Source organism: Microcoleus sp. OTE_8_concoct_300, from assembly GCF_031383065.1.
In the GTDB taxonomy this organism is placed as follows: domain Bacteria; phylum Cyanobacteriota; class Cyanobacteriia; order Cyanobacteriales; family Microcoleaceae; genus Microcoleus.
In genome coordinates this window covers 1-56,473 of the sequence record NZ_JANMZH010000228.1, presented here as the reverse complement: position 1 = coordinate 56,473, position 56,473 = coordinate 1, and the positions used below count along the sequence as shown (strand labels likewise).

The following is a 56,473-nucleotide window of genomic DNA, read 5'->3' as shown; positions in this document are numbered from 1 at the left end:
ACTAAGAAATGACAAAAAAATCCATACCCACCCGAAAGTGGGCTGGGCGTCCCGCCCGTCATTTTTGTTGGGGCGGGACGCCCATCCCACAATAACAATTAAAATTGTAAGTTATTTAATTCGCGATCCTTATCTGTATAGCAATCCTAAATGATTATACTCGTTACCAGGAAGAGCCTGGTAACGCATATCCGGAGGAAGAGCCTCCATAGTCTGGGCCGAGGCAGAGCCTCTGGACATCGGTTAAGAGGCAGAGCCTGAGAACCAGTTAACCAGTTATTGAAACTGATGCGAGGATTGCTATAGCGTACTCAGTATTGCCAAAAAATTATTAAGGTGCGATCATATACGCTACCAAGCTGATATTATCTAAAATCTCGGTCAAGACGAGAAGCTATGCGATCGCATATCCAGTATACTCTCGGACTTCCGGTGGATGGAAAGCCAGAACAATGTGGTCTTTGGGCACACCAGCCGCGACGAGTTCAACGGTGATGCCGTCTTCGATGCCGTCATAGTGAATCCAAATTTTTTCTCCGATAATTTGGACATGGGTGACGCAACCGTGAACGCGCTTTTTACGATCCCAACCTTCATTGAAGAGTAGAAAATGAGTTCGATCGGCATCAATGATGACATATTGCTGAATGTCGCCATGACTATAAGAGATAGCAGCATGATCTTTAAGAATTTTCTCAATTGTATCTTGATAAAATTTTAGTCTATCCATTGAACAATCTCCTCTGTTTCTGAATCAAAAATAATCAGGTTAATGCTCTTTTTACGAAGTACCATTTGACATATCTCTTCTGAGAAAAAACCTGCAAATACGGTTTGGGCGATCGCTAGGTAAAGGACTCGTTCTGGATCTTCATCCTCCATAATCAGATAATACAAATCGTATTGACCGAGTGCCTTTTCTAACTCGCTTACAAGTGATGGATCGAGAAAGCTTTTGATTTCTACGGCAATTTTGCGCCCTTGCTTCTCGGCTGCGAAGAGCTTTTTTGCGCCCAAATCAACGTAGACTGAACGTCCGCCAACTCTGAGCTTGAAAGGATCGTTAGTAATTGTCCAACCGTCTTTGATGAGGGCGGTGCAGACAGTATCGTGATAAAAGTCTTTGGCAGGCATAGGGGCTGTTATATTTATCTATCATATACCACATAAGTTCCGCAGAGGTTACGCGATCGCATATCCAGTATGTTCTCGAACTTCGGGTGGATGGAAAGCAAGAACAATGCAATCTTTGGGCACGCCCGAGGCGACGAGTTCATCAGTGATGCCGTCTTCAATCCCATCATAATGAATCCAGATTTTGTCATTGCGAATTTCGGCATGAACCACATAGCCATGAACTCGCAGATGATTTTCCCAACCTTCATGTATCAGCATAAAATGGCTGCGTTAGCGAAGCTTTCCGAAGGAATCGCGGCTGCCCACCACATAGGTAATCACATCCCCATAACTCTCAGGAAGATCCGCATAATATTCGAGGATTTTCTCCAACCTCTCACGCCATGCGTCTAGGGGTTGATATCGTTTCCGGTGGGATGGGAACGATCGAGTCTCGGTCAATAATTCCACATTCCCCCACGGACCACTGCCCATCATTCCAGTGCAACCGGAATTGATATGATTTGCCCTTGCCATTGGGTAATCTCCTCCCTGTTTGAGTCAAAAACGATCGCCCAACAACCCGATTCTGACCGCCGCAATTGCCCAGCTTCTGCTTTTTTGTTTAGGCTGCCTCTATATCTATCCTACACAATGCAAGTTGCGATCGCTCGATCGGCAGCGAATGCTAAACACCCTAGGAAAATGTTTCCCTCCACATTATTACTTATTTTCCCTAGCTGGTTGCCGTATTAGTTCAGCAAAATCTCCAAAAATTGGGCAAAGTTGCAGCCATGTCCCTCAAACGAGTGACACTCATTTGAGGTAACTCAAAAAAGTGACTAGGCGATTGCCTCAAACTTTAGTGAGAATGAGCGCAATGAGGAAAACTCGTCAGCTAGATTTACTAACTGAAGGTAAGGGTGAACTCAAGCTGAAATTAGCGACCACTAAAATTAGCAAAATCCCCCTTATTATAGCCCAACACAACCCTTTGGGCGTTGGTAAGCAGCCCTACTTAACTATTTTTAGGAGAAACACAATGGACCCTATTCTGTATTGGAATGAAGTCGCACTCGAAGCCAATCGCATTAGTTTTACTAACGGAAAGAACGAGCAACCAGGCCCCACTCTAAGTTCTCGCGCTTTGGCTATCGTTCACTTAGCCATGTATGACGCTTATGCAGGGGTACAGGGTAATCCAGTCGATACAGTTAACTTATCTCCTTATCTTCCTGGCTTACCTAGTCCCAAACCCAATGCCTCAGCCAATGCTGCGGTAGCCGCCGCTGCCCACGCTACATTGTCTAGCTTGTATCCCAGTCAAAAATCATTTTTTAATCTGAAACATACTCAAGCAGGTTTACAAGGAAACGGCCTACAAGAAGGTCATGAATTTGGTCTATTGGTAGCTAAAAAAATCTTGGAGAAGCGGCAGGATGATCCTAGCGCTAGCGATGATGGCTATGCTGCATCAGTGGCTGCTGGCGCCCACCGTCCCGATCCAGATAATAGCGATCAAGGTTTTCATGCGCCCTTCTATGGCGCACAATCAAGAGGTTTTGCTGTCACTAACCGTTATGAGTTAAATCCTCCACCTCAGCCAGGGAGTCCTGAGTATATCAACGCCCTGAGACAGGTGCGCGGGAAAGGGATTGCACCTGAATTGATGGGAACTTTGCCGGCAGATATTTCTCCTCGAACTGCAAATGAAACACTCATCGGCATCTACTGGGCCTATGATGGCGCTGCTGAGTTAGGGACACCCCCTCGGTTGTACAACCAGATTGTCCGTGCCGTGGCGATCGCTCAGAATAATACTGTCGATCAAAATGCTCGTCTTTTTGCGCTAGTCAATGCTGCAATGGGAGATGCGGGTATTTTAGCCTGGGATCAGAAATACATTCACGATTTATGGCGACCTGTCGTCGGCATTCGGGAAGACGATCCCTCATTAGGCCCAGCAGCTACTGGCAATAACGTCATCTCTGAGGATGCTGACCCCTTTTGGTTACCACTAGGGGCACCGAATACGAATTCCACCAAGAAAAACGGTACGCCACCTTTTCCAGCCTATCCTTCTGGACACGCTACGTTCGGTGCAGCCGCGTTGCATATTACCCGACGGTTTTATGGCGTAACTAGCTGCAGCGATGACAGCTTGTTTGATGGGATTACCTTGGTCTCTGATGAGTTAAATGGCATTAGCCGAGACAATAAGGGAACTGTCCGACCCAAACACGTTCGCAGTTTCCCTGGTGGGCTGTGGCAAATGATTATCGAAAATGGCCTCAGCCGTGTCTTTTTAGGAGTGCATTGGGTATTTGATGCTTTTGCTCCAGATGATACAGGCAATCCCGACCTCTCTCAGAATATTGGTGGTATTCCGCTTGGACTTCAGATTGCTGACGACATCTATGATAGCGGCTTGAATCTATCGACTGTCGGGCCTCGGAATTAAAACTCTTTGCCCTATTAATCCTATCCCTGGTGCGAGTTAGAGGGGTTAAGCTTTATGTGACAAAGCTTGCCCCTTTACCCGTTTTCTGAGTAAATGGCGATCGCCAGGGATTGTCTAAAATCTTGGTCAAGAGGAGAAGCTATGCGATCGCATATCCAGTATGCTGTCGGACTTCGGGTGGATGGAAAGCAAGAACAATGTGGTCTTTGGGAACGCCAGAGGCGACGAGTTCATTAGTGATGCCGTCTTCAATGCCATCATAATGAATCCATATTTTGTCATTGCGGATTTCGGCATGAACCACATAACCATGAACTCGCAGATGATTTTCCCAGCCTTCATGTATCAGCATAAAATGGTTACGTTAGCGAAGCTTTCCGAAGGAATCGCGGCTCACCACCACATAGGTAATCACATCCCCATAAGTATAAGGAAGATCCGCATAGTATTGGAGAATTTTCTCCAACGTCTCACGCCATTGGTCTACGGGTTGATTTGCGGTTTCCATTGGATAATCTCCTCCGTGTTTGAGTCAAAAACGATCGTGCGAAAACCCGGTTTCTTTACTTAATTATTTTAAGTTGACTGAGATTCTAAGAAACCGGGTTTTTTACCAAATCTGCGGGTTGCAACGAAATATTATCGTAAAAAACCCGGTTTCTGGACCCCCATGCGTAAGCCCTATATAAAATTAATTCGACTGAATTTGCGAATTCAAAACCTTAGAAATTCGATCGCGCGTTTCCTCCAAATGAGCCCGCGTATAAGCATCAGCCTTCCGATCCAAATTCCGAATACTCTTGCTCAAACCCTCCCGCAACTGCCGCAACTCGTACCAAGCCAAACTCCGCGCATCCTCAGGAACATTCGTTTTTCGCAGCACCATTCCGATCAAAATCGCCAAATGTTCCCGCTGCAAAGAACGCCTAAAAGTCGAAATCTCCATCTTTTTATTTGTCGGCTGCAAAACCTCTTTCCAGATATTTTTTTGCACAGTATCCAACACTTCCGGCAACCTCAAAGCAGTTTCCGGCGCTGATTTTAACTCCGCATCCCGCAGCCTCGCCAGCCGCGTCGGAGATAGCAAAACCCGCAACACAAACCGCTGCAAAAAAGTAATTCGATCGCCGATCGGGTAATCTAGAGGAAACACCAAAGCCGGACTTCCCCAGTGTTCCCAGCGCGAAGGCGCCAATTTGTTGAGCAATTCCGGCGCAAAACTAAACGCATCCGGGGCAAAAACGTACTTATCCAGTGTAGCCAAAGCTTCTCGCTGCTGAGAAAGTTCGATCGGCACAAACGGCAACTTCGCATTAGTATCACCAGGGCGAATCCGATTAAACGACTGTCCCCCGACGTACAAAGTAGCATTCATCACCTGCTGAACGTAATACCCAAAAACCGAATCAAACATCACCCGCAGTTCGTTATAACTCTCTTCCCCAACCGGAATTCGCTTTTCTAAACGCTTCCACATCGCCCTAGCATTATCCAATTGCCATTGCGAATACCTCAGCATATTAGCGCTGAGATCGAAGGTATTCGCAGCGGGGTCGAGAATATCAACAGAATCCTCATCCGGCGCGTAAGCTAATGGGGCTTGGGCAGCGCGGCTGGCAATTTGTTGCAGCGCTGGTAAGTCGCTGTTGGGGTTTACGCCGCCAATCACCTTGTAACCGTACTCGATCGCCCAATCGTCGTAAGGCCCTACAATCCTTGGATAATAGTCGCCCTGCACAGTTCCTGCAGGTGCCAAATTAATCGGCACATAATCCATCACCGACGCAATCATACCTTGCGTGTGAGTTACCTGAGTATTGTTCAAATCCTCCGGTTCCAGCATCGTACTCCCGTGAAAATTGTGCCTCAAACCGAGAGTATGACCTACTTCGTGGGCAGTCAAAAATCGGATATATTCATTAACATAATTGTCAATCGCCCCACTGCTAGGCGCTGCATTTTCCAACAATTCCATCGACATTGCCCCGATCGCAAACTGTCGGCTCGATTCCAACCCAAAACACATATCCGAACTCGAAATCAACCGCGATAAAGGATCTCGCTTTTGCTCTTGGTATCTTTCTACCAAAGTCGGCAAATCATCAGCAATTCCACCTCGAGCATTTTCCCCGCTGCTTTTTCCTAAATCCCCATTTTCTAGCACATTCAAATAGCGAGAATATATCCCGAACTGACAGGGATTAGTATTAGAACCGTTTCCCCCTTGAAAACTCTTAGATACCGAGCGATTTTGTTCCACCAAAGACCGATAGCCCTGTTTGAGTTGCCGGACAATATTAGCATCCAAAAGAATGTCAGCATCCAAAATTTCCCCCGTCAGCGGGTTAATACGAGACGGCCCGAGCCCGGCAAACTCAGCCTCAAAAGAACTCGACCAGCGAATAGTATTGTAGCGAACATCAGCCGGGTCCCATTTAGCATTGTCCGGCATTTGTTTGACCTGAATAGCCTCGGTAAAACCTGCCTTTTCAAAAGCTTTGTTCCACTCCAAAACGCCCTCGCGAATTGCGTTTCGGTATTCCACAGGCACATTATTTTCAATCCAAAAGACGATCGGCTGCACCGGAGGCGACAGCGGCGCCGTCGGGATTTGCTTTTGCAAATGCCAGCGATTGATATAGCGCACAAAAGGCTCCCGGCTGCTCTTGTCAGAAAAGTCCTTATATGCTGTGAGAAAATAGCCCACTCGCTCGTCCGCGAGTCTGGGGCGGTAGCCGTTATTTAGCGGCACTTCCGAGAAACTGTAGTGAATGCGGAGGTTAAAAGCCCGACTGTCAGGAATGGAAGGTAAATAGTTAACCGCACTGTCATTATCGCTGGAAAAACCGTAAATAGAAGCAATTTCTACATTCAGCGGAAACGCTTTAACATCTTTAAAATAAGACTTGTCTTCATCTATCGAGTAAGAAGCGCCCAAAATCATCGGCAAAATTGCCTTTACCCCTGGTAAATCGCGCTTTTCGCTCATCAGCAAATCGCCTAAGTCGATCAGCAGAGTTTTTCTTTGCGGATGAATACTTTTGAGCGGCAAAGAATAGAGAATCGACTCGCTAAATGCTCTTTCCACCGAACCAGCTTGTGGGTCGCCCGGACTGGTGCGAAAATTGATATTTGGTATTACAAACTGCACGTTATTTTGGACTCGGCGCAGTTGAAACAAGAAATCGCCGATCGGCATTCCGCTCAAAATTCCCGCTTCCCCCAAGCCCGAAGCCAATGTCACGAAACACAGGAACTTTTTGTCTAGTTGTTGCGGTGTAATTTCCAGATAAACTTTATTAGTTGCTTGATTGCGGTAAAGAGTAAATAATCCCTCTAACTTTTGTGCGTCTTGGACAACCTGTTCAAAGGGTGCCATAGTTTGCTGTTGGCTACTTTGTTCGTTGCTGGGCGGCCCAGATGATAAAGCTAAAGGTAAAAAGAAACCTTTATACAAACTCCAACAGAAAAATGCTAAAGATAATATAAAAAATATCACAGGCAGATTTTTTCTGGCACTTTTTATCTGTGTATTTTTACTCTTTTCAGGAAATATCAATCTTTTCATTTTCAGTATCCAGCCGCAGGGAAGAATAGTTTTGAGATAGGCGCGCCGCACTCGCAAGGCTGGGCTCCTTTAATACCAATTTAAGGTGAAGTTGCACATATCTCGATCCCCCTAAATCCCCCTTAAGAAGGGGGACTTTGAGAAGAATCTTGTCCCCCCCTTATTAAGGGGGGTTAGGGGGGATCAGATTCTACGGGGCCTCATAAAAAATTGGTATAAGTTCTAAAATAACTCAAAACTCAAAAGTCAAAACTATTGTTTCGCCGGCCAGGGAATCATGGGATCTTGAGCCAACCGCTTAGAAACTGCAACAGCACCGTAACGGTTGAGGTGGCTGGGGTCAGAAAAAGATTCCCGCGCCTGGGGCCACAATAAACTTTTATCTAGGAAAATTAGTCCGCTTTGAGCTGCTAATTCTTGCATATATTGCCGGAATTCTTGTTCGTAACCTGTTCGCACCGGGTCTAAATAATCTTCAGTCAAAGGCATATTGATAAACACGAGATTGATGTTGCGAACCTTGGTAAATTCGATCAGATTTTTGAGTGCTACAGTTTGTTCGCCTATCAATTTAAAATCTTGATAGTCGGAGTCGTAGTAGCCAGATACTTTCGGGTGCTTCTGAAAGTAAGTATCGGGATTGAAGCGTATATCGATCGGCAAAAAGCCGTTTGGTTCAAACTCACTGGGTTGTTTACCCGCAGCAGTTGGCTGGGAATTTTCAGTTGTTTGTTGACCCAGGGCTGCGGTTTGGGGGCTCTCGGTTGCAACAGGGGCTGATGGATTGGCGATCGATCGCAAAAACCCTTTGAGTTGATCGCGCTTTTTGTAAGTTGCAGAACCCTCCACCAACTTTTGACTCACCAATTGCTGAACATTAGCTTGAGCTTGTTCCAAATTCTGCACCAATTCAGTGACAGTCGCCACCGGATTTTTTGCACTCGGATTCGATCCTTCGGCATCTAATTCATTGGTGCGGATCAGAAAACTACCCCGGGACAATTGCCTGTAACCTTCCGAAGAAGCGATCGCGCTAAAAGTCAAATCCGGCCGCCCGCTGTTGAGAGCCCTAGCCCCGTCCGCCAACACCAGCAATTTTGGCAATTGTTGCGGCGGCAAAATCCGGCGGATGAGCGAATCTACAACCTGGAGAGTAGCTCCATTAACCCCAAAATTGTAAGCCCTCAGCCCCGGGTAGCCCGAAGCTGCCAAAGCTGTTTCCAACACCGCCGGGTCAATGCCCCGCAGCGCCCTCGAACTACCGACAATTAAAATATCCGGCGGTTTTTTGTGCAGGTGGATGTACTCTTGATAGCGCGCTATCTGCTCGTCAAGCTGCTCGCTCCTCAAAGTCGGGAACACGGGTGCAGCAGAAACATCAGCTACAGGAACGCTAGTATTTCCCGGTTTCGTAAACCCTGAGCCATTGAAAGCCTCTTCCCCGTTCGCTTCGGGCAACGGCTGCAACGGAATTTGAGGCAAATTCACCTCAGAAGAAGGGGGAACGGGGTCGGGGGTTTCGTTCGCAAGTGGGGCTGTAACGTCGCTAAAAGCCTTGGGGGAGGGATTTTGACAATTTTGATCGCTGCAAACTTCCGAGGCGCTAGGAGCTTGACTGACCGTCGCAGATTGCAGAAATAGACCCAGGAGCCAATCGGTATTGAAAGTCAGCAGACAGCCGGCGATCGCCCAAATCAAAGCCATGCTGGCGGCGCGATCGGCTCTCACGCCCCCGGGAGCTCCTGCATTTGTTGACAAACCATCGTTGGGAACAAACAAACCCGAAGCGACAAGCGGTTGGACTACAGCTTGAACTAACTGCTCGCCCAGATTGTATCCGGGGAGTCTGATTTTGAAGCGGGGCCGCCAGGAGTTGGGCACGGGCGCATCGAACACCAAATTCTCGCCCAAACCCGAAAAACTCCCATCCTCCGCCGGCGCAAACTCCGGCACTGGTTCCTTTTCCAAGACAGCCAGTTGCGAGGGAGCCGGTGCGGGTGCCGCCGCTGATTTCTCGTCAACCGCGGTTCTGAGGTCAATTGCGTAGCGCCACAGGGGCTGTTTCTGGCCGGCGCGGCGCCCGTAGACTCGCACCCCTGCCACTCCCGGAATTTGTAACTGCCGCAAGAATTTAGCCACCGGCGGCCCTACCTTCGACTGAGAAGGGCAAGTCAGAGCTTCTGTCATGACGTGCAGCACGTCGGCTTTTTGTAGCACGAGGGCCCGAATCCCTCCAGTTTCCAGCTTGCGTCTGAGACTGGGGTTTAGCAACCTGTTCAATAAAAAAGTCAGAGCCAATTGGTCGCCCTCTGCCGCCAGGGTTCTGGCGCTCGCCGCCAAGTCGGGGTGGTGGGCTGCAGGCAAGTCCACCCAGTCTATCCACACCGGCGACTGCGGATTTGCCTCTTGGCCGCTGGCTGGTTCTACGCCGTAGATAGTGGCTGCGCGGAGGCCTTGGGGCGCGAAGGAGGCTAACAAAGGGGCGATCGTGTCGGTGGTTTGCTGCCGATCGGGGTATTCTTGCCGTTTAGGCTTTTGTCCTTTTTTGGCAGTTTTGCTGCAAAACAGGTGGAGGGTGGCTTCTTTGAGGGTGGCCCGCACTTCGACTCTCGATGGTGCCAAGTGTTGGTTTAGCAGTTTGGCGATCGCAGGTACGTCTCCCCACCTGGCCCATTCCTTGAGAATTTTGTCCGGCGAAGTCAAATCCACCCGCAGCAGCCAGTCCGCCTTCGCTTCGCCGCTCACTTGGCTGCAGATCACGGCTTCGCGGAAATCCTCTAGTTGTAGTTTCCGCAGCCTGCTAGCGATGGGTTCTGCCAGCAAGGAGGGGTCGGGGCTGTAAGCTGACTCGCACAGCACCAGCAGCCGGCGTTCCTTGGGCTTGATATTTTCTGGCGTATTGACCGGCAGGGTTTCCCGGCTGCTTTTGAGTTCTTTTTCGCGAATGCTTACTTTCACCGAAACTCCCATCGGCCCGAGGATTTCGCTGAGATAGCTGGCGATCGCCTCTGGATAGCCCCGGCGCGCCAAAGTTTCCGGCGAAACCCTCAATGTTCCAGCGAGCTCGCCCTCGCCTGAGTCGGCTTCGGGGGATTCAATCAAAGCCACCGCGCCACGGTTGTTCGCCTCATGCTGCGGGGGAACGGCGGAACTAACAGCGAACCTCGTCGCTGCAGTCGCGGTATCGATCGTCACGGGGGAAGTTTCAAAAACTTCTGGGTATTGAATCCGTGCGGCGACGGGCAGACTTTCGGCGTCAAAATCCAATTCTTCCCGTACTTGCGGCGCGTGGGTCGATGTTTCTACCGGTTTTTGTGTCTGTTTGAGTTTGCGGTTTTCATTTTTAAATTTGCCGAATAATCCGCCTCTTTTTGGGCGATCTGGCGGTTCGCCGTCGGGGTGACTCGCTGGCGGCGGCACAACGGCCACTTTTGGTTGCGGTTGCTGTGGCTGTTGCTGTCGCCCAGCACTGCTGCAATCGAGTCGGACTGTCCAGTCATTTTGTCGGGAACCGAGTTTGCGGCCGCACAGGAACAACTGGTAAATTTTAGGTCGATCGGGCAGAAGTCGCGTTAAATCAGTTTGTTCGATCGCCAGAGTAAATCTCGCCGTCACCAATTCTTGAGACGGACACTGCGCTGCTTCGCACAAAATGTGCAGGTGATTTCCCCGCAAACGCGCTTGTACTTGAACTTCCGGAAGCCCTAAAGCTTCCCCGGCCCACTGCGAGGCGGTCGATCGATTGTCTGCCAATATGCTCCCGTTCGCCTTCAACATGAAACTCTAAATTTGGTCAAGGCTGCTTTCGTCTTCTACAGATAGCACATTTCGTCCGTATTTTGGCATATATTAGGCTTCACTTAGGCGAAGTCATCAGTCATTGGTCCTTAGTAATTATTAGGAATCGCACCCCACTATAGGGGTTCTCAAGCGTGGTGAGGTAGGCCCACCCAGGCCTATTCCCACCCAGGCCTATGCCTTATGCCAGATAGTACCTCATGTTACTGACAAAGGCTATACATATAGTGTGTCTGCCTCCTGGACTGTACAACCTAGTTTCCAAAGCCTTTACTGTTGTTGCGATCGGTTTTTTCGTATTTTTGCGAACAAATTATAGCCTTTCGAGCGAAAGATGAGGTACTATCCGGCATAGGCCTCCGTGGCCTGGGTGGGCATAGGCCTGGGTGGGCATAGGGGATACCTCACTTTTTTGAGAACCGCTATAAGTTACTTTTTATACAAACCACGAAAAAATCAGTTTTGCGATTGCCAACTCCCAACCCTCAAACGCCCAAACTTCCTAATGTGAAACTTCACGGTATGGAAGATAGATAAAAGTTGCCATAAAGTTTGCTTGAATACTGCCCAAACCCATTGACTTCAATAAAAGTTATTGATATTCTCAAAGTTATCAATTCACAACAGCCATAAAAAAAACAACTTATTGCGATCGCCTCAAACTTTAGATCCGCCACTTTGGCCGATTTTGACCTATTGAGATCGCATCTTATGTTCGCCAGGAAAAACTCACAACTCCTGCGTGGCATAGACTCGCTTGACTTACGAAATTTTCCAAATAAACTAGCTAAAATTCGGCATTTTTTTGTCCCTTTTACTGTAAATAAAGGAATTTAAATCATGTTACAAATCGAAGCATCTACCCCCAAACTAACAGGCACCTCTTCCATTCTTCCCGATATTGCAGAAGACCTGCAACCAAACAAATATACAAATAATTACACTTCCCCCCGGAAAATGTCCTAAAAACTAACGAAATATCATCCACAAACTCCCGAATAGAACCATTAGCATCAAACAACCAAATCCTCGATCAAAGCCCAGAAACACCTCCCCAACCAGACATAGATACCTTCATCCTCAACAAAAATCCCACACCAACAACCAACAACATCCCCGAAAAACCGCAAATATCCACCACTCAAACCGACGCAATCACAGGCGATACAACCAAACCCGCCACTCAAAATAACATCTCTTTCGACTCCGGCATTTTCCAAGCAGACGAAACCGGTAAAATTAGCTTCGATTACCTATCAGACGGAGGCTGGTATCAAGGAGAACTAGCAATTATCAGCCTCACAGGAATACAGGAATTTGTTCCCGATTCAATAGCATTTATTAAAGAAGCAGCCAGACGCGCTTTAAGCAACTCCTCACTCGGTTATATCGCCATTTCTGACAGTACAGAAGCAGCTTCATTCTCTAGTTTCGAGGGAGAAAACAACTTCAATATCGGGGAATACCGAGGAATCAAAACCTTCGCAATGACTCCCGGAGACGAACTTGGTATCATCGTAGTTCCCAACGGCACAATACAGCAAGTATACGACAACCCAGGCATTGGCGGCGACAAAAAACCCTTATTCTCAATGGCAACAGCTAATTCCAGCGATGCTTTTAAACCAGGACAAATAGCCAGTGTTGCGAATGGTGGCAGTATATTTGTCATGGAAGATATGGGGATAGGAGAAGGGAGCGATGCTGACTACAATGATATCATATTTTCCCTCAAAGCTGCCACCCCTAAAGTCATTTCAATGGATGATGTAATTGCCAAAAAGTCCGATTGGCGTACATCAGAAAAAGGCAAAGAATTGATAGGTGACGCTGCGCCACAAACTGAGACTAAATTAGAAGACGAAAAAGCAGATACTACTTCTGCAACAAATCCTGTTGAAACAAAACCAGAAAATTCTCCAGCGACAGAAACTGAAAATCCGACAATTTCCTCTAATCCCAATTCCCGGACAAATCCTGTTGAGATAAAAACGGAAAACTCCTCTGCGACAGAAACTGAAAATCCGACAATTTCCTCTAATCCCAATCCTGCGACAAATCCAGCCCAGATAAAAACGGAAAACTCCTCTGCGACAGAAACTGAAAATCCGACAGTTTCCTCTAATCCCAATCCTGCGACAAATCCAGCCCAAACAAAAACAGATTCTCCCGCAGTAGAAGCCGAAAATCCGACTGTTTCTGAAATTCCCAATTCCCGGACGAATCCGGCCCAGACAAAAACGGAAAACTCCTCTGCGACAGAAACTGAAAATCCCACAATTTCCTCTAATCCCAATTCCCAGACAAATCCTGTTGAGACAAAAACAGATTCTCCCGCAGTAGAAGCCGAAAATCCGACTGTTTCTGAAATTCCCAATTCCGCCACGAATTCTGGTGAGACAAAAACCGAAAATTCCCCAGCAGCAGAAACTGAAAATCCGACAATTTCTGAAATTCCCAATTCCCGGACAAATCCTGTTGAGACAAAACCCGAAAATTCCCCAGCGGGAGAAACTGAAAACCCCACAATTTCCGAAAATATCATCTCAACTATCTCAGAAAACACTCAACCAACGATCGTAAATGTCAACTCAATCGACTTCATCACAGGTGACAAAATCGAAATACCCGTCTTTATCCAAGCAGACAAACCAGAAATACCAGCAATACCCGCAGACTTCATAGACATTCTCACCGGAGAAATTGAAAACATCTCCCCGAATCCTATCGACAGCGCCGAAATAGCCAGCCAAACTCCTGAAAATTTCCCGCTAATTTCTCTCGAATAAATTTCCCAACAGTCGGAAACTCTCAACAGCATATTCGCCCAACAATTCCCACTCATTCCCGAAACAGAATCGGGTCAAAATCATCAACCATCCGCATCAGAATATATAGTTACCGACGCCCAAACTATTATTCCCAAAATCGCCGTCACACAAAACCATCACTCGCAACAATCAGAAAATATCACCACCGCCAGCGACAATCAGCAGCAAACAACCATCAATGAATATGTAAACTCCGACTTCGATTCCCAAAACCTCGCCATTACTCCCGAAATACCATCCGAGGAAAACAATCAGCCAGACAACTCACAAAATATCATCGCCGACTCCTTCATCGCAACTGCAACTGACAGCGACTCCGAAACAACCATCAACGAATACACAGTCACCGACACAGAAACTCAACCAGAAATAACCCCCAACCTCCCCCAACAAAACCAACCATTAATCGGAATCATCGACACCGGCTTTCTCGCCAACAATCCCAACATCGACTACAGCCAAATCCGACTCGGCAAAGACTTAATCGAGGGCGACAACAATCCCCTACTGCAACCAAATCAAGAAAACCAACACGGCGACACAATTTTAGAAATTATCAGCCACTCCAACAATCAAAACGCCACCAAAAAATCGACTCCGATTTGGTTGGGACGAGCCACTGGTAGCGGCAAATGGCATCAATCCCTGATAGAATTTGTAGACGCATCCATTGCCTCAAAACAACCCAACGCCGTCGTCAACCTCAGCTTCGACTTAACCCAAATCAATCCCGACGGCACACAAACCACACGGCACAAACTGACAGCAGAAGAAAAATCAGCACTTAAATACGCCCTTGACAACAACATCCTGATTGTAGCAGCCGCTGGAAATCAAGGGGAGCTCGCATCCGCACTCGGACAAGCCTCCACAGAATTCGACAACATCATCACAGTTGGCGCAGCCGAAAACAACAACCGCAGCGCCTATTCCAGCTACGGAGAAGGGCTAGATATCTTAGCACAAATCAGCAGTCCACAAACAGCAGAACCATCAACAACCGAAACAAAACAAGGCACATCAATAGCCGCGGCTAAAGTCACAAACACCCTCTCCCAAATGTGGGCAGCCAACCCATCACTCAGCCGCCAACAAATCAAAAACATCCTCCTAAAAACAGCCAGCGACATCGACGTACCCGGATGGGACGAAAGGACAGGATACGGAATATTAAATCGCGAATTGGCAATTGCTACTGCCATCGAAACAATCCCCACAATCCCAGTCTTGGCAGCCACAAAACACTTGACAAAATCCCTGATTCATGCTGATGCAAATACCAGTAACTCTTCGAATCATACCGCAGCCAAACCCTCAGAAAGACCGGCCCTAACCAACGCCGCAGGTAATACGCCAAAGACTACCAGCACCTCAACCGGAGACAACGAGGCAGGCACTAGCTCCTATACCACAGAATTAGCGCCAAACACAACCACCACTACCAGCAACTCTAACGGCACAACCACCACCGACTCTCAAACTAATAGCCACTTCTCAAACACAAAATCAAGCTGGGATAAAAGCACCGTCAACACCAACAGCAAGGGCAACTCTTTTAACGAATCCACCAGCGATTCCAGCACAAATGCTGCTACATACACCAGCAAAAACTTTTCCCAAAACTCAGTCGAAAACACAAATCAATCACAGGACAATTACAGCCGAGTTAAATACGAAGGCACTCGCAACGACCAAAGCTCATCCAATCAAAAAGCCCGCAGTTCTAGCAATTATACCAGTCCTTCACAAACTACAAACACCACTGACGAGAGCTACCGAAACAGCTTCTCTCAATCTGACAGCAAATACGGCACGGACTATTCAATGAGTAACGGCAAGCGCCAAGACGATTGGGGTTCAAAATCAACTTCAAATACTCGCAATACTAGCAGCACAGACAGTTCTTTCAACAACAGTTCAACTCAAGTTCAAGGCAAAGCTGACTGGACTAATAGCAGCAATAACAGCAGTTACACCAACACTCACAGCGGGGAAGAAAACCAAGTCTATCGCTCGAATTATCAGAGTAGCAGTAGCAGCGGTTTCTACAAATATGGCAACAGCAGCGACAACTATTCAGTTATCAATTCTACTTGGGACAACACTACAACTGACGGCCAAACAGTCGGCAGCAACAGCCGCGATGTTTATTCGGAAGCCAATAGTAATACTAACAGCATTTACGATGACGGCAAGTCAAAAAATACCAGCAACAGAGACACATATACCGTCAATCAGTCTCAGGAAACTCATAGCAGCAACGGCAGCAATTATTGGAATAACAATCGAGGTAATAATTACTCGGTAACTCAGAGTAATGATACCCAAAACTACAAAAACGGCCCGGAAACGAGCAGCCACAATCAGGATAATTATTCTGTTAGCAAGTCGAATTATTCCAACAGCAACAGTGAGGGCAAAGTCAGTTCTAATTCCGAGCAAGAAAATTATTCGGAAAATCATGATCGGTGGCAGAGCGAGTATAAGACTGATACTTATACTACTCAAAGTAGCAGTGACGAATCAACAATAACAGCTACTAAAAGTAACAGCAGCACCGAGGGCAGTAATTCCACTTCATCTAACAGTAGCGATAGCTCCCGGACTCGGAATTCACAGACAGTCACAACTTATAAAGATGGTCGCAAAACTGAGAATGGCAGTTCGATTTACGAGAAATGGTCGAGCGAAAGCACTGAGGATAGCCAGGGGGTAGTTAGTTGGGTTTCCAAGTATTCTAGCTGGAGTTCAAGTTACAGCAAATCTTATTTTAAGGGAGGTTACAGTTGGACAGAGACTGTGAGCGGTTACGACTCTGAATCGGTGACGAAAGAGGGTGTTTCGACGAGTAATGGCAGCAGTTGGAGTTGGACTCGCAGCGGGACAGTTTGGGATGATGGTCCCAATAATTGGAGTGAAAGCTGGTCGAAGTCTAGTTGGAAAGATGGCAAGTATGCGCCGGGTGAATCGGAGGAAACGGGGGGGGTCATTTGACCCGGAAGGAACACAGACCCCGACGAATAATTTGCCGGAATTTGGGGAAGCGCCGCGGTTGAATAAGGCGCCGAAGGGGGAGGTGCCGATTGATTTTCAGAAGCCTCCGAAGCCTGGTGATATTTGGCTGATACCGACTTTTATTGTTAAGGAGCCTAAGTTTAAAGATGTTGTCTTTGGTAGTAGTGGTTCTGATTCCCCTTCAGGTGAGAGTGGGAATGATGATTTAGCTAATAATCCGTCTGGTGGTTTTGGTGGGGGTGGTTCTGGTGGCAAGTTACCTCCAAACAAACGTTCTGCACTGGCAGAAGTTATTCAACAATTGTTGAAGTTTTTTAGACCTCTTGGGATGTTTGTTGCTGGCGCAGTATATCAGTATCTACGTAATATCGGAGATTCAACTAAATGGTTATTCCAGGTCTTCAACCCTTACTGGGATGGACAGGAACAAGATGTGGAACGAGGGCTTAAAGGGCTTCCCGACTACAATTATTTTTGGTGGGGACAACGGTTAGGAGATGGGGCGGCAATTGTCACGGGAATTTTAGAAATCATAGCAGGCGGTGGTGCTGCAGCTGGAGGTGGATTTTTATGTATAGCAGGATTCACTTGCATCGAAGGTGCTCCCGCCATAGTAGCAGGTGTAGCTTTGGGACTACACGGAACAACTACGTTGGCAACTGGTGTAAGAAATATAGTTGGGGAACTTGGAGTATTATATTCTCAAGGAACAGGCGGTACAGGGAGCCAACTTTACCAAAAGATGACAACACCTCAATTGGAGAAAGCCCGAGACTCCTATCAAGACCTAATCCAAGAACACGAGAAAAAGCTCAATGACTACATAGCAAATCCCGATGCTTATGATAACGATGGCAGGCTTAAAAACGCACCAAATCCACAAATAAGGCAACAAATTATACAGGGGCGTATTAATGCACTTCAAAAACAAATCAAGAAGCAAAGAGATGAGTTAATAAAAATAGAACAAGAACTTAATCGCAGAAAATAGAGAGGATAAATCGATGAAGGTGACGGTTGGTGAACTACGGATATTGTTTGATAAACTCATGAATAAAATGGAACAAGAGGGCATAATATCATTAGATATTAATGATATAGATTACTATTGGATAGTTTCGTCTGATGAATGGACAAACTTTGAAACTGATGTTAGTCTAGATGTAGGTTCACTGATAGATGATTGGAAAAGCCTGCAAAAAGTTATATCCGAAGAACATATCCCCACATATGTTGATTTCGATCGCCTCGCCTCAATATTAAGAGCTGTAGCGGAGACGATTGTTCCACTAAAAGAGGGATAATATGACAAGCTCAAATAATCGACGTGGCGGGCGATTAGTTTTGTTCGATCGAATGATTATCAATAGTTTTACACCCCCCGGGCGATCGCACACCGGGTACAATTTCCTTGGAGTCGATCGCCCGTTTTTACGTGATTTTCTGTTTGGGGCGATCGGGCGATCGAATGAGCGGCAATCGAATGATTATCGATAGTTTTACACCCCTCGGGCGATCGACTTTACGGGCGATCGGCTTTATGGGCGATCGACTTTATGAGCGAGTTGTTTTGTGCGATCGCATGATTGTTGATAGTTTTATACCCCTCGGGCGATCGTACACAGGATGCAATTTCCTTTCAGTCGATCGACTTTGCAGGAGAGCAGTTTTGTGCGATCAAATGATTATCGATAGTTTGACAAGGAAGGGCGATCGACTTGGCTGGCGATCGAACTGTGCGATCGATTCTGGGGGCGATTCCCTTCGGGATAGCTTCGCTCGCGCGGACTTTTGTACAGGTCTTCGATCGGGCTCTCGATCGAAGGGGCGAGCGATCGTATCCTCTCATTTTTGTGTCACATCCTTGAGGGGATATCGGCACGCACCCCTGTCTGGCGTGCGATCGACACGGCACTAATTCTTGGAGGAACACGCTGCGATCGCCCCAATCTAGGATACAACGAGGCAAGAAAACCCGCCCTAGCCTGTAAACTAGGGATAACAGAATACGCAGGAGGGATTTATGCCGTCGGAAAACCAAGATTTGCCAAAAACTGCTGCACCCAAGAGTCAAAATTTGCCAATTCCTTCAGACATTTTATTGAGCTTGGTCGCTTTACCCATGCTGGGCGGGTTGGTGGCGGCCGCGGCTGCTGCTGAGTTTGTTGCGTCGATCGGCATTGAAAGCGAAGAAGTCTTTCGGGGCTCGCGCCTCCCGGTGCTCAACTTTCCTCAATCACAGGAATAGAAGGCCCAAGTCCGGATGCTGCAGCTAGAAGTTAATTTTTTTGAACCCGCCCACAAACAAATACCAGCCCCCGACTTCTGTCGTGGAGAGATCAAAATTTTTGACCCTAGTTCAAAAGCCCAGATTCATCTTTGAAGTAAATCTCAAATCCTTCGACGCGATCGCGACTCGACGCGATCGATCGCCGAACGTCTCACGCCGATCGTCTAAAATCTCAAATCGCAAGTCAACTGACCTAAAAGCTTGACAATCGGTAAAATCCGTGATGTGAGAATTTCTCTTTCGTTATACTTTGTAAATAAGTGCCTTTTACTTTCTACCTTGTAATAAGTTGTCTCAAATTTGACTGCAAACAAAAGTGTTTTAGGCGAAACTAAACAATACAATTTTCACAGACACCCGCAGCTATTGAGGAACAGCCCGATGAGTTCAGTCCTCCAGTCTTCAGAACAGGCTATTGAAGCAACATCAATTTCCCCTTTTCCCGCTTACTCAAAATCAGACCTGTTTCTGCGCAATCGCCTCAAAGTAGTAGAGGACTTGTGGGAATCGGTGCTGCGACAGGAGTGCGGGCAGGAATTGGTGGATTTGCTCCAACAAATGCGATCGGTCAATTCCGCCGAGGGACAGGCCACTGGGTTTCGCGAGTCGAATGTGGTACAGCTAATCGAAAAGCTCGACCTCAACGCCGCAATCCGCGCGGCTCGGGCTTTTGCACTGTATTTCCAGTTGATCAACATTGTCGAACAGCACTACGAACAGCGAGACCAACAGCTAGCTTACGCTAGCAGCAACGATGCTGGTGGGCGGATGTTTTCTAAGCTGCCCGGACAAGCAACGGATGCCCCCGATCGCCCGCGCCACAGGGAAGGCCCAGGTTCCGCCCAAACGGCTCCTCGCGGTGCAGATAGCAGCGAGACGATCGCCCGAGATGCCGGAACTTTTCACCAATTGTTCCCGATGCTGCAGCGCTTGAACGTGCCAAGCCAGCAAATCCAGCGCTTGATCGATCAGTTGGATATCCGCTTGGTATTCACCGCTCACCCGACGGAAATTGTCCGCCACACGATCCGCACCAAGCAGCGGCGAATGGCGAAGATTCTCCAACAGCTAGACCAAGTAGACGAGAAATTTCAGGTGCTTGGGACTGACTCTCAAAGCCCCTACCCAGTGTCTTGCTGGGAAGCGGCCGCTCTGCAAGAGCAACTGATGGAAGAAATTCGCCTCTGGTGGCGCACTGACGAACTGCACCAATTCAAGCCGACTGTGCTTGACGAGGTGGAATACACTCTCCACTACTTCGAGGAAGTTCTGTTTGAAGCTATTCCCGAACTCTACCACCGCTTAAAGCAAGCGCTCCACGCTTCTTATCCTTATCTGAAACCGCCGAGTTACAATTTTTGCAAGTTCGGTTCTTGGGTGGGCTCGGACAGGGATGGCAACCCTTCTGTGACTCCGAAAGTTACTTGGCAAACGGCTTGCTATCAGCGCCACTTGGTGCTAGAGAAGTACATCGGCGCGGTGAAGCGGCTGAACGAACTTTTGAGTTTGTCGCTGCACTGGAGCGACGTGCTGCCGGAATTGCTCGAATCTCTCGATCGCGACAAATCGGAATTTCCGGATGTGTACGAGCAGTGGGCGATCCGCTACCGCCAAGAACCTTATCGCTTGAAGCTGGCCTACGTGCAGCAGCGACTGGAAAATACGCGCGATCGCAATTGGCGGCTCTACAAAGGAGACGAGTTGCAGCGGGAACGCGAAGCTTTGTCAGAAAATCCCGGAATGACCGGCCTTTATCGATCGGGCGCTGAGTTTTTGACCGAGCTGCAGCTCATCGAGCACAATTTAGTGGAAACAGGTTTGAGCTGTCGGGACTTGGAAAATCTGCTCTGCCAAGTAGAAATTTACGGATTTAATTTGGCTTACCTCGATATCCGCCAAGAGTCAACAGTACACTCCGAGGCTTTGAGCGAAATTGCTGAATACTTGCAAATTTTGCCCAAGTCTTACAATCAAATGTCGGAATGCGATCGAATTATTTGGCTCGCAACTGAACTGCAAACTCGCCGCCCTTTAATTCCAGCAGAATTGCCCTTTTCTCCCAAAACTTGCGAGACGATTAATACCTTCCGGATATTGCGGCAAATGCAGCAGGAGTTTGGTCCGGAAATTTGCGAAACTTACGTCATCAGCATGAGCCACGATGTCAGCGATTTACTGGCGGTTTTGCTGTTAGCAAAAGAAGCAGGACTTTACGACCCGGCTACAGGAATTAGCAGCATTCAAGTAGTTCCCCTGTTTGAAACGGTGGAAGATTTGAAGAAAGCGCCGGAAGTAATGCAGCAAATATTTGATTTGCCTCTTTATCGAGCTTTGCTAACAGGAGGATACGCGCAGGAACTAGCGGAAAAAAGCGAAGAGAGTGTCAAAAACCCAATCGCAACTCTCAAATTGCAAGAGGTGATGCTGGGCTATTCGGACAGCAATAAAGATTCGGGTTTCCTCAGCAGCAATTGGGAAATCCACAAAGCTCAAAAGGCTTTGCAAAGGGTTGCGGAAAAATACAATGTAGAGTTGCGGATTTTTCACGGCAGAGGCGGTTCTGTAGGGCGCGGCGGCGGGCCTGCTTACAAGGCAATTTTGGCTCAGCCTGGAAAGAGTATTAGCGGGCGAATTAAGATTACCGAACAAGGCGAGGTTTTGGCTTCTAAATATTCTTTGCCGGAGTTGGCGCTTTATAATTTGGAAACTGTGGCGGCTGCGGTAATTCAAGCTAGTTTGCTGCACACTGGTTTTGATGGCATCGACCCTTGGAATGAGATTATGGAGGAGTTGTCGGCTCGATCGCGATCGCACTACCGCCATTTAATCTACGAACAGCCGGATTTAGTCGATTTCTTCCACCAAGTTACCCCGATTCAAGAAATCAGCCAGTTGCAAATTAGTTCTCGCCCCGCCCGTCGCGGTGGCAAAAAAGACATCAGCGGTTTGCGAGCAATTCCGTGGGTGTTTAGCTGGACTCAAAGCCGCTTTTTACTTCCTTCTTGGTATGGTGTCGGCACAGCTTTGCAAGAGTTTTTGCTGGAGGAACCGGAAGAACACATGAAACTTTTGCAGTATTTCTACTTGAAATGGCCGTTTTTTAGAATGGTAATTTCTAAGGTGGAAATGACTTTATCTAAGGTGGATTTGCAGATTGCAGAACACTACGTGCAGGAGTTAGCTTTGCCCGCTGACAAGGAGCGTTTTAAGGCTTTATTCGATCAAATTGCTGCCGAATTTCACTTGATTCGCGATTTGGTTTTAACTATTACCGGACACCAACGTTTGTTGGACGAAGATCCGGAATTGCAGCGTTCGGTGCAGTTGCGAAATGCGACGATTGTGCCTTTGGGTTTGTTGCAGGTTTCGCTGCTAAAACGCTTGCGGCAGCACGGTAGTAGCGGGATTCCGGGGGTGATTCACTCCCGTTACAGCAAGGGTGAATTGTTGCGGGGAGCTCTGCTGACGATTAATGGTATTGCTGCGGGGATGCGGAATACCGGCTAGGAAAATAGTTGTGAGTTTGGAATTAGTGGTAAGGTGCGCCGCAGCGCACCCTGCTACTGGTAGTTTCAGAATTCACGCGATCGCCCATTGTAGTCACAGTCATAGAAAACTGTTCGCTATCCTAGCTGAGATTTTTTTATGTCTAAACGCAAACAGTCTGAAGGTTGTCGCCCGATGCTGCGGCGCACTTTTTTATTTTTAACGGGCATCGCTTTGGCGCGGGTTGCGGCTGACTATTTTGCGATCGCCCAAAACCGAGATAGTTTCTTGACTCTCGCGGGTCAACTTTGGCAAAAGTCACTCGCTTTTTTATCAAGTATACAATCCAATCAAACTCCTCCACCTCTCCCTAACAATCCCATTGTAAAATCTGCAAAAACTAATCAACCTCTGCGGAGTAATCCAATTGTAAAATCGCCAGAAAGTTCTCCTGCAGCGCAGCCGTCTCAACCTCAAATTATCAGACGTTCCGCTAAGCAAGCAAAACCCGTACAACTGGGCCGCAAAAATGTAGCTGGCGCAAGTTTTTATCTCACAACTATTGACCTCGCAGACCCAGAAATTTTTATCACAATTGGGTTAGCTAATAATGCAGCTTTTGCAAATACTTCTAAAGTCACGCGGGGTGATGAACCTTTTGAAAATATGGTGGCGCGTTACCGGGCTGCTGTTGTTGCTAACGGGACTTTTTTTGGTAAAGATCAGCAGAAATCAGTGCTGGGAAATATGGTGGCGGCGGGTAAGTTTCTCAAATACAGCAGATGGGAAAATTACGGCACGACTTTGGGAATTAAAGCGGGAAATCAATTGGAAATGGTGACGGCTAGAATCGAAGGTAAGCCGGATTGGAGTCAACATTGGTTTTCTCTCACTTGCGGGCCGAGATTGGTTAAAGGGGGGAAAGTTTGGCTGTCTCCTTTGTCGGAAGGTTTTAAAGATTCTCATGTTTTGGGCGTGGGTTCGAGAACGGCGATCGGCTTTCCGGCTTCCAGAGATAAGTTATTTTTGGTGACTTTTCTTGATAGTTTATCTTTGGAAGCCGAAGCTAAAGTTATGCAGGCGATCGGCTGTTTTGAAGCGATGAATTTGGACGGGGGCGCTTCGGTGGGTTTGGCTCATCAAGGGCAGATTTTATTGCCTGCGGGACGGAATTTGACGAATGTGCTGGTGGTTTACGATCGCGAATATCCAGCGCCGGCTCAGTTAAAGCAGTCCTGGGAACGCTTTCAAAAGGGATCTCGACCAACGCCGGACAAATCAGTGTTTTTTGATTGATCTAGCAGCAGGAAGTTCGGCAACGAAGCACGCGCGAGGGATGTAACGGATGCAAGAAAGAAGGAAGAAGGAAGAAGGAATCGAGGGAGCATCCCGATTTTGGGTAGTGATCCCGAGGGAAGGATGAGAGAATTAGAGATAATGCTATAACCAGTGCTGGGGATACGTCCTGTCTGCCGCTAAATTATTAAAGATGACGGCGCACAAGACCAAAATTATTGATCCCTCAAAAGCAGGTGTTAGCAAAAATTTCCAGTCTGGTTTGGTCATCATGACGACTAAGGCAACTGCTCCCGAAGGCGGATGTAGGGTTCTGGTAATCTGCATAATGCCGATCGCAGTAGAAACAGCCATTCCCATGGCCCAGGGAGAAGAACCGAGAAAATGCAGAATCATTAAACTGGTGAGAGCAGCTAAGAAATTGCCCCCAATGACATTCCGGGGTTGAGCCAAAGGGCTGTCAGGGACACCAAAGATGAGAACGCTTGTGGCGCCAAACGGAGCCATTAGTAAAGGAGAATTAGTTTTTACAGCAAGATAGGACGTTGCAGTGATTGCCAAAAAACTGCCAATCCAACTCCAAAAAATATGCCGAGGATGAGGTCTGTCTATTGGGCAGGTCAATGGGCACGATCGCCATCTCCCAAAGGTTTTAAACCAATAACTTTCCCATTTCAGTTGAATTTTTTTACTGTCAATCATAAATCAGGTTACTTGATAACCAGGCTTCTTAAATTGTCGGAACTAGCCTCCGGTAAAGTTAAGATATCATAACAATTGCTCAAAAAGTAGTTAAAAGCACAGATTTTTTACTTCTATGCCAATCAAGCAGCAGCTAACCCGTTTCTTTGCCCACTGCACGCTGTCGTTTACTGGGTAAAACGTCTGCATAGGCTGACCAGAAATCACGCTCCGACCACCGCACATTGACGGTAAAGCCTATGCGGCGCCTGCCACAAAGAGCCACACCCACTGCTTGTTGCCGGAAGTGGTTCATCCTTGACCATTGCTCATCCATCTGCATCGTCAGACGGCGTTTCGGCTTTGGCGCACTGGCACTTCCTTCTCCACCTGCTGATATTTCGCGTTGAGGTACTGTTGCAGTCAGAGTTCGGAAATCTGCAAGGCACGGGAGGCATATATTTATCGGAATCCTGCACCGGGAGGCTATCAGTCTGAGATAGTTGTTGCAGATAATGGTGCGATCAGAATGCTAGCTTTTCCTGAGATTGAAATTAGTTTTTCACGACTGTTTTTGCCTGTTTAGTTTGTGTTTGAGCTTTAACCGCAGATGGAGCCGATAAACGCAGATGGACGCAGATAAAGACTTAGGATCAAGATGTTTAGGAGCAGTTTAAATTTTAAGATAGTGGTAAAATAGAAAAATGAATTCAAGGGGGTTTTATGTCACATCTTGAGTTATTACCCCATATTCGTCATTTATCCGGTGCTGATAAGTTTCAAATGATGCAGTTTTTAAGGGATGAATTGCCGAAACAAGAAGGAATTGTCATGGGTAATGAAGCTGCCGAAATTATGTATTCAGTGCATACTTATAATAGTGCAGCAGAGCAATTGATGCAGTTAGTGGAAATAGAAAATAAGCAAACTCAAAATGTTTAATGGAAGGCGATATTCTTTTCACCCTAAACGAGATGAATTTGGTGTTTTAGCTGATGTTCCGTATCTGCCTTTAACACTAACTTATCAAAATCGTTCTGTTGAGGTTATGGGGTTACTGGATACAGGAGCTAGTGTTAATGTTTTGCCCTATAATGTTGGGGTGGAATTAGGGGCAAGTTGGGAAGAGCAAAGATTTTCTGTTACTTTAGCGGGTAATTTAGCCAGGAATGAGCATACATGGAAAGCATGACCGTAAAAGAGTTGATGGAGGCTTTGGCAGAACACGACCCCGAAGCCATAGTTTACGCTTATATTCCCCAACGTTATCTCAAGCCCATTTTCTACGAAGCTTCCTTCACAATTGAGGAAGTTGTGGACGGCGAACCCAAGCGGGTTAACCTGTTCCCCTTTGAGCCAAACATTGACTGCGATAATTTGAACTCATGGCCTGAATCGTTTCGGCCTGAGTATGTTCTGCAAGAAGAACGTGAGGATGGATGGTAATGGTGTAGGGTTTTGGTCTGTGGACGTTAAAAGTTTCCTGCTTTGATGTGGCTTGTCGAGGCTGTCGCCGTATCAATTGCCTCCGGTTGGTCTAAAATCTCATCATCCGCATTCGGGCGATACACCCAATCCACAAACTGCCCCCATAACGTCCCTACTCAATGGTTTGTGGATAATTCCTGTGTTCCCTACGGAGAGTTTTCCCACTCGGCGGTAAGCTTGCGGAAATTGTATTTAGACGCGCCGGGGTGACAAGTAACGCAACTGCTGATATTTGCGGGTTGTGACATTTTGACTTTGGGGTGTAGAGCTTTGAAATAGCGAGAACTGGCGACTCGATAGGGGACTTCTTCGTCTTTGGCTTGGGGACGGGAAAAAGTTTGTAGGTAGTTCCACACTAGCAGACGGGACGGGTCTACTAGCAGTTTGATATTTTGCCCGTAGTGTTCGGGATCTTGCAGCAATCTGCGCCAGGTTTCTGTCGGTAAGACTTGCGGCGGTAAACCGATGTGACAGGTGGCGCAGTTTTCTAGGTACAGTTGCTGTCCGAGTTGGTAGCGATCGGGAATTCGATCGACAGTGCCATTATCTTCAATTGCAGACACTTGAGCAAGTCGCGCCGGAGTGTGGTCGGCGGCTGTCTGGGCTGCCACCCATCCGCCTCCGGTACAGCAGACAATTATCAACACCAGCAAACTTGAGTAAAGCCCCCGCAAGCTGCGAGAGCGACGCTTGGGGGGGTTTTTGTGGTTCATGGTGTTTCTGCCTTCTCGCTGCTAATTTCTGCCTTCTCGCGGCGGTTTTTTTGAGCCTGCATCGATTTGTTGCCTAAATCACTGGTATGCTCATGCCTTCGCGGGCCAAGCAGCCATTGGCGAAGGCTGCCTGCACCTCTGCTTCTACGCCATCGAGAAAATTGTCGTCGTGACTCGGATCGTGGTGAAACATCACGATCTTTTTGACTCCTGCAGCTTTCGCTATTTCTACTCCTGCTTGCCAAGTCGAGTGTCCCCAGCCGACTTTCGGGGTTTTGAAGTTGTAATACTCTTCGTCGGTGTAGTTGGCGTCGTAAATCAGCACGTCGGCGTTGCGAGCTAGGTGTACCACATTGTCGTCCACGCGATCGGGAAAATGTTCTGTATCGGTGCAGTAGACCGCCGTATGTCCCCCCCAGGTGACTCGATATCCGATCGCGGTGTTGGGATGGTTGAGCAGTGCCGTTTCTATTTTCACATCGTCGATTTCGAGAATATCGCCCGGAGTCAAATCGTTGAATTTGAGGTCTGACTGCATCACTTGGATGGGGACGGGAAAATTGGGGTGCAGCATTTGGTCGGCAAGACGCTGTTTGATTGTAGTGCCGTTGGGGGCGATCGCTCCGTAAATGTGAAAGCAGTTCCCCGGGATAAAGGCAGGAGTAAAGAACGGAAACCCTTGAATGTGATCCCAGTGAGTGTGGCTGAAAAACATATGGGCTTCCACTGGCATTTGCCGCAGCAGGTTGAGACCTAGAACTCGCAGACCTGTGCCGCCGTCAAAAATCAGGCGTTTTTTGCCCAAGCGCATTTCTACGCAAGAGGTGTTCCCTCCGTAGCGAATTGTTTTGGTGCCGGGGGTGGCGATGCTGCCCCGCACGCCCCAAAACTGAACGACAAACTCGGTCAAAGGACTATTTTCCATAGTGGCTTTGTGATCGGAAGGCTGTGGATTGGGTTGAGAGGGTGCGGAATCTGGCATCTTTTTTAGCTTTGGGGGCAGGAAGTTGGGAGCTGAAATCTTAGCTTTTAGTTTTTAGTTTTTAGTTTTTAGCAATCCGTACTATAAAGCGCTTTATCCCGAAAGCATCCGAGTGCCGAACACTTGGGCTGTTAGAAACCTAAACCGTACCGGTTGGTGTAGGAGATGTCACGCTTGAGAGATTATTTTTTTCACCCTGCGGGCTGCCCGGCGTGTTTTGTGTTCTGAGATTAACATAGCGCCTTTCCAACAGTGTTCGGGTAAAATTTCCCATAACACAGAACTCATTCCCCGGGGGTAGAATTTGCGCTTCATCTTACTCTATGAGTAGTATTTTTTTCAAGATACGGGCCCGGGTGGCGTTTTGAGGAATGCCGTTCCGGTGACTCGGCATTCACGACTGATTTGACATTCTAGCCACCCGTTCCTCGACTGCATCCTTAGACGTGCAGCGGTCGCCTTAAGTTCGGCCTCCTGAGTTTTTAGTCGGGTTGCAGTCGAGGAGTGCGGGTTAGGGGCTTATTTGCGATCGGCTGCGATGCATTTTTCCACTAACGGCATTACTTGATCCACATCTTGCCAACCCAGAATTTCCGTGACTTTTTTCTCCAAATTTTTGTAGGTTCTAAAAAATTCGGCTATTTCGTCCAAGCGGTGGGGGGCTACGTCTTTGAGGGACTTATAGTGAGCGTAGCGCGGGTCTTTGTCGGGAACGCACAACAGTTTCTCGTCCCTGTCGCCTCCATCAATCATTTCTAGCATTCCGATCGGTCGAGCCGCGATAATGCACCCTGGAAATGTGGGCTCATCCATCATCACCATGCCGTCGAGGGGGTCCCCATCATCAGCTAAGGTATTGGGTATGAAGCCGTAGTCGCACGGATATTGGACAGAGGAAGAAAGCACCCGATCGAGTGCAAAGGCTTGCATCTCTTTATCAAACTCGTATTTGTTTTTGCTACCGGCGGTAATTTCGATCAGGACGTTGAGCAGTCCTGGTTTCGGCTGTGCCGGAATTAGCGATAAGTCCACAACAATATCTCCAAGTTAACAGATGATTGGGATGAGTGCTACTTGCCAAATCCCTTTGATAGCATTTTACGGGCGATCGGGCCGGACGGCTGCATGAGATTGACAGAAAGCGAGCGAGTGCGATCGGCGTAGCACAATTTGAGGATGATTCTTGTGAAGTGTCCCGCCTGCTTTGAAAATACACTGGACGGGCGGGACGCCCATCCCACAGGTTGAGGGCGCAATGCTTTGTTTTGGCGATCGGGAGATATTTTCACATCGATATCTTCTTTTTACCGTCTGTCAAAGTTCTTTGAATTTTCACTCCCAACCACTGGCTCAGTTCTGTTGCTAACCACTCGATTTCTGATTCACTTAGTCCCTGCTTCACTCCTAGTTTATATTTTTGGTTACCGGCTTGAATAACTATCTGAGAAACTTTGGATTCAATTTGTTCAATTTCCAACTGGCAAATGTCCTGTGTGGGGGATGGCTCGATGGAATAATTCCATTTCCACCCCAGCAGATGGCTGGTAGAGGAGATTTGCTGGCGATCGATTCTGAGACGCAATTTCCGAAATGTTGAGAATAGAAACATTACTGCTACCGCAACTGATAAACTTCCTGCTATGCTAAAATGTTGCTCGTCCATCTCCCCGTTAACAAAACGCAATAAGAGTGTCAAATTCGCAGCAAGCGCAGCCGTAAACAGGGTAATCAAACCAAAACTGACTCCCTCTGGCGGAATTACAATTTCTATAAACTCAGAATTTTCGATCAATCTAATATCGCTGCCTGACGGCTCCAATACCATAGGAGTTTTTTTGAGCGGGCGGGGATTTTTGAGCGATCGCAATGCTTCCTCAGCCGAAGATAACCGTTTTTCCAAGCTCGGTTCTGTCATCCACTCCAGCCAATCAATTAAATTAGGATTGACCTGCCCGGCCCGATCGGCAAATTGAATTCTCAAATCCTGCTGTGGCAGTTCCGTGGGATGCAAACCCGTTACCAAATAAATTAAAGTTGCACCTAAACCATAGAGATCCGAAGCCGGAACGGATCGCCCGCCAAATTGTTCCGGTGCCATATATCCGTAAGTTCCGACTACCGTAATTGTCCCGCCAAATTTTGCAGCTTGGTTCTGCACAGAACCAAAATCGACTAAATAAACTTGTCCCGCCGAGTTACCGGATCTGCTGTGCAGTAAAATATTGCTAGGTTTAATATCGCGGTGAATAACAGGCTGATTTTGCTCGTGCAAATACCTCAAAATTGCTAACAGCGATTTGGCTAATTCTTTCACCTCACTTTCGCTAAAAGTACGCCCTGCTGTTAAATGCTCTTCCAAAGTTTTTCCCTCTACATAAGTCTGTACCAGGGCAAATCCTTTGCTGTCTGGTTCGTCAATTTCCAGGTAGTCGAGGTAGCGCGGAATTGCTGGGTGAGAAAGTGTTTTTAAAGTTTCCGCTTCCCGTTCAAATAGCTTGAGGTCTTGCCATTCAAAATCGCTGCCGAGGAATAGCTGTTTGAGCACAACTAATTTTTGAGTTTGCAAATCGCGAGCGAGCAGCGTTTGGCGACCGGTTTGTTTTCCCAGTTGCCGCTGCACTTCGTAGCGTTCTGCTAATATTTTGCCAGTCATGTTTTTTACCTTAATTGTAACTTTAGGCGATCGTCGTGGTCCAGAAACCGGGTTTTTTAGCGAGTCTGGCGGTTGCAACGAAGTATTGTCGTAAAAACCCGGTTTCTAGGAGTCTGAGTGGGTCTAGGGCTGTAAATTTGAGATTAGAGTCCGCTTGCTTTTTGATACCACCGGGCAATAGACTTGCTAGTTGCCCCCATTGACAGTCCTACAATTAGCGATATTGCAAGCAGAAAGATAATGTTAGACATGGAAAGCTCTCCATCATTAATAATATCCCACGTCTTTTCATCATTAAAATACTCGATGAGCGACCATAAGAAAATGCTGGTCGCCGAGGTAAAGAGTACGATACTAATTGCATTTAAAACCTGTCGGTGAAGTTGGGGATTAGTTAGGGGAAAAAACCACAAGCGCGTCACAATTGCTGCGATTATTCCGTTCGCCAACCCCAGAGGCAAGCCGAGAATAACGCCGCAGATTCCTGCGACAATAATTGCCTCATAAGACCCCCAAATGATGATGAAAGTTATTACTGAACAAGCTCCTATAGCCAGAGTTCCTGTCGAAATGCTGCGCCCGATCGCATTCTTGAACAAGCTAAAGGTATCCACCGTTTTTCCCTGTTTCAATGTCTGGGAATATTTATTTATTTGCTGTGGTTTTTCTAAAACTTCTTTTGCTATTTGGACTGAGGCGGGACGGCGCTCTAAACTGGGATGGGTCATCCACTTCAGCCAATTGGTAAAACCGGGACTTAGTTGGGTGAATTGCTCGAATTCGAGCTGCAAATCTTGTTGCGGTAAATCGGCAGGATGCTGCTTGGTAATTAAGGCGATTAATGTTGCTCCCAAGCCGTACAACTCGGAAGCGGGAACCGCCCTCCCGCCAAATTGTTCTGGTGGCATATAGCCATAAGTTCCGACAACGGTGACTGTTTTTCCCTTGTTGGGTTGCTAGGGTTTGAACTGCACCGAAATCGACTAGGTATACTTCGCCGACGCTGTTACCCGATCGATTCTTGAGTAAGATATTGCTGGGTTTAATGTCGCGGTGAATCACCGGGGGGTGTCGCTGGTGCAGGTAGGCGAGGATGTCTAATAATGCTGTTGCTAATTGTTTGACTTCGCTTTCGCTGAAGGTGCGCCCATCTGAGAGATATTCTTGTAGGGATTTGGCTTCGATGTAAGTCTGAACTAGGGCGAATCCTTTGCGGTTGGGCGTGTCGATTTCAAAGGAATCGAGATATCGGGGAATTGCAGGATGGGATAGGGATTTTAAGGTTTCGACTTCTCGCTCGAACAGTTTTAAGTCTTCCCAGTTAAAGTCGCTGCTGAATGAGAGGAGTTTGACTACTACTTGCTGTTGGGTTTTTAAGTCGCGGGCGAGTAAAGTTTGCCGTCCTGCTTGCTTGCCGAGCCGCCGATCGCACTGATAGCGATCGGCTAATATTTCTTCTGACAAATCGCCGATGTTTTGTCCACTCATGTTCTCCTACCCTAGAGGCGATTAAGCCTAGTTTAGTTGACAAAAATGCCATAATCTGCAATCTTCTGGCTACGGCAAAAAAGTTTTTCTGTCAAAGAGCAACCGCCTTTAAGAGCTAGCGATCGCGCCCAATAAAAAGCCATCTTATTTAAGCTTGAATTTAACGTTGAATTTGCTTGTAAATTGACTGCACTACATCTAGCAGGGTCAAGACTTGCTGCCATTCGGGAGCGTCGGGTTTGTAGCTTTTTGCGCGCTGATGTTTTAAACTCTGGTGCAAAAGGTTCAGCAGCGCGTCTGGAGGCTGCAAGGAGCTCTCCTCTTCATCTGTTGGGCTGTCGGCTGCATTTTCTTCTATGGTTTCTTTGATGCTTTGTGCCTTATCTGCCAGGCCCAAAGCTCTGCCTGCCAGGTTTTCCGGCATTTTTGGCCGTTCCGACAAAGACTCGCCGGTCAGTTCTTCGAGCAGTTGACGGACTTGCTCCACCCATTCGAGATCGTTTACCGAAAAAGAATCGGATTTAAACGCTTGCCCATGTCGTCTTTGCTGAATGCTTTGTAATTTCTGGATCAGGGGAAGAGACTTTAGAGTGATGTTTTCAGGGATTCTGGGGATATCTGACAGCGAACTGCGAGCAATCTCTAGCAATAGTTGGTAAACCTGATCTACCGACTCAATATCTCCCGATTGCGAATTCCAATTATCCATAACTGATGCTAGTAGTTTTCTATATCTAAGACTAGAACGTTGACTATCTGATGAAAGCAAGCTGCTTTTAGGAGCCGCCAACGCTATTAGGACTTACGCGGGCGGGGTCAAAAATCCGGTTTTTGAGCGGATGTTTTGTCAGCTAGCCCCAAGATTTTTTTCAGAAACTGGGTAATGCTGGCGCCAGTCCTAACTATTTTTTAAGCTCTCCTAATGGTAGAAGTGCTTTGTTTGTGGTCGCTTTTAGCGGGAAAGGCGGGCATATGGGGACAGCAAGTTAGCGAGTTCCAGTCGGGTTATCTAACAATGATACCTGTTGGAGCTTATTTAAAATTGCCCAACAGGATATTGATGTTAATGGGTCGGATGTTCCGGGCGGGGCGCACCTGGGATCGCGATGCCGATCGCCCCCGCCCGGAACACGGCCGCGGTCCGGAGCATTTGCGAGCGGGGCCACTGCTATTTTTCTGTGAGATTCCACACGCCGTCCCAGTTTAGTACATCTGAAGGTTTGTGCTGAAATAACTTACAGCGATCGACGTGCAATTTAGCTGCCTTGTTTTTGGGGTCAACTTTCACAACGGCCTCAAATTCGCGTTCGGCGTCTTTAAAGGCTTGCTTGGCTTTTGGTTCTAAGGCTTTCTTAAACTCGCTCAGCAGTTTTTTCACCCGATCGAGTCCCAGATTTTCAAATTCCTCATCTAACATTTCTGCAACTGTCTCCGAGGCCCGACTTTTAATTTTCGCCTGCAATAGCCGTCTGATCTCTGAGGGCTTCAGCCTCTTGATTTTGGGATTTGATGGTTCTAAGATGTCTGCTTCCAACAGTTTTTTGACTTCCCCTTCGTGCAAGTATTGAATCTCGTCTGATGATAGGGGCCTGATTTTTGCTTGCAGCAGCATTTTGGCTTCGTCTTCCGAGAGGTTTTTGAGGCCTTCCAATCTCAGCAGTTGGATTTCTGGCTCTAACAGCACAATGAGTTCGTCGGCTGCAGACAGTTTTTTGGGGTCGTATTCTGAGAGCTTTTTCAGTTGATATAACAAGTTCTTGAGTTCGTGTTCCAACTGTTGCTCGATCTTGTACGACAGTGGTTTCTTAATCTCTGTCTCTGGCATGGAGGCGACCTCATTTAAGATGTTTTTCACCTCACTTTCTGAGAGTCTTTGGGTGACTGGAGTTTTGTAATATTCGCGCCCCTTGGTGTAATGTTCTATAATTTGTTGCTGTGTTTCGGTTAGGGGCTTGCCCACTGGCGAGTATCCCTCGCGGATGCCGACGAGTTCGTAAACGATTACCGGTTCGCTTTTGCCTTTGACAGTAATAAAGTCTAGTTCTCGCACGTAGAGCCGATCGGTATAATCTCTGTAAGTATTGTCGCTGATGATCAAGTCGGTGCCGTACTGCTTGCTGGCGCCTTCTAAACGAGAGGCGAGGTTTACCCCATCTCCGATCGAAGTCAATTCCATGCGTTTGCTACTACCGATGTTGCCGCTGACAACTTCATCCGAATGCACGCCCATACCGATGCTGATCGGCAATTCCTCATTCGCTATACGCTCTTGATTGAACTCTGCCAGTTTTTCCCGCATTTTCACCGCCGTTTGCATGGCGCACCAAGCATGATCCTCTAGGGGCGCTGGAGACCCAAAAACTGCCATCAGAGCGTCGCCGATGTATTTGTCGAGAGTCCCTCCGTACTCGAATACGACATCTACCATCACTTCAAAATATTTATTGAGCATCACTACCACTTCTTCGGCTTGCAATTTTTCCGTAAGTGTGGTATAGCTGCGAATGTCTGAGAACAGCACCGAAACGTTTTTGCGCTTACCGCCCAATCCAGTATCCCCTGAAGCTAACAGCGCTTCGGCTACTTCTGGGGTCATGTAACGGTACATCAAGTTTTTGACTTGCTTGGCGCTGCTAATATCTTCCATGACGACTAACGCGCCGTTGACCTTGCTGGGGTCGGTAGCGTCGGTCATTGAATTAATCGAGAGATTGATACTCTGCGATTTTGCTTCACTAGACAGCAAAACTTGATCCGGGTAATACTGCTGGCGGTCGTTCTCGTCTTCTGGAGACAAAGACGCATCAAACCACTTGCCAAAATCGCCTTTTTCTAACTTAATTAACCCACGCAAAGATTTACCTTCGGCTAATTCAGCATCGCTGACACCCAGTAATTTTTGGGCACTAGGATTGGTCGCTACTATATTGCCTTTTTTATCTGTAGAAATCACGCCGTTAGTCAGGGCGTGCAGCATATCTTTTTGTCTTTGTTCTTGCTGTTTGACTTCGGCAAACAGTTTGGCGTTTTGCAGGGCTACTCCTGCTTGGATGTTAAACGCCTTCATAAATTCCAGGTCGTTGCGATTGAAACTTGCTTTCCACTGATCGGGGGCGTGTGGCCAATCTTCCGGCTTGTAGGGGGGGAATTCTCCTTGTCGTTTTTTATTCATTAATTGGGTGACGCCAATCAATTTCTGGTCTGCATTAAAAACTGGCATACAGAGCATACTGCAAGTACGGTAGCCAGTTTTTTTGTCTGTTTCTTTGGAAGTTTCAGCGCGGGGATCATCGTACACGTCAAAGGGAATCAACAGCGGTTCGCCGGATTCGGCGACGATGCCTGCAAAACCTGCTGTTCTGGGTATGCGAAGTTCTTTCAGGCTGTCGCCGAACGGGATTTTCGTCCATAGTTCGTCTTTATCTTCATCGATCAGCCACAGGGTGCTGCGATCGGCGTTCATCAGTTTGCGGGCCTGATCCATCACGCTTTTTAGGGTATCTTCTAAGTCTAAACTGCTCTGAGAAAGAGCGTTGACGGCGTTCATCAGCGCTGTCGCGGCCCGTTGTCTTTGAGTTGCTGCGTAGAAAGATTTAGAAGACTCTAGAATTAGGCGAATCGACGGGGCAAATTCTCGAAAAACTTGTTCGTCTTCTTGAGTAAATCCTGCCTTGTCTATCTGTGCTTCTAAAGTACCATAATGTTCGTGGTTGGGCTTGAGTTTATTAATCAGTTGAACGACTGCTACTAACTCTCCTGTTTCTTCGTTAATCAGGGGCATCGCCAGCATTGTATAACTGCGATATCCTGTAGTTTCCTCAACTTTTTTGGCGTTAGCCGAGCGGGGGTCGTTATAAAAATCATAAGGAATGTTCACCACTTTTTTTTCCGTGGCTACTTCTCCGGCAATGCCCACATGGGCCGGAACTCGGATCTCTAGACTTTTGCCATTTTCGTCTTTAGCGACGATCGCCCAGAGCTCATTTTTTTCTTCGTCTAATAAAAATATGGTGCTGCGATCGGCATTTAGCAATTCCCCGGTTTTCAGGGTAATCGACTGCAACATTTCGTTAAGGATGGCGTCGAATCCCTGGCTGTCAAGGATATTGTCGAGCATTCCCAGGGTTTGATTGACAACCTTAAGTTTCTCTTCTACTTCCTTAACTACTACTGTGAAACTTTGCTTATTTAGGGGTGCCAGAACACTGGAGAAGTTTTGTTGGCTTTTGACAAGTTGACCACTGTTAGAGGGATGGTGAGAATGCTGTTCCTGATGATTTTTACCTAAAACAGGGACATCTATCACTTTGTCCGAAGAGTAATTGGTAGGAGATGCAGATTTCATAGACCTTTACAGAATCTTAAGCGTAAGGGTTAGTCTCTAAGCTAGGAGAGCGGGCAAGTTCATTAAGGAGTCACAGATCGCACAAAACTCAAGTATGTGTGAAACTATTTCCCAGTGTACAGAACTCCGGCCACAGAGCAAGGCCAATTCAGTTGGGATTGCTAGTGAACTACTGGTGCGAGGGTAATGCTGCTGTGGCATTGCTGCACTCTTGTTAGAGAATGCGAATCCTGTTTAAATGGTTTATTAACTGATTTTGACATTGTGCGTGCCTTGTTTAAGTAGGTTCGGCAGGTCTAAGAGCCGATCGCCCGCAGAAGAATGCGTACTGCAGGGAGGACTGCCCAAAGACGGAGGGCATTGTGGGACTAGCTGCAATTGTGACACCACCAGTTGCGAGTGATGTGTGTCCTTCTCTACACAATTGTGGTTTTTAACTAGAATTTTTGTCAATTTTGCTGCTATAAGCTGTCATCCCGTAAATAAACTCACGGGGCTTTCAGCTTTTTTTGTAAAACTTACGTTTGCTATTTTTAGTGTAACCTCCGGCTTCCAAAAACTCCGCCTTTTTGCCCCCCGATCGGCGATCCGGGCAGTGTAAGGGTATGAGGGACTGAGTTTGACCCTGTTCGATCGTCGGTTTCGGTTGCAGCTTTTTTTCCCGTCTGGGACGCATAAACCGGGTTTTTTAACTTCCATACTTTTTTCAACCCTCCATAAAGATTTAAGAAAACCGATTTGGGAGACTCAAACGGCCAGCGTGGACTATTTTCGACTGGCGGTGCACGAACAATTGTTGTGTCTTCAGGGTTTGGCGGACTGAGTTTGGCGCAATCCGGCGGCTTGAACGAGTAGGGATTCGGCGAAAGCGATGGCTTCTGTTGCTGAGCGGCCGCTGGCGAGTTGGGCGAGTTCTTCGCGCCGCTGCTCACTGTTGAGGGCGGCAACTCTGACTACTGTGCGTTCGACTGATTCAAAGGAGGCTGCAGGTTCGCCGATACTTGGTTCTGCTTCGATCGTCTGTTTGTTGACGCGAAAATGAAAATCAGCCATCGCGGCGATCAGCGGCTGGTGGGTGACGCAGAGAACTTGGTGTTTGTCGGAGAGTTGGTAGAGTTTTTTGGCGATGGCGCCGGCGACTCTCCCGGAGACTCCGGCGTCGATTTCGTCAAAAATCAGCGTACCGGCGCTTTCTATTTGAGAAAAACAGGCTTTGATGGCCAGCAGAAAGCGGCTCATTTCTCCCCCGGAGGCGATCGCGCCCAGGGGTTGCAGGGGCTCGCCCGGGTTGGGGCTGAAACAAAAGGCGATTTGGTCGGCACCGGTGGCGGTTGGGGGACAAGGCGAGATTTCGACTTGAAATTGCACTTTTTCCATTGCTAAAGGCTTAAGTTCTTCTACGAGGTGGGTTTCTAGTTTGAGGGCTGCTTCGCGCCGCAGGGTGCTGAGGTGGGTGCAAGTGTCTTTTAATTGCTCTAAAGCGGTCTGATATGCGAGTTCTAAGGCTTCCATTGACTCGCCTCCTTCTAAAAGCTCGTTCAGTTCGTTTTGGATGCTTTGGTAGTAGGCGATCGCTTCTTTGAGTGGCCCGTATTTGCGACAAATTTGTTTGAGTTCGCGAATCCGATCTTCTACTTCTTCGAGTCTTTCGGGATCTGCTTCTAATTGTTCGCCGTAGCTGCTAATTTGCCTGCTGGCTTCTGTGGCTTGAGCTAAAGCATCGCTGACCATTTCTAGGATTGGTTGCAACTGCACATCGTAAACTGCCATGTCGCTTAAAATTACTTCGGCTTTGCTCAACAAGTCGGCGGCTGATGCGTTGTCGCCGTCGTTTTGGTACAGGGCTTGGTGAACTTGGTAACTCTGCTGCTGCAATTCGACGACGTGGCAGAGGCGGATTGATTCTTGTTCTAGGTGTTCGAGTTCGTCGGCGTCTTCGATGTGGGCTTCGCCGAGTTCTCGGACTTGGTATTCTAACAAATCGAGTCTTTGCAGCCGCTGCTGTTCCGACTGACGCCTGCGCTTGAGCGCTGTTTTGGCGCTGCTGGCACACAGCCATGCGGACCCGATTGTCGATCGCGCTTCGGCGAGTTTTTTGCCGCCGTATAAATCGAGCCATTCTCGCTGGAGGGTTTCTTGTCCGAGGTGGACGGTTTGGCCCTGGGCGGTAATTTCGACGAGCCGATCGCGCAGTTGATCCATTAACTGGCGGTTGACGAGAATTCCGTTCAAGCGCGATCGGCTGCGCAGAGTACCGCTAGATGCGTTAATTTCCCGGCTGCAAACGGCTAAATTTCCGTCTATGGGTTCGATTTCTTGCTCGCCCAGCCACCTTGCGGAAGCAGGATCCAATTCAAAGGTAGCTTCCAATATTGCCCGCGCTGCTCCGGTGCGAATCGATCGGCGATCGACTTTCCCGCCCAACACTGCATCGATCGCATCTAGGATAATCGATTTACCGGCGCCGGTTTCCCCTGTAAATACGTTCAAACTCGGGCCAAACTCTAGATCCAGGCAGTCAATTAGAGCAAAGTTTTCAATTCTGAGGGATAGTAACATGGGGAATGGGGAATAGAGAATTGCGAATTGGGAATGGGGAAGTGGGAATTGGGCATGGGGCCTAAAAGCATCGGACAATTTTAGATTTTAGATTGTAGATTTTAGATTGAGTGGTAATCTTAATCTAAAATCCCCGATGGTAAATCCCCCATCGGATGGGGCCTAAAAGCATTGGCCAAACAGGGAATTGCCTATTGGCTCCTCCACTATCGGGCGCGTCGAATTTCCCGAGTCCCATTTTCATTTTCATCGAGAATACTTTTGATTTTGCCATTCTAACGATCGAGTCTCAACCTCTATGCAAAATAAATTTCTGGTTCCCGTTGCTCTATTAAGCGTTGTCCTGATTGGAGCTTTTGGGTCGAAGCTGCACCAAGACAAGCAGCGAGTCTATGAATTAACCCTAGCGACGGGAAACAAGACAGGCAATTATTATCCTTTCGGACAAGCAATTGCTGAGGTAGTTATGCAACAAAATCCGCGCCTGCGGATTAAAGTTGTTGAGACTCAAGGCGCTGACGAAAATATGCGCCGGCTGCAGGCAAATGAGGCTCAGTTAGCTATTGTCCAGAACGATACGGCGGCAGCGCCCCAAGCCCGGGTAATTGCTTCTTTGTTTAAGGAAGTTTTTCATTTAATTGTTTCGGAACAGTCGGGAATTAAAAGCGTTTCTGATTTAAAAGGAAAACATATTGCGCTGATGGCTCAAGGCAGCGGTTCTTACAGTTCTTTTTGGTTAGTCAGCCAACATTACGGTTTGAAAGCAAGCGATTTTAAGTCTACTCCTGGCTCTTGGACTGAGGGTACAAAGTTGTTTGCTAGCGGCGAGGCTGATGCTATTTTTCGGGTGCTACCTCCGGGGAGCGATTTGGTTAGCGATTTGCTGCAAAATACGCGGGCAAACTTGGTGTCCATCGACCAAGGAGCGGCGATGAAAATTAAGTTGCCTTATCTCGAAGCTAACTTGATTCCTAAGGGTACTTACAAGGCCGCTCCAGCAGTACCAGATACGGATTTGCCTACCGTTGGGGTGGAGGCTACTCTGTTGGTTCGTGAGGATGTCGATCCGGAAATAGTTAAGGAAATTACGCGGATTTTGTTCGAGAGCCGCCGCAATTTGGTGGCTGCTAATCGTTTGGCGACCATGATTAGTCAGCCGTCCGGAAGCGGTAGTTTTGCTCTACCAATACATGAGGGCGCTCAGGCTTATTACGATCGCGAAAAGCCGGATTTTTTAGCAACAAATTCCGAGGTTATCGGTTTGTGTTTTTCGTTTGTTACTCTTTTTGTTTCTTGGCTTTGGCAGTTGCGAGCGCGCTTTTTGCAGAAACAAAAAAATCGAGCTGACAAGTTTAATTTGATCATTCTAAATTTGATTCAAAGAATCCGCCAAGCCGGAACTTTTGAGGAAATAGAGCGGTTGCAAGAAGAGTTATTTGAGATTTTTAAGCAAGTTATTGGGGATTTGGATGAAGATAGAATTGATTCGGATTCTTTTCATTCTTTTACTTTTACTTGGGAAACAGCTCTAAAAATTGCGGCTGATCGGGAAAAAACTTTGCGGAATTTGTCGCTCGTTTCCCATGATTTAAAAGCTGATTTGACTGCTGTAAAAAAGGTGGAAAAATAATTTATGTTAGCAGTTATTGGTTATTATAGCCTTTCTCAGTAACATGAGGTACTATCGGGCATAGGGCATAGGGCATAGGGCATAGGGCATAGGGCATAGGGCATAGGGCATAGGGCATAGGGCATAGGGCATAGGGCATAGGGCATAGGGCATAGGGCATAGGGCATACCTCACTTTCTTGAGAACCGCTATAGTTTCTTCCTGGATGCAAAAACTGGTTTCACACTACTTATAGCGGTAAGGTGCGGAGTTCGTCCCCTACTTAATTTATAAGAAGAGTTATAAGTCATTAGTCATTAGTCAACAGCCAACAGCCAACAGCCAACAATCAACAGTCAACAGTCAACAGTCAACAGCCAACAGCCAACAGTCAACAGTCAACTATAATTCCGGTGCAAGCGGAATTGATATGACCAATAACCAATGCCCACGTTCCATTTTTTATTCAATAAAATTTAAGTGTTTTCTAGCAGCAACCGTTACCATTCTCCCGCGATTTGTCCGCTGCAAAAATCCGATTTGCATTAAATAAGGTTCGTATACATCCTCAATGGTTTGAGTGTCTTCTCCTGTAGAAGCTGCGAGGGTTTCTAAGCCCACTGGGCCGCCGTTAAAGTTCTCAATCATTGCTGTTAAAATCCGCCGATCAGTCCAATCTAAACCTAGGGGATCGACGTTGAATAATTCCAGGGCGAGCGAGGCAACTTCGGCATCAATTGGCTTTAAATTTTTGACTTCGCTGTAGTCTCTAACTCGGCGCAGCAAGCGGTTAGCGATGCGGGGGGTTCCGCGAGCTCGGCGGGCAATTTCTGTGGCTCCTTCTGGGGTGATTTGAGTGTCGAGAACTTGGGCAGTTCTTTGGACAATTAGACTGAGTTCGTCTATTTCGTAGTAGCGTAATCTTTGGATCAAGCCGAAGCGATCGCGCAATGGAGATGTCAGCGACCCAACTTTTGTGGTTGCTCCTACTAAGGTAAAGGGTTTCAGGGGAATGCTGCGGATTTTGGCACTTTTGCCTTGACCGATGGTAATATCTAAGCGGCAGTCTTCCATCGCCGGATAGAGGATTTCTTCTGTAACCTTAGATAAACGGTGAATTTCGTCGATAAACAGCACGTCGCCTGCTTTGAGGTTGATCAGCAATCCGACAATATCTCGCGGTTTTTCTAAAGCCGGGGCTGTGGTGATTTTGCATTCAACTTCCATTTCTGCTGCTAAAATTAGCGACATTGTGGTTTTTCCCAACCCTGGCGGCCCGTAGAGTAACAAATGATCCATCGGTTCGCCGCGGGATTTGGCCGCTGCAATTGCGATCGCCAAAACTTCTCTCAAGTCTTTTTGCCCAATGTATTCAGCTAAGCGCTGGGGCCGGATTTTGTCGTCTTGTTTGCTGTTGATTTCCTCTGGTAGTTCTTGCGATTCTAGCAAAGATTCCGCCTGGGGTTTGGCGGCTTTTTTGCGACGGGCTGGGGCTATGTCTTCGGGTAGATTTGGATCAGGGGGCTGTTGTTTGGAGGAGATAATAGCCATATTTATCTGCGATCGGGCAGCGGGAATTGTTTACAATTGTTAGCAGAATCTTTACAATTATTGAGTTCGTGATGAGTATTCCATCTTCTTTATTAGCATCGGAAAGCATAACTTTTGAGGGGGCGATCGAGCTGACTCAATCTTTACTGTCGTTGATTGAGGCCGATCAACTTTCAGAGGCCGACATCGAGCAAGCCGTTAGAGCTCTGGTGAAAACACAGAACGGTGCTAGGGGTTTTTTTGTCACCTATCTAACGGACGATCTACCGGAGGCAGATCACCCGTCACCCGGAGTAGTCGAGGCGCTGCGATCGGCTCCTGAGATCGTAGCAGAACTGCTGGTGAAAAATTTGGCGATGTCGTCGGCAATGATCGTGTATCATTCGCGCCATCAAAGCGAGGAAAAGGCGGCCGGTTCTGCTAGAGTGCAGAAGCGCTCGCGCAATTTAATTCAAATCCTGCAAATGCCCGCCTGTCAAACTATAGCGTCGCAAATGCTAGAAAGTTTGCAGAATGCCAAGGGCGAGTACGAGGAATTTTTCCAGCGGTGGGGCTACGACGACGAGCAAAAACTAGCGATGGGTTCGGCAGTGCGATCGGCGATCGGCTAAAATAACATACTTCCTCAGGGTGGCATATGCTTGATCAAAGCGACGGGGCTGTGGAATAATTGCGGTTTAGCAAAAGCTGCACAATTGTAGCTTGAGTTGATTTAGGTGTGAAGCTAGTGAACGAGGGCGAAAAAATTGCAGAGAACGGTGAAAGGAGTTGCCCAAAAGGCCCGAAGGGTGGGCGACAGGCTGCCCGCAATTCGCCAGCGGTGGGCGAAGCTGAATCTGCTGGCAACATTGGTGCGCCGGGACTTGGAAGCTCAATACAAAGGCTCGATTCTGGGCAATTTGTGGCCGCTGCTGAATCAGCTATCGCAATTAGTGATTTACACTTATGTATTTTCGATCGTCCTCAAGGTAAAGCTCAGCCTTGCAGGCTTCCCGGAAAACAGCGACATTACCTTTGGAGTCTGGCTGTTCTCCGGTTTGCTGCCTTGGAGTGCCTTCACCAGCGGTTTGATCAAGTCGGGAGTATCCGTGGTGGGGCAGCCAAATTTAGTGAAAAAAGTGGTATTTCCCCTCGGTTTGCTGCCGCTAGTGCCGATTTTTACAGCTTTTATTGAAAGTTCTCTGGGTTTAGCAGCTTTGATTGTAATAGTAGCAGTGTCCTCGCAAAAGCTCAACGCTACTTTATGCTTGCTGCCGCTGGTTTGGATCCCTCAGTTGCTGCTGACAGCCGGTTTGGGATATTTGACAGCGGGCTTGACGGTGTTTTTGCGAGACATTCCTCAGACATTAGGTGTTATTCTAAATTTTTGGTTTTATTTGACGCCGATCGTCTACCCAGCATCAGTAATCCCCCAAGAGTGGCGAGCCTGGATATTTTGGCTCAATCCAATGGCCGCCATCTCGGAGGTTTATCGAGACCTCATACTGCTTGGAGAAGTTAAGCATTGGGGTGAATGGGGTGTCGCCACGCTGATTTCTGCTGCTATATTTTGTGGAGGTTTGGCGGTTTACCGACGTTTGCGTCCCGCTTTTGCTGACGTGCTGTAAATTTTTTGGAGAGCAAAAATTCATCTAAAATCTCAAATCGAGGGTACTGTAAATTTGTTTTATATCTACAGTCAATCTAAAATCTAAAATCTAAAATCTAAAATCGATTGTGCTGTAAATATGTTTGAGATTTCAAGTCAATCTAAAATCTAAAATCTAAAATCTAAAATCGATTGACTGCCGCCCATGACAGAAAATGTAATTTCACTCAAAAATGTTTCCAAATGCTTTAAGCGGTACGATCGTCCAGGAGACCGCTTAAAGGAAATTCTTTACCCCAGCAAAAAACTCGCTGACGAATTTTGGGCCCTGCACGATATCAATCTAGCAATTCCTCAAGGACAAACTCTGGGAATCGTCGGTCGCAACGGTTCAGGAAAAAGCACTCTCCTGCAAATAATTGTGGGGACGCTGACGCCTACCGCAGGAAGCGTGGATGTTAAAGGGCGAGTCTCCGCTTTGTTAGAACTCGGAAGCGGGTTTAACCCGGAATTTACCGGGCGGCAAAATGTGTTTTTTAACGCTCAGTTACTGGGATTCAATCAAAAACAAACTGAAGAAAAGTTTGACGATATAGCTGCTTTTGCTGATATTGGGGATTTCATCGAACAGCCAGTCAAGACTTATTCTAGCGGTATGTTTGTCAGGCTAGCTTTTGCCGTTGCGACTAGCGTAGAGCCGGATATTTTGGTGGTTGACGAGGCTCTTTCCGTCGGCGACGAAGCTTTTCAACGAAAGTGTTTTGCCCGCTTGCAAAGCATTCAGGAAGGTGGCGGAACTATTTTATTTGTTTCTCACGCTGCTACTTCTGTGGTGCAACTTTGTACGTCGGCGATTTTAATGGATAGCGGTGAATTGCTGCTTGCTCACACGCCGAAGGTGGTAATTTCTAAGTATCAAAAACTGATTTATGCCGATCCAGATAAGGTTCTGGGGTTGAAGTCAGATATTCGAGATCTCAACCAACTGACCAAACAGGAAAGTCAAGACCCCCTTCAGGATGCTAATTTAGAAAGCACAAAGACGGAAGTTAAACCCGAGCAACATCTCTCCAAACCAAAGGAATATTACGAGGAATTTTACGATCCGGGGATGATACCGTCGAATACGGTAAGGTATCCGTCTCGCGGAGCGGAAATTATCAACCCCCACATCGAGACTCTGAGCGGAAATGTGGTAAATCACTTGATCGGTCGTCAAGATTATATTTACACTTACTCTGTCACTTTCTCGCGGTCAACTTCCAAAGTTAGGTTTGGAATGTTGATTAAAACAATTAGCGGTTTTGAGTTGGCGGGTGCTTCTTTGAAGGGTTCTACTCAGTCAGTTAGGTATGTGGAAGCGGGAACGACAATTGTAGTGAAGTTTCAGTTTAAATGTTTGCTGAATCCCGGGGTTTATTTTCTGAATGCTGGGGTTGTGGGAACGGTAGATGGAGATTTAACTTATTTGGATCGTTGCGTTGATGTGGCGATGTTTAGAGTTCAGTCTTGTACAGAGTCTTGCGGTAACGGCATCGTTGACTTGCTGATCGAACCGTGTTTAACTATTGTTAATGCTGATTCTATGATGAAAGAGCCGTCAACCGAGGTTATCTAAAATTCTGTGAAAATCATGAGCGATATCAATATAGATTTAGTCGAAAATCCCGTAATCAAAGCATTTATTCGAGATCAAGCTAAGTTTCCCGAAGATTTTAAACTGAAGATCTGCGAAGACGATGAAATGTATTTGTTTAGCTTGAAAAAAATCGCCGACGATGGAGACGATGGCACTCGGGCTTTGGTGCGCTATTATGGGATCGGGCGCAGCGTCCTGAATACAGTTAAACAAGTTGTAGAATGGCATTTTGGCAGTTTTGAAAATGTACCTTCTTTTCTAGATTTTGCCTGCGGTTACGGTCGATTTACCCGGTTTTTGATTCAGGAAATGCCGCCGGAAAAAATTTGGGTTTCTGATATTTATGCTAACGCTGTCAAGTTTCAAACCGAATACTTGGGCGTCAATGGTATTGTCTCAACTGGAAAACCAGAAAATTATTTAATTGAGCGAAAGTTTGACTGCATTCTGGCTAATTCTTTTTTTAGCCATATGCCGGAAAGAACTTTTACGAATTGGCTCCAAAATTTGTATGATTTATTGACTCCTAACGGCATTTTGATGTTCAGCGTTCACGATCAGTGTTTGCTAGAGCCTCACATAGAAATGCCTGCCAACGGTATTTTGTTTAGTCCCGAAAGCGAAAGTCAGTCTTTAGATAAGGAAGAATACGGCACAACTTATGTAACAGAAAAGTTTGTGAGAGAACTTGTCGAAAAAGTTAGCGGAGGCAAAGCTTTTGTTCACCGCATCAAAAAAGGTATCTGCAAATTTCAGGATTTGTATGTGGTCACAAATCAGCTAGGGAGAGATTTTTCGGAGTTGAAATTTAATCACCAGCCGGGAGGATATATTGATGTCGCTGCTTTTACGAGAAAAGATAGTTTATATTTGGAAGGATGGGCGGCTGATGTGAATCTCGACGGTCGAATTGAGGAGGTGCAAGTGCGGGTAAACGGTGAGGTTGTGCAGAGGTGCGAGCCTTTTTACGATCGCCCGGATGTGGCTGCATATTTTGAAAAAGATGCGATGTTGCAGTCGGGTTGGAACTGTTATTTACCGAAAAACACTGTGACGCCAGAGGATGTGTTAATAGTCAAAGCAATCAATAACTACGGGGCGGAATGGATTCTGGAAACTTGCACTGTGAAATCGCTGGTGAGCAAAAGGAAATCGCAGTCTCTATTGGGGTCTACTCAGGCAAAAATTAAACTAATCGAGACTCAGTTAGCCTCGGCTCACATAGAATGGGAGCACAGTCAAAATAAGTTAATGATTACTCAAACGAAGTTAGAAGAATCTCAAACCCAGTTGGCAGAAACTCAAACTGAATTAATTTCAGCTCACACCCAGTTGGAGCAAACTCAAAATCAGTTAATTAATGTCCAAACGCAGTTGGATCAAACTAAAAATCAGCTAATTAATGTCAAAAAAGAACTAGAGCAATCGCACAATCGAGTTTTGGCAATGGAAACCAGCAAGTTCTGGAAGCTGAGAACCGCGTGGTTTCGAGTCAGGCGGTTCCTCGGCTTACCGGGAGAGTAGCGAGCAAGTAAAATTGGTGTGAGAATTAGGGCGAGGGAGAAGGGAGAGAGATTGTGAGTACAAATGACAGCAAATCGTCGGTTTTTATTGTAACTGGAATGCACCGTTCTGGTACATCTTTAACAGCTTCTTTGTTTCAGAAAGTTGGGGTTGATATTGGCAAAAAGTTAGTGGGCGCGGCCGACGGAAATGTGAAAGGTCATTTCGAGAATGTTGATTTTGTGGAGTTTCACAAAAGTGTTTTGCGATCGCACGGTATTGATGAACTCGGCTGTACGTTGGAAAAAAGGATTCCGGTATCACCAGAATACGTCGAAATCGCCAAAAGGGCGATCGACCAAAATCAACAAACTCACAAACATTGGGGTTGGAAAGACCCGCGAACAACCCTTTTTTGGGATTTTTGGCTGAGTTTGCTCCCAGAAGCTAATTTTATCTGTGTTTATCGATCGCCCTGGGAAGTAGTCGATTCCCTTTACCGCCGGGGAACCGATGTCAGCTTGCTGCAACATCCCGAAATGGCAGTAAAAATGTGGCTGCACTACAATCAAAAAGTTTTAGAACTTTACGAACGTTTTCCCGATCGGTGTCTGCTAGCAAACGTTTACCCGATCGGCAACACTCCCGAACTTTTCATTTCCGGAGTCAAGGACAAATTTAATGTCAACTTAGGTGCGATACCGGGCGACAATTTTGAAGAATCTTTATTAGTCAACGATATTGTCAAAAGTCACAGACCAAGTTTAATAGAACAATATTTTCCCGAAGCATTAGAACTATATGAACTTTTAGAAACCAAAGCAGGAAATCTGAGCAGCGAATCGAAAGATGCGATCGATCAAGTTATTCATTTCCCAGCATCTCCAGTCTGGCCATTTGAAGATTGGCTAAAAATCCGCTTGCTGGAAAAACAGCAAAAAACCAGCTATTGGGAACTCAAACAGTGGCAAGAACAATTTCACCAGGCCCAGGCGAAAGTGTTGGGATTAGAGACAGAATTAGGAACAACTCAAGTACAGCTTGCCGGCCAAGAATCGAATTTTCAAGAAGCTTTAGCAAAACTCCTCGGATTAGAAACAGAATTAGGACAAACTCAGGTACAGCTTGCCGGCCAAGAATCCCAATTTCAAGAAGCTTTAACAAAAATCTTAAAATTAGAAGCAGAATTAGGGCAAACTCAGGTACAGCTTGCCGGCAAAGAAGCGCAATTTCAAGAAGCTTTGGCGAAACTGCTCGGATTAGAAACAGAATTAGGACAAACTCAGGTACAGCTTGCCGGCCAAGAATCGCAATTTCAAATAGCTTTAGCAAAAGTATTGGAATTAGAAGCAGAATTAGGGCAAAGTCAAGTAAAAATTGAAGAGAAAGAATTTAGATTGCAGGAAAAGTTGGCTGAGTTACTGCGCTTGGAAACAGCACAAAGTCAAACTCAGGAAACATTAAAGGCAACTCGGCAAGACTTGGAACAATCGCGCCAGGAAAATGAAAGATTACAGGCAGAAATGGCGGGAATCAAGTCTTCGGGACTGTGGCAACTGAGAGAAAAATGGTGGGAATTTCAGCGCCGAATCGGCGAGTTGTTTCCAACGTTTGTGTTTTCGTTAGACCAACCCACTACTTGGCAAGTTTGCGATTCCAACCTGCTAATTGTGGGTTGGGTTTTTCACAGAAAAAAAGAGATTACAGCAGTCCGCGCCAGAATTGAGGACAAGAGTTTCGCGGGTGTTTACGGCAGAGAAACAAGCGATATAACGCCAGCACACTCTAATATTCCGGCGGCGAATAAATTTTGTTTTACTATTGAAGTCCAAGCGTCGGCAGGACGGCACGAAGTGCTGCTGGAAGCGCAAGACGAGCGAGGTAAATGGCATCTTTTGGCAGCTTATCCGCTGGTAGTTTCAACGATTCAAGCATCCTTAGATGTACCGGCGGTGTGGGAACAGCGTCCGGGTCAAATTTTGTTTGCAGGTTGGTGCTGCCACCACTCTAAAAAAATTGCTAAATTAACCTTTTTGTGCGGGGAAAATTCTATAGAATGCGCCTACGGTTTGCGGCGAAAAGATGTCGGCGAAGTGTTTCCAGACTGGGTTAACAGTTCGGAAAGTGGCTTTGAAGTCCTTGTTGATTTGCCTCCAGGCGAATGGCACGTTTCGCTGCAAGCTGAGTTAGAAACAGGGGAAATTTTGTATTTTCAAGCACCGAAAATATTGAACGTGCGGCGCTACGATATCTGGCAGCGAAGTGCTGATAAATTTGAGGAGTTTTCGAGTTTTATACAGGCAATCCGGCAGCGGGCGAGGGAGAGAAAACAGCGTCTGGGCAGAATTGTGCCGATGCCGTGGGAAATTGTCAGGGTGATGCACCAGTTGGGGAAGATTTATCGGCAGCAAAAACAGTTTACTGCGCCTGGAGATTTGCTGCCGCCTGCGGGTTTTGTGGTGCCTCAACCCATTGATAGGTATGACGCTTGGCTGGAGGTGAATCAGTGGAACGATCGCGCGCGCAATTACTTGATTTATCGGTTAAAATCCTGCCGGGAACCGCTGCCAAAAATCTCGGTGGTGATGCCAGTTTACAATCCCCAGATAGATTTTCTCACAAGTGCGATCGCTAGCGTAATCAATCAAGTTTATCCCAACTGGGAACTCTGCATTGCCGACGATTGCAGCACCGATTCCACTGTTGCTGAAAATTTGAAAAACTGGGGCCAAAAGGACGATCGCATCCGCATCACATTTCGCACAGAAAACGGCAACATCAGCGCAGCAACTAACAGCGCCGCCGCCCTCGCAACAGGCGACATCATCCTGTTTTTAGACAACGACGACGAACTAACTCCCGACGCATTAGGCGAAGTCGCCCTATATTTTGCAGCGCATCCAGCCACCGATTTTCTCTACTCAGACGACGACAAAATCGACACCAAAGGTCGCAGGTTCGCCCCGCAATTCAAACCAGAATGGTCGCCGGAACTGCTGCTTTCCTATATGTATCTTGGTCATTTGTGCGCCGTAAAAAAACACATTTTTGAACAAATAGGCGGTTTGCGGATAGGTTTGGAAGGCTCGCAAGATTACGATTTTGCCTTGAGAGCAACCGAAATTTCTCGCCACGTCGCCCACCTGCCGCTAGTGCTGTATCACTGGCGAACAGCACCCGGTTCTACAGCCATATCTGGGGCCGCGAAACCCGCCAGTTTTGCCGCAGGTCAAAAAGCCATTCAAGACGCACTAAACCGCCGACAAATTAAGGGCAATGTCGCTCAGCACGCCTGGGCAATTAAAGAAAATTTGGGAATATTTGCCCAGGATTTCCCGGATAATGGTCCGTCAGTAACGGTGATTATTCCTACTAAAAATCAGCTTAAATTGCTGAAAGCCTGTTTAGATTCTCTGGAAACTACCACCTACAAAAATTATCAAGTTGCCATCATCGACAACGAAAGCGACGACCCGAAAACTCTGGAATATTTAAAGCAATTAAATTGCCAAGTTTTGCGGATAAAAAATCCTGGGGGCAAGTTTAGTTTTGCAGCAATTAACAACCGCGCGGCCGAACAAGTTGACAGCGAATATGTGTTGTTTTTGAACAACGATACTGAAGTAATTAACCCGCGCTGGCTTAGTCAAATGGTGGGATACGCTCAAATTCCCGCTGTGGGTGCAGTCGGCGCCAGGCTTTTATATCCCGACGGCCGAATTCAGCACGCGGGCGTAATTCACGGGCTGCATCACGGTTTGGCGGGTCACGCTTTTAAGCTGATGAACAGCGAAAATCGAGGCTATCTTTCTCAAGCGATGGTAACGCGAAATTACTCTGCAGTAACAGCGGCTTGCATGATTACTCCGCGTCAATTGTTCTTAGAATTGGGCGGTTTTGATGAGGATAATTTTGCTGTTGCTTACAATGATGCAGATTACGGATATCGGCTGTTAGAACGGGGTTATCGGTGCGTATATTGTCCCGATGCGGAATTGTTGCACAAAGAGGGAACTTCTAGGGGTTTTACCGACAATCCTCAAGAAGTAGCGGCTTTTAGGCGCAAGTATGCACGGAAAAATGACAGTTTTTACAGTCCTCACTTGTCTTTAGAAGATGAGTATTTTCATATTCAACCTCGACGGTTTTTTATGAAGGAAGAGGGAAGTTCGGCAACGAGCAATTTACGGGATGTAATGGATGTAACGGATAGATGGAAGAAGGAAGAAGTCCGAGGCCAGAAGCAAGAACTAAAATTGGGTGATTTGGACTCTTTGATCTCAGCCAATAATTTGGTAAATCCTCTCAAAGTTTTGATGTGCAGCAATTCGCTGGATTTTACGGGGGCGCCGCTGCATCAGTACGAAATCGCGGTGAAATTGGCGGCTGAAGGTGTGATTGAGCCGATCGTACTTTGCACAACAGAGGGGCCCCTGCGTCAAGCTTACGAACAGCAGGGAATTGAAGTAATTGTGCGCGACAATCCTCTCGAACACATCTATCAGCGCGATCCTTACAATGAAGCTGTACGCAGTTTTAGTAAGGAAATTGAAAGTTTAAAAGTAGATGCAATTTATGCCAATACTTTAGAAAACTTTTTTGTAGTTGATGCGGCGCGCCAAATCGGAATTCCTGCGGTGTGGAACGTGCACGAAAGCGAACCTTGGCAAACTTATTTTAACAGGTTTGGTTCGGAGATTGCGGCGAGAGCTTTAGAGTGTTTTCGCTTTCCTTACAAAGTAATTTTTGTGGCGGATGCAACGCGGGATAGGTATTTGCCTCTCAACAGCCACCACAATTTTACAGTGATTCACAACGGCTTAGATTTGAGCAAACTCGAAAATTCGGATAATTCTGAATCGGCTAGAAAAAGTTTAGGTGTTGCAGCAGAAGATGTGGTAATTTTGCTGCTGGGAACGGTATGCGAACGCAAAGGCCAGCAGGATTTAGTTAAAGCACTTTCACTTTTGCCTGACAAATGGCACAATAAAATTAGGTGTTTTATTGTGGGCGATCGCCCGAGTATTTACAGCAATCAATTAGCCAATTTGGTTGATGAATTGCCCCAAAATTTACAGCAAAGGGTGACTGTTGTCCCGGAAACTTCCGAGACTGGGAAATATTACCAAGCAGCAGATATTTTTGTTTGCACTTCTCGCGTAGAAAGTTTTCCCAGAGTAATTTTGGAAGCGATGGCTTGCGATTTGCCAATTATTACAACGCCAGTTTTTGGGATTAGAGAACAAGTGAGATCGGGAATTAACGGTTTGTTTTACACGCCCGATCGCCCAGAAGAACTAGCGGCATCACTGCATACTTTATTGGAGGATAAATCTTTGCGCCAGCGGTTAGCAGAAAATGCTAAATATGTGTTAGAGTCGTTGAATACTTTTGCAGAAATGACTCAAACTTACGGTCAAATTTTTCGAGAAGCTTATTTTACTAAAAAGTAACGGTTCAAGATTGAAGGGTGAAAAAGTATGGAGTCAAATTCCGAGCGTATGGAAGAGAACACCTCCAATGAATTAACAGCTAAAAATTACTGGGAGGCTAACCCAACAGCCGCAATTACGAAGCAAGGTTACTGGTTGTCTAATCCGATTATTGAAAAAGCTATAAACCATCGGTTGTCAGGTGGTAAGACTAATGCTTACTGGCTAAAGTGGTTAGTCAAAAAATATTTCAAAAATCGACGGTTCGATCGTCTTTTGTCTATTGGTTGCGGTGTGGGGAATCACGAGATTTTGATGGCTAAATTAGGATTAGTCACTCAAATAGATGCCTTTGACTTTTCCGAAAGTTCTTTAGAAATTGCTAGAAAAGATGCCGCAGCAGCGGGAGTAGAGATTAATTTTTATCAAGATGACTTTAATTTGTTTACGATTGATGATAATAAAAAATATGATATAGTTTTTTGCTCGGGTTCGCTGCATCACGTCAGAGAACTAGAACGATGTTTATCAAGTGTTCGGAAATGCTTAAAACCCGATGGATATTTTATTGTAAATGAATACATAGGAGATTGCTACAATATATACAATCAAGCTCAAGTGGATGTGATTAATCGCATTTACAAATGTTTTCACTACACGCTAAGATCGGGAACAACTGAAATATTTAGTAGTCCAAGTATTGAGAGAGTATTGGCGAAAGACCCTTCAGAAGCAGTCCGGTCAAAGCTGATACTTCCGTTTTTAGAATTCTACTTTGATCTGGAAGTCTTGAATCCAGCCGGTGGGGGGTTGCTTCACGAACTTTACCCTTTGTTAGATCACTATCAACTTTCAGACGGAGAACCCAAGAGTGAAACGATCGTCAAGTTATTGCTTGAGATTGAACAAATATTAATGTCTGTGCCCGGAGGACTATCAAGCGATTTTTGTTTGTGTATTCTGAGACATAAAAAACCAAAAACAATGGAAATAATACGGCCTAAAATAGACTACGAAGAAGCTTGGGATAGCTACGCCCAAGAATGGAAAGACAATAATCCTGAACTCGCTTATTTGGGCGATGAATGGATAGGGAAAGGTGCTGGTGCGGCTAACTCGCTATCAGAATATGAATCCTTGATAGAACAGGAATTTATTGCACCGTACATCAAAAAAGAACATACGGTTTTAGAAATTGGTATCGGCGGCGGAAAAACAGGTTCGCTGTTGCTGAAATATTGCGATCGACTAATTTGTGCCGACATTTCCAGTCAAATGCTACAAGCCGCCCGATCGCGCTTGGGGAGCGATCGCGTTTCTTACGTCAAACTCGACGGTTTAACATTAAACGGCATCGCCCCGTCCTCAGCTGATGCGTGCTTTTGTTACGATACAATGGTACACGTAGAGCCGGTAGACATATTCAACTACCTAACTCAAATTCCCAAACTGCTGCGGGGCGATCGAATTTGCGTCTTTCACCACGGGAATATTCTCAGCGAATTAGGGTGGCAAAAATTCGCCAGCGAGTGGGACAAAAACCTGCTGGGACGCAGAGACGGCACTGCATTTTCAGTTATGACTGATACAATTATGGAAAAATTTCTCACTCATTTAAACTATGAAATCATCCTGAAAAATACATATTCAGTACCGCGAGATTGCGTCTGGATATGCAAAGCACCAACCCCCAATGAATAAAACCAAAGCTTTTTAGCCGAATCTAAATATTTTATTCCAACTAACAACAGAAAACAGTCAACAGTCAACAGACAACAGACAATGAAAGCATTATTTCTTCACCCCAACTTCCCCGCCCAATACCGCCACATTATCACGGCTTTAGGCGCAGATCCCAAAAATCAAATTGTTTTTGGCACTAAAAACGAGCGTCCCGAATGGAACATTCCCGGCGTTCGCAAAGCAGCATTTACACCCAGCCGCGAACCCCACCCGCAGACTCACCAATACGTCCGCCCTTTAGAAGGTGCCGTCATCTACGGACAAGCCGTATTTAGAATGGCTGAACAACTCAAAGCAGATGGTTTTGTACCCGATATTATCTGCGGACATTCTGGTTGGGGGCCGACATTGTTTGTCAAAGAAGCCTTTCCAAATACGCCGCTTTTGTGTTATTTCGAGTGGTTTTATCACTCGATCGGTTCCGACGCAGATTTCGACCCAGCGGAACCTTTAACAGTTGATGATATGGCTCGAATTAGAATTAAAAATGCGCCAATTCTGATCGATTTATATTCTTGCGATTGGGGTGTGTCGCCCACTTATTGGCAACGATCGCAATTTCCGCCAGAATTACAACAAAAATTATCCACACTCCACGACGGCGTAGATACCGATTACTTCAAACCACACCCCGGTGCTAAACTGGTTTTGCCTAACTTAGATTTGTCTGGCGTTGATGAAATTGTCACCTACGTATCGCGGGGAATGGAACCTTACCGGGGTTTTCCAGAGTTTATTGAGTCGATCGCCTATGTGCAAGAACGCCGCCCCAACTGTCACGTCGTAATCGTTGGTTCAGAAAGAGTTTGTTACGGGCGTTCTTTACCGAATGGCGAGTCTTACAAAGACCATATGCTCAAAAAAGTGCCGCTAGATTTGTCGCGAGTTCACTTTGTCGGGCCACTACCTTACGGGCTGTATTTAAAAGTAATTCAAGCATCAGACGTACACGTTTATTTAACCAGACCTTTCGTGTTATCTTGGTCGATGATTGAATCTTTATCGACAGGATGTTTAGTAATCGGTTCCGACACAGGGCCCGTGAGAGAAGTTATCCGCGATGGAGAAAACGGTTTGCTAGTCGATTACTTCTCGCCGAAACAAGTAGCCGATCGCATTGATGAAGTTTTAGACCATCCTACCCGCATGGCAGAAATTCGCGTCAAGGCCCGTCAAACAGCATTAGAACGATATAGTTTAGCTAAAATGTTGCCACAACATTTACAACTGATAGAGCAAGTAGCAAATCGTTCGATGCCGCCTACAGTTGGTATGCAACCAGAACGGGAATTAGCGGCATCTTTTGGAGTTAGAATTTAGCACATTCCTCGATGCAATTTAAAAAATTGGTTCACTAATTGTTGTTACTGTACCTCATAGCATCGGAAAGTGCTGTAATTGACCAACCTTAACAAATGTAACTAATTGTGGTTTTAGAGGTGAACAGCAATATAACTTTACACAGACATACCAACTTTATCTATTTCCTGTTGAGCTAAAAAACTTTATAATACCTAGTGAAATTGTTTACAGGAGAATCGAATGTCTTTTAAAGTTAGTGGACGAGTTTACGAAGCCGAAAGTGGTAATGGTATTCCTAACCTAATTATCGAAGCCTTTGACAAGGATCTTGTTAAGAGCGATAAGTTAGGACAAGTAAAGACTAATAGCAATGGAACCTTTGAAATTACTTACTCGGAAGCAGATTTTCGAGGCAAATTTGAGATATTTGAAGGCAATCCTGATTTATATATTGTGGTCAAATCGCCTGACATGAGCAAAATATTGTATAGCAGCGAGAAGAACATTCGCAGTAATGCAAAGAACAATGAGCATTTTGATGTTGCAATTCCCAACGCTACCTTACTTGCAAATAAAGAAAGGTCTTCAAAAGATTATAAGCAGTTATTAAAACTCCTCATCGGTGTTGCCTGGATCGATGGGGTACTCGAACCAGGAGAACAAGCATTTTTGCAACGGATGGTAAATTAGAAAGGACTGGCTGACGATCCGGAGATTAAATCCTTGTTATTGGTAGATAAGCCAGTACAGCTTGAAGAATGTTATGGCTGGTTACAAGCCTATTTAGGAAATCATAGTGAAGACAAAGATTTTCAGGAATTGTATGAAGCCCTTGAATCCTTGATGTATAGCGATGGTGCGTTGGATAGCCAGGAAAAGGAACTTTTAGCAGAGCTTGCAGCTACAGACGTAGCGAACGCCCCAAGTCGCCAACTTACTCTACAGCGCCGATTCATGAGCATGATGCTCGATAGCAAATTCCTGGCTAACGTACTACAGATGGAGCGCTCATCAATGGTTAGTCAAACAGCAATTGGGACTGGCTATTATGCTCGCGTTCCCTATCAAGTCATAAGTCGCTTCAGTAGCACTGCGAGTACGAAAATTCTCGCAGACGATATGGCGAAACTCTATTTAACTGACAACTTCGCCCCAGTAAAAAAAGAAATCACTGCGGACAACCTGACAGTAGAAGGCGAGGGAGCATAACAGTTATGCAATCAGTATAAATACTGATGATAATTTAAGCTGCTGCTTTGAGATTGACACCAATCATTCCATTTAAGTAAGCTACTCGATGAGCCAAGACTTGCGGGACATTTTGCTCATTCCATTG

At 46.5% G+C, this 56,473-nt stretch carries 44 protein-coding genes; 24 read left to right on the top strand and 20 right to left on the bottom strand.

All coding sequences use genetic code 11. The annotated features are described in order from the left end of the window. Positions 1-394: 394 nt before the first annotated feature. The 4 genes from ACUVJL_RS11100 to ACUVJL_RS11085 are packed head-to-tail and all read right to left on the bottom strand — an operon-like array spanning position 395 to position 1,653. Positions 395-730 (bottom strand): XisI protein, encoded by a 336-nt coding sequence (locus ACUVJL_RS11100; protein ID WP_445245893.1) that lies wholly within the window; start codon positions 728-730, stop codon positions 395-397. After that, positions 718-1,134, bottom strand: a complete 417-nt coding sequence (locus ACUVJL_RS11095; protein WP_333227949.1) for an element excision factor XisH family protein — start codon at positions 1,132-1,134, stop codon at positions 718-720. The genes ACUVJL_RS11100 and ACUVJL_RS11095 overlap by 13 nt, the downstream gene beginning before the upstream one ends. 48 nt (positions 1,135-1,182) lie before the next feature. Next, positions 1,183-1,395 (bottom strand): XisI protein, encoded by a 213-nt coding sequence (locus ACUVJL_RS11090; RefSeq protein ID WP_445245892.1) that lies wholly within the window; start codon positions 1,393-1,395, stop codon positions 1,183-1,185. 12 nt (positions 1,396-1,407) lie between these two features. Further along, positions 1,408-1,653 (bottom strand): hypothetical protein, encoded by a 246-nt coding sequence (locus ACUVJL_RS11085; RefSeq protein ID WP_445245891.1) that lies wholly within the window; start codon positions 1,651-1,653, stop codon positions 1,408-1,410. 505 nt (positions 1,654-2,158) lie between these two features. On the opposite strand from ACUVJL_RS11085, the gene ACUVJL_RS11080 reads away from it, so the two are divergent. Then, positions 2,159-3,577 (top strand): hypothetical protein, encoded by a 1,419-nt coding sequence (locus ACUVJL_RS11080; RefSeq protein WP_445245890.1) that lies wholly within the window; start codon positions 2,159-2,161, stop codon positions 3,575-3,577. Positions 3,578-3,716: 139 nt separating this feature from the next. Here ACUVJL_RS11080 and ACUVJL_RS11075 read toward each other — a convergent pair whose 3' ends face one another. The 4 genes from ACUVJL_RS11075 to ACUVJL_RS11060 all read right to left on the bottom strand — a co-directional run bounded on the left by ACUVJL_RS11075 (position 3,717) and on the right by ACUVJL_RS11060 (position 10,922). Continuing rightward, on the bottom strand, positions 3,717-3,929 hold the full coding sequence (locus ACUVJL_RS11075; RefSeq protein ID WP_445245889.1) for a XisI protein: 213 nt from the start codon (positions 3,927-3,929) through the stop codon (positions 3,717-3,719). Between the two features lie 12 nt (positions 3,930-3,941). Next, positions 3,942-4,085, bottom strand: coding sequence for a hypothetical protein (locus tag ACUVJL_RS11070; protein ID WP_445245888.1), 144 nt, complete (start codon positions 4,083-4,085; stop codon positions 3,942-3,944). Positions 4,086-4,268: 183 nt separating this feature from the next. Continuing rightward, entirely contained in the window at positions 4,269-7,145 is a 2,877-nt protein-coding gene (locus ACUVJL_RS11065) for a zinc-dependent metalloprotease (protein WP_445245887.1), read from the bottom strand. Positions 7,146-7,397: 252 nt separating this feature from the next. Beyond that, a complete protein-coding gene (locus ACUVJL_RS11060; protein ID WP_445245886.1) occupies positions 7,398-10,922 on the bottom strand; it encodes a hypothetical protein in 3,525 nt (1,174 codons plus the stop codon). Between the two features lie 1,508 nt (positions 10,923-12,430). Between ACUVJL_RS11060 and ACUVJL_RS11055 the strand changes: the two genes are divergently transcribed. From ACUVJL_RS11055 to ACUVJL_RS11010, 10 genes are all read left to right on the top strand, one after another. Continuing rightward, positions 12,431-13,732: a DUF4114 domain-containing protein gene (locus tag ACUVJL_RS11055; RefSeq protein WP_445245885.1), complete on the top strand. Its 1,302-nt coding sequence runs from the start codon at positions 12,431-12,433 to the stop codon at positions 13,730-13,732. Next, positions 13,733-16,768, top strand: coding sequence for a S8 family serine peptidase (locus tag ACUVJL_RS11050; RefSeq protein ID WP_445245894.1), 3,036 nt, complete (start codon positions 13,733-13,735; stop codon positions 16,766-16,768). 58 nt (positions 16,769-16,826) lie between these two features. Next, on the top strand, positions 16,827-17,780 hold the full coding sequence (locus ACUVJL_RS11045; protein ID WP_445245884.1) for a hypothetical protein: 954 nt from the start codon (positions 16,827-16,829) through the stop codon (positions 17,778-17,780). A gap of 58 nt (positions 17,781-17,838) precedes the next feature. After that, on the top strand, positions 17,839-18,093 hold the full coding sequence (locus ACUVJL_RS11040) for a hypothetical protein (protein WP_333234348.1): 255 nt from the start codon (positions 17,839-17,841) through the stop codon (positions 18,091-18,093). A 1-nt stretch (position 18,094) separates the two neighbouring features. Beyond that, positions 18,095-18,286, top strand: coding sequence for a hypothetical protein (locus ACUVJL_RS11035; RefSeq protein ID WP_445245883.1), 192 nt, complete (start codon positions 18,095-18,097; stop codon positions 18,284-18,286). Then, entirely contained in the window at positions 18,273-18,707 is a 435-nt protein-coding gene (locus ACUVJL_RS11030; protein ID WP_445245882.1) for a hypothetical protein, read from the top strand. The genes ACUVJL_RS11035 and ACUVJL_RS11030 overlap by 14 nt, the downstream gene beginning before the upstream one ends. A 105-nt stretch (positions 18,708-18,812) precedes the next feature. After that, positions 18,813-19,037 carry a hypothetical protein gene (locus tag ACUVJL_RS11025; protein ID WP_445245881.1) on the top strand — a complete coding sequence of 75 codons (225 nt, stop codon included), beginning with the start codon at positions 18,813-18,815 and terminating at the stop codon, positions 19,035-19,037. A gap of 100 nt (positions 19,038-19,137) precedes the next feature. Next, on the top strand, positions 19,138-19,284 hold the full coding sequence (locus tag ACUVJL_RS11020; RefSeq protein ID WP_445245880.1) for a hypothetical protein: 147 nt from the start codon (positions 19,138-19,140) through the stop codon (positions 19,282-19,284). 176 nt (positions 19,285-19,460) lie between these two features. After that, on the top strand, positions 19,461-22,586 hold the full coding sequence (gene ppc, locus ACUVJL_RS11015; RefSeq protein ID WP_445245879.1) for a phosphoenolpyruvate carboxylase: 3,126 nt from the start codon (positions 19,461-19,463) through the stop codon (positions 22,584-22,586). 138 nt (positions 22,587-22,724) lie between these two features. Next, positions 22,725-23,861 (top strand): phosphodiester glycosidase family protein, encoded by a 1,137-nt coding sequence (locus ACUVJL_RS11010; RefSeq protein ID WP_445245878.1) that lies wholly within the window; start codon positions 22,725-22,727, stop codon positions 23,859-23,861. 144 nt (positions 23,862-24,005) lie between these two features. On the opposite strand, the gene ACUVJL_RS11005 is transcribed toward ACUVJL_RS11010, so the two are convergent. Beyond that, positions 24,006-24,563: an HPP family protein gene (locus ACUVJL_RS11005; RefSeq protein WP_445245877.1), complete on the bottom strand. Its 558-nt coding sequence runs from the start codon at positions 24,561-24,563 to the stop codon at positions 24,006-24,008. A gap of 702 nt (positions 24,564-25,265) precedes the next feature. On the opposite strand from ACUVJL_RS11005, the gene ACUVJL_RS11000 reads away from it, so the two are divergent. The 3 genes from ACUVJL_RS11000 to ACUVJL_RS10990 are packed head-to-tail and all read left to right on the top strand — an operon-like array spanning position 25,266 to position 25,988. Then, positions 25,266-25,484, top strand: coding sequence for a hypothetical protein (locus tag ACUVJL_RS11000; RefSeq protein WP_445245876.1), 219 nt, complete (start codon positions 25,266-25,268; stop codon positions 25,482-25,484). Continuing rightward, positions 25,477-25,734 (top strand): hypothetical protein, encoded by a 258-nt coding sequence (locus ACUVJL_RS10995; RefSeq protein WP_445245875.1) that lies wholly within the window; start codon positions 25,477-25,479, stop codon positions 25,732-25,734. The genes ACUVJL_RS11000 and ACUVJL_RS10995 overlap by 8 nt, the downstream gene beginning before the upstream one ends. Then, on the top strand, positions 25,731-25,988 hold the full coding sequence (locus ACUVJL_RS10990) for a hypothetical protein (RefSeq protein WP_445245874.1): 258 nt from the start codon (positions 25,731-25,733) through the stop codon (positions 25,986-25,988). The genes ACUVJL_RS10995 and ACUVJL_RS10990 overlap by 4 nt, the downstream gene beginning before the upstream one ends. Before the next feature lie 188 nt (positions 25,989-26,176). On the opposite strand, the gene ACUVJL_RS10985 is transcribed toward ACUVJL_RS10990, so the two are convergent. The 10 genes from ACUVJL_RS10985 to recN all read right to left on the bottom strand — a co-directional run bounded on the left by ACUVJL_RS10985 (position 26,177) and on the right by recN (position 38,770). Beyond that, positions 26,177-26,743 carry a diheme cytochrome C gene (locus ACUVJL_RS10985; RefSeq protein WP_445245873.1) on the bottom strand — a complete coding sequence of 189 codons (567 nt, stop codon included), beginning with the start codon at positions 26,741-26,743 and terminating at the stop codon, positions 26,177-26,179. A 73-nt stretch (positions 26,744-26,816) separates the two neighbouring features. Next, the gene (locus tag ACUVJL_RS10980) at positions 26,817-27,725 is read right to left on the bottom strand and encodes an MBL fold metallo-hydrolase (protein ID WP_445245872.1); all 909 of its coding nucleotides are present in this window, start codon (positions 27,723-27,725) and stop codon (positions 26,817-26,819) included. A 519-nt stretch (positions 27,726-28,244) separates the two neighbouring features. Continuing rightward, the gene (locus ACUVJL_RS10975; protein ID WP_445245871.1) at positions 28,245-28,757 is read right to left on the bottom strand and encodes an inorganic diphosphatase; all 513 of its coding nucleotides are present in this window, start codon (positions 28,755-28,757) and stop codon (positions 28,245-28,247) included. A gap of 38 nt (positions 28,758-28,795) precedes the next feature. Further along, positions 28,796-29,014: a hypothetical protein gene (locus ACUVJL_RS10970; protein ID WP_445245870.1), complete on the bottom strand. Its 219-nt coding sequence runs from the start codon at positions 29,012-29,014 to the stop codon at positions 28,796-28,798. Beyond that, the gene (locus tag ACUVJL_RS10965; RefSeq protein ID WP_445245869.1) at positions 29,011-30,378 is read right to left on the bottom strand and encodes a serine/threonine protein kinase; all 1,368 of its coding nucleotides are present in this window, start codon (positions 30,376-30,378) and stop codon (positions 29,011-29,013) included. Before ACUVJL_RS10965 ends, ACUVJL_RS10970 begins: the two co-directional genes overlap by 4 nt. A gap of 143 nt (positions 30,379-30,521) precedes the next feature. After that, positions 30,522-30,992 (bottom strand): hypothetical protein, encoded by a 471-nt coding sequence (locus ACUVJL_RS10960; RefSeq protein ID WP_445245868.1) that lies wholly within the window; start codon positions 30,990-30,992, stop codon positions 30,522-30,524. Positions 30,993-31,023: 31 nt separating this feature from the next. Then, the gene (locus tag ACUVJL_RS10955) at positions 31,024-31,866 is read right to left on the bottom strand and encodes a serine/threonine protein kinase (protein WP_445245867.1); all 843 of its coding nucleotides are present in this window, start codon (positions 31,864-31,866) and stop codon (positions 31,024-31,026) included. 160 nt (positions 31,867-32,026) lie between these two features. Beyond that, positions 32,027-32,575, bottom strand: coding sequence for an inorganic pyrophosphatase (locus ACUVJL_RS10950; RefSeq protein WP_445245866.1), 549 nt, complete (start codon positions 32,573-32,575; stop codon positions 32,027-32,029). A gap of 459 nt (positions 32,576-33,034) precedes the next feature. Continuing rightward, a complete protein-coding gene (locus tag ACUVJL_RS10945) occupies positions 33,035-36,211 on the bottom strand; it encodes a GAF domain-containing protein (protein WP_445245865.1) in 3,177 nt (1,058 codons plus the stop codon). Positions 36,212-37,015: 804 nt separating this feature from the next. Beyond that, entirely contained in the window at positions 37,016-38,770 is a 1,755-nt protein-coding gene (recN, locus tag ACUVJL_RS10940; protein ID WP_445245864.1) for a DNA repair protein RecN, read from the bottom strand. Positions 38,771-39,068: 298 nt separating this feature from the next. Here recN and ACUVJL_RS10935 point away from each other — a divergent pair, with 298 nt between their 5' ends. After that, the gene (locus tag ACUVJL_RS10935; RefSeq protein WP_445245863.1) at positions 39,069-40,400 is read left to right on the top strand and encodes a TAXI family TRAP transporter solute-binding subunit; all 1,332 of its coding nucleotides are present in this window, start codon (positions 39,069-39,071) and stop codon (positions 40,398-40,400) included. Between the two features lie 441 nt (positions 40,401-40,841). Here the strand turns inward: ACUVJL_RS10935 and ruvB are convergent, their stop codons facing one another. Beyond that, complete coding sequence (ruvB, locus tag ACUVJL_RS10930) at positions 40,842-41,930, bottom strand: Holliday junction branch migration DNA helicase RuvB (protein WP_445245862.1); 1,089 nt, start codon at positions 41,928-41,930, stop codon at positions 40,842-40,844. 71 nt (positions 41,931-42,001) lie between these two features. On the opposite strand from ruvB, the gene ACUVJL_RS10925 reads away from it, so the two are divergent. From ACUVJL_RS10925 to ACUVJL_RS10885, 9 genes are all read left to right on the top strand, one after another. Continuing rightward, positions 42,002-42,541 (top strand): hypothetical protein, encoded by a 540-nt coding sequence (locus ACUVJL_RS10925; RefSeq protein WP_445245861.1) that lies wholly within the window; start codon positions 42,002-42,004, stop codon positions 42,539-42,541. Between the two features lie 147 nt (positions 42,542-42,688). Next, positions 42,689-43,537: an ABC transporter permease gene (locus ACUVJL_RS10920; RefSeq protein ID WP_445245860.1), complete on the top strand. Its 849-nt coding sequence runs from the start codon at positions 42,689-42,691 to the stop codon at positions 43,535-43,537. Between the two features lie 186 nt (positions 43,538-43,723). Next, a complete protein-coding gene (locus ACUVJL_RS10915; protein WP_445245859.1) occupies positions 43,724-45,136 on the top strand; it encodes an ABC transporter ATP-binding protein in 1,413 nt (470 codons plus the stop codon). Between the two features lie 15 nt (positions 45,137-45,151). After that, entirely contained in the window at positions 45,152-46,681 is a 1,530-nt protein-coding gene (locus ACUVJL_RS10910) for a methyltransferase (RefSeq protein WP_445245858.1), read from the top strand. A gap of 53 nt (positions 46,682-46,734) precedes the next feature. Further along, positions 46,735-52,113 (top strand): glycosyltransferase, encoded by a 5,379-nt coding sequence (locus ACUVJL_RS10905; RefSeq protein ID WP_445245857.1) that lies wholly within the window; start codon positions 46,735-46,737, stop codon positions 52,111-52,113. A gap of 27 nt (positions 52,114-52,140) precedes the next feature. Next, entirely contained in the window at positions 52,141-53,793 is a 1,653-nt protein-coding gene (locus tag ACUVJL_RS10900; protein WP_445245856.1) for a class I SAM-dependent methyltransferase, read from the top strand. An 81-nt stretch (positions 53,794-53,874) separates the two neighbouring features. After that, on the top strand, positions 53,875-55,155 hold the full coding sequence (locus tag ACUVJL_RS10895; RefSeq protein ID WP_445245855.1) for a glycosyltransferase family 4 protein: 1,281 nt from the start codon (positions 53,875-53,877) through the stop codon (positions 55,153-55,155). A gap of 222 nt (positions 55,156-55,377) precedes the next feature. Next, positions 55,378-55,827 carry a hypothetical protein gene (locus ACUVJL_RS10890; RefSeq protein ID WP_445245854.1) on the top strand — a complete coding sequence of 150 codons (450 nt, stop codon included), beginning with the start codon at positions 55,378-55,380 and terminating at the stop codon, positions 55,825-55,827. Between the two features lie 33 nt (positions 55,828-55,860). After that, positions 55,861-56,346 (top strand): hypothetical protein, encoded by a 486-nt coding sequence (locus ACUVJL_RS10885; RefSeq protein WP_445245853.1) that lies wholly within the window; start codon positions 55,861-55,863, stop codon positions 56,344-56,346. The last annotated feature ends 127 nt before the right edge of the window (positions 56,347-56,473 follow it).

Excerpts from the sequence above, each read along its gene's own strand:
- ACUVJL_RS11100 (WP_445245893.1), bottom strand. The coding sequence starts at position 730 with ATGGATAGACTAAAATTTTATCAAGATACAATTGAGAAAATTCTTAAA.
- ACUVJL_RS11095 (WP_333227949.1), bottom strand. The coding sequence starts at position 1,134 with ATGCCTGCCAAAGACTTTTATCACGATACTGTCTGCACCGCCCTCATC.
- ACUVJL_RS11090 (WP_445245892.1), bottom strand. The coding sequence starts at position 1,395 with ATGCTGATACATGAAGGTTGGGAAAATCATCTGCGAGTTCATGGCTAT.
- ACUVJL_RS11085 (WP_445245891.1), bottom strand. The coding sequence starts at position 1,653 with ATGGCAAGGGCAAATCATATCAATTCCGGTTGCACTGGAATGATGGGC.
- ACUVJL_RS11080 (WP_445245890.1), top strand. The coding sequence starts at position 2,159 with ATGGACCCTATTCTGTATTGGAATGAAGTCGCACTCGAAGCCAATCGC.
- ACUVJL_RS11075 (WP_445245889.1), bottom strand. The coding sequence starts at position 3,929 with ATGCTGATACATGAAGGCTGGGAAAATCATCTGCGAGTTCATGGTTAT.
- ACUVJL_RS11070 (WP_445245888.1), bottom strand. The coding sequence starts at position 4,085 with ATGGAAACCGCAAATCAACCCGTAGACCAATGGCGTGAGACGTTGGAG.
- ACUVJL_RS11065 (WP_445245887.1), bottom strand. The coding sequence starts at position 7,145 with ATGAAAAGATTGATATTTCCTGAAAAGAGTAAAAATACACAGATAAAA.
- ACUVJL_RS11060 (WP_445245886.1), bottom strand. The coding sequence starts at position 10,922 with ATGTTGAAGGCGAACGGGAGCATATTGGCAGACAATCGATCGACCGCC.
- ACUVJL_RS11055 (WP_445245885.1), top strand. The coding sequence starts at position 12,431 with ATGACTCCCGGAGACGAACTTGGTATCATCGTAGTTCCCAACGGCACA.
- ACUVJL_RS11040 (WP_333234348.1), top strand. The coding sequence starts at position 17,839 with ATGAATAAAATGGAACAAGAGGGCATAATATCATTAGATATTAATGAT.
- ACUVJL_RS11035 (WP_445245883.1), top strand. The coding sequence starts at position 18,095 with ATGACAAGCTCAAATAATCGACGTGGCGGGCGATTAGTTTTGTTCGAT.
- ACUVJL_RS11030 (WP_445245882.1), top strand. The coding sequence starts at position 18,273 with ATGATTATCGATAGTTTTACACCCCTCGGGCGATCGACTTTACGGGCG.
- ACUVJL_RS11025 (WP_445245881.1), top strand. The coding sequence starts at position 18,813 with ATGCCGTCGGAAAACCAAGATTTGCCAAAAACTGCTGCACCCAAGAGT.
- ppc (WP_445245879.1), top strand. The coding sequence starts at position 19,461 with ATGAGTTCAGTCCTCCAGTCTTCAGAACAGGCTATTGAAGCAACATCA.
- ACUVJL_RS11010 (WP_445245878.1), top strand. The coding sequence starts at position 22,725 with ATGTCTAAACGCAAACAGTCTGAAGGTTGTCGCCCGATGCTGCGGCGC.
- ACUVJL_RS11005 (WP_445245877.1), bottom strand. The coding sequence starts at position 24,563 with ATGATTGACAGTAAAAAAATTCAACTGAAATGGGAAAGTTATTGGTTT.
- ACUVJL_RS11000 (WP_445245876.1), top strand. The coding sequence starts at position 25,266 with ATGTCACATCTTGAGTTATTACCCCATATTCGTCATTTATCCGGTGCT.
- ACUVJL_RS10995 (WP_445245875.1), top strand. The coding sequence starts at position 25,477 with ATGTTTAATGGAAGGCGATATTCTTTTCACCCTAAACGAGATGAATTT.
- ACUVJL_RS10990 (WP_445245874.1), top strand. The coding sequence starts at position 25,731 with ATGACCGTAAAAGAGTTGATGGAGGCTTTGGCAGAACACGACCCCGAA.
- ACUVJL_RS10985 (WP_445245873.1), bottom strand. The coding sequence starts at position 26,743 with ATGAACCACAAAAACCCCCCCAAGCGTCGCTCTCGCAGCTTGCGGGGG.
- ACUVJL_RS10980 (WP_445245872.1), bottom strand. The coding sequence starts at position 27,725 with ATGCCAGATTCCGCACCCTCTCAACCCAATCCACAGCCTTCCGATCAC.
- ACUVJL_RS10965 (WP_445245869.1), bottom strand. The coding sequence starts at position 30,378 with ATGACTGGCAAAATATTAGCAGAACGCTACGAAGTGCAGCGGCAACTG.
- ACUVJL_RS10955 (WP_445245867.1), bottom strand. The coding sequence starts at position 31,866 with ATGAGTGGACAAAACATCGGCGATTTGTCAGAAGAAATATTAGCCGAT.
- ACUVJL_RS10950 (WP_445245866.1), bottom strand. The coding sequence starts at position 32,575 with ATGGATAATTGGAATTCGCAATCGGGAGATATTGAGTCGGTAGATCAG.
- ACUVJL_RS10945 (WP_445245865.1), bottom strand. The coding sequence starts at position 36,211 with ATGAAATCTGCATCTCCTACCAATTACTCTTCGGACAAAGTGATAGAT.
- recN (WP_445245864.1), bottom strand. The coding sequence starts at position 38,770 with ATGTTACTATCCCTCAGAATTGAAAACTTTGCTCTAATTGACTGCCTG.
- ACUVJL_RS10935 (WP_445245863.1), top strand. The coding sequence starts at position 39,069 with ATGCAAAATAAATTTCTGGTTCCCGTTGCTCTATTAAGCGTTGTCCTG.
- ruvB (WP_445245862.1), bottom strand. The coding sequence starts at position 41,930 with ATGGCTATTATCTCCTCCAAACAACAGCCCCCTGATCCAAATCTACCC.
- ACUVJL_RS10925 (WP_445245861.1), top strand. The coding sequence starts at position 42,002 with ATGAGTATTCCATCTTCTTTATTAGCATCGGAAAGCATAACTTTTGAG.
- ACUVJL_RS10915 (WP_445245859.1), top strand. The coding sequence starts at position 43,724 with ATGACAGAAAATGTAATTTCACTCAAAAATGTTTCCAAATGCTTTAAG.
- ACUVJL_RS10910 (WP_445245858.1), top strand. The coding sequence starts at position 45,152 with ATGAGCGATATCAATATAGATTTAGTCGAAAATCCCGTAATCAAAGCA.
- ACUVJL_RS10900 (WP_445245856.1), top strand. The coding sequence starts at position 52,141 with ATGGAGTCAAATTCCGAGCGTATGGAAGAGAACACCTCCAATGAATTA.
- ACUVJL_RS10895 (WP_445245855.1), top strand. The coding sequence starts at position 53,875 with ATGAAAGCATTATTTCTTCACCCCAACTTCCCCGCCCAATACCGCCAC.
- ACUVJL_RS10890 (WP_445245854.1), top strand. The coding sequence starts at position 55,378 with ATGTCTTTTAAAGTTAGTGGACGAGTTTACGAAGCCGAAAGTGGTAAT.